A 55249-nucleotide genomic window follows, 5' to 3' on the forward strand; every position below is an offset into this window, starting at 1 on the left:
GTAGGCATGGGCTGACACACCTCGGTCTGAATGTGGGAGGGGGCTTGCTCCCGATAGCAGTGTGTCAGCCAACAGATTCACTAGCTGACCCACCGTCATCGGGAGCAAGCCCCCTCCCACAGTTGAGCTGTTTACATCCGGCAGATTTCGGTCGCATAGGCGGCTGCCAAAAATCGCGTGGTTGAAGTAGGCATGAGCTGACACACCTCGGTCTGAATGTGGGAGGGGGCTTGCTCCCGATAGCAGTGTGTCAGCTAACAGATTCACTAGCTGACCCACCGTCATCGGGAGCAAGCCCCCTCCCACAGTTGAGCTGTTTACATCCGGCAGACTTCAGTCGCATGGTCGGCTGCCAAAAGTTGCTTGTTGGAAGTAGGCATGAGCTGACACACCTCGGTCTAAATGTGGGAGGGGGCTTGCTCCCGATGGCAGTGTGTCAGCCAACAGATTCATTAGCTGATCCACCGCCATCGGGAGCAAGCCCCCTCCCACAGTTGGGTCGTTTTACTGCTCTTTGCTGCAATCTCGTGGCGTGATGCCTTTCTCCTTGGCGTACTGGGCCGCTGAGGCTTCGATGATCGGCCGCAACAAGGCGCGGTCGGCTTGTACCCAGTCGCTGATCAGGTTCCAGCGCTGGCCGTCCCATTGCTGGAAGCGTACGGCGCCGCCGCCTTCGTGGTCGGCGCAGGAGAGTTTCAGCGGTTGCACCAGGCCCTTGGCGCCCAGCGCCTGCAGGCGTGCGTCGTCGAGGTTCAGGTGTTCGAAGCCCCAGCGTACTTGCTCGCCAGTGAGCGGTTGGTGGCCGTATTTTTCCTGGGCCAGGCGCAGCGCTTCGACGTTGAGAATGCCGTTGACCACGCCCAGGTTGTAATACACGGTGCCGAAACGCTTGGGGTCGGCCAGGTTGCCCTTGCCGGCGTCTACCACGCTTTGCTGGATACCTTGCAGTACCGGGAAGTCGGTGCCCGACGGGTGGGTGGTGATCGAGATAAAGCCTTTGGCGGCGGCACCGGCCGGTACCACGTCTTCTTCGGAGTTGCTCCAGATATTGCCGATGATGTGATCGGCCGGGTAGCCGACTTTCTGCGCGGATTTAAGCGCCACCGGGTTCATCACGCCCCAGCCGCGCAGGATCACCCAGTCGGGCTTGAGGCGCCGGATGTTGAGCCACTGCGATTGCTGCTCGTTGCCGGGGTGCGGCACTTCCAGCAGGGTCAGTTCGAAGCCGGCGTTTTTCGCCAGGGTTTCGAGCACGCCATTGGTTTCCTTGCCGTAGGGCGAGCCGTGGTAGAGCACGGCGATTTTCTTGCCCTTGAGCTTGTCGGCGCCGCCTTCGCGTTGGCCGATGTAGTTGATGATCGCCGAGACTTCCGAATAGGGGTTGAGCTGCAGCGGGAACACGTAGGGGAATACGCTGCCATCGGTGGAATCGGTGCGGCCATGGTTGATGGTGATCAGCGGCAGCTTGTCGGCGGTGGAGCGGTCCAGGGTGGCATAGGCGATGCCGACTGACAGCGGGTTGGTGGCGGCGGCCGGTGCACCGTTGAGCCCACCCTTGAGGCGCTCGTAGCATTCGACGCCTTTTTCCACCACGTACTCGGTCTCGCACTCGCTCCAGGTCAGCTTGACGCCGTTCACCCCGCCCTTGGCATTGATGTATTGCAGGTAGTCGATAAAGCCCCCGAAGAAACCGGTGCCGCCGGCGGCGTACGGGCCGACCCGGTAGCTCTGCAACGGGAAGTATTGTTCGTTGGCAGCCTGGGCACCGGCCGTGAGCCCGGCGGTGATCAGGGCCAGGCCCAAGGCCAGGCGGCGCAGCGATAAGCGGTGTGTCATGGAGGTCATTCCTGGGGGGTTATTGAGTTCAGTAACGCAGCGGCCAAACCCTGGCCCGTTGACGAAAGCGCTGCCACAGACGGGCCAGCCCCTCCGGTTCCTTGATCAAAAACGCGATGATCAGCGCGCCAAACAGCATCTTCTGGATGTTCTCCAGCTGTCCGGCATCCATCAGTCCAGCGGGCAACAGCGCGAAGAGATTGGCCAGCAGGATCGGGAACAACACGATGAATGCCGCGCCAAGGACGTTGCCGAGCACGCTGCCCAGGCCGCCGATAATGATGATGAACAGCACCTGGAACGAGCGGCTCAGGTCAAAGCCGTGGGGCTCGACCGTGCCCAGGTAGGCGAACGCCCACAGTGAACCGGCGATGCCCAGATAGAAGCCGCTGATGGCAAACGCCAGCAGCTTGGCCTTCAACAGGCGAATGCCGATGACGGCAGCGGCGGTGTCCATGTCGCGCACTGCCATCCAGTTGCGGCCCAGTTCGCTGCGCACCAGGTTCTTGCCCAGCCAGAACAGCGTCACCACCACGGCCAGCGTCAGCACGTAGCGGCCACGCGGTGAACTGAAATCCAGCCCGGCAATCAGCAGCGGCGGTGAGGTGATCACGCCCGAGGCGTTGTCGTTGGTAAACCAGCTGAAGCGGGTGAGCACCCACTCCACCACGAACTGCGCGGCCAGGGTCGCCACCAGCAGGTAAAAGCCCTTGATGCGCAGGCTCGGCAAGCCGAAGAACACCGCCACCGCGGCGGCGATCACGCCACCCAGGGCAAAGCTCACCAGCAGCGGCAGGCCGGGCACCCGCAACTGCAGGTTGTAGGCGGCAAACGCGCCCACCGCCATGAACGCCGCCGAGCCGAGTGAAAGTTGCCCGGCGTAGCCCGTCAGCAGGTTGAGCCCAAGCCCTGCCAGCGATAGCACCAGCAGCGGCACCAGGATTGCGCTGAACCAGTAGTCATTGCCCAGCCAGGGCACCGCAAAAAACGCCACGCCCAGTAGCAGCCACAGCGCGACGCGGTCCTGGCGCAGGCGAAAGGTGCGGCGCTCGGCCGCGTAGGAGGTGCTGATTTGACCGACTTCTTGATACAACATGCAGGCATTTCCCCAAGGACAATCAAACCCGTTCGATGGCGCGCTCGCCGAACAACCCGGCAGGCCGCACCAGCAGGAACAGCAAGGCGAGGACGTAGGGCACCCAGTTCTCGATGCCGCTGCCGATGATCGGGCCGAGGTAGATCTCGGCGATCTTCTCCGCTGCGCCGATGATCAAGCCACCGACAATCGCCCCGCCGATGGACGAGAACCCGCCGATGATCAGCACCGGCAGCGCCTTGAGCACCACCAGCGAGAGCGAGAACTGCACCCCCAGGCGTGCGCCCCAGAGCAACCCGGCCACCAGCCCGACGAACCCGGCCACCGCCCACACCAACGCCCAGATGCGCGGCAGGCGAATACCGATGGCCATGGACGCCAGCGGGTCATCGGCCACCGCACGCAACGACAGGCCCGCCCGGGTCTTGTTGAACAGCAGCGACAGCACGATCACCAGCGCGGCGGCGGTGCCGGCGGCAAACAGGTCGAATTGCGAAAGCAGCATGCCGCGGATTTCCAGCGGCTCGTCGGCGATGCCCAGGTCGAGCCCGTGCACCTGCGCACCCCACAGGAACTGCGCAAAGCCCTCGATCATGTAGGACAGCCCGAGGGTGGCCATGAAGAGGATGATCGGTGGACGATTGACCAAGGGTCGCAGCACCACTTTTTCGATCAGCAGCGCCAGTACCACCATGCTCGCCAGGGTGATCAGGAACGCCCAGGCAAACGGGAAGCCGCGCTCCAACAGGCTGACAAACGTCAGCGCGGCGAACAGCACCATGGCGCCCTGGGCAAAATTGAACACGCCGGAGGCCTTGTAGATCAGCACAAAACCAATCGCCACCAGGGCATACATCACGCCCGCCAGCAGCCCGCCGATCAGCACTTCGAAGAAAAATTCCATGTTCAGGTACCCAGGTAGGCGGCGATGACATCGGAGTTGGCGCGCACCTGTTGCGGGGTGCCGTCGCCGATCTTGCGACCGTAGTCGAGGACCACCACGTGGTCGCACAAGCTCATGACCACGCCGATGTCGTGTTCGATCAGCACCACGGTGGTGCCGAACTCGCGGTTGATGTCGCGGATGAACTGGCTCATCTGGGCTTTCTCCTGGGCGTTCATGCCGGCCATGGGTTCATCCAGCAACAGCAGGGTCGGTTCGGCGGCCAGGGCGCGGGCCAGCTCGACACGTTTTTGCAGGCCATAGGGCAGGGTGCCCACCAGCACGTGCCGCCAGGGATGGATCTGCAGGAAGGCAATCACCTTTTCCGCGTGCAGGCGGTGGGCGTCGTCCTCCCGTGGCGCGCGGCCCAGGCGCAGCATCTGTTCCAGCCAACTGCTGCGGCGCTTGAGGTTGCGCCCGGTGAGCACGTTGTCGAGCACGCTCATGCCCTTGAACAGCGCGATATTCTGGAAGGTCCGCGCAATCCCGCCTTCGGCCGCCTGGTGCGCGCGCATGCGCCGCCGGGTCTGGCCGGCGTAGCGGATGCTGCCGCCCTGGGGGTGGTAGACCCCGTTGATCACGTTGAGCAGCGAACTTTTGCCCGCGCCGTTGGGGCCGATCAGGCCGCAGATGTCACCAGCCTTGACCTCGAAACTGATGGAGGTGATGGCCTTGATACCCTTGAACGACAGGGAGATGTCATCGAGCCGCAGTAATACCGCTTCAGTGGGTGTGTGCATGGAAGGCTCGTCAGGCAGATTGAGACAGCAAGTGGTCGCTGGGTTCGTGGCGGGTGGACGGCTCTTGCCAATGGCCGGGACGAATGCCCAGGGCCGCAAAGAAGGCGGCACTTTCCGGATGCAGTGGCGGCCCGACCAGCAAGGGCACGCGCAGGCGGCTCATGCCCAGTACATCCAGCAACGGCCGACGCACCAGCCAATGGCCCAGCCAGCGGCGCACGGGGGAGGGTGTGGGCTGCATGGCCCAGTCGTATAAACGATGGCTGAAGCTGCCCGGCAGTGGCAGGCGTTCACGCACCCATTGCTCCAGGCGCCCATAGGATTCGCGGGTGCCCAGCACCAGGGTCGGGCCCAGCTCGCGGCGGTCGGTGTCGCGGGTGGCGAGGGCCTCGGGGAAGTTCAGCCGAAAGCCGGCGTGCAGCCAGGGCGCGAGCAGGTAGCGTGCCTGCCCGCTGGCGGCAAACACCCGTGCGGCGAGGGCTTCGTCGTCGGCGCCGAGGTGTTCGCGGTCGACCAGCGTTCGGGCGCCCGCGAGCAGTTGCCCATGGGTCAAGTGCAGGGACGTGTCGGCATGAAAGACGAAGGCGGTGTCGCTCGGCTGCGGGGCGTGGGCGGGTGGCGGTGCATCGGCACGCAGCTCGGCATAGTCGATCAAATCGGCGTCTGCGAACTGGCTCAGGCCACGCCCGTCAAGAAACACCACCACCCCGCGTTCACCGAGTTGTTGCAGCGCTTCCAGGTCTTGCACGAGCACAAAGCGCGGTCGCAGCCCGGCCAGCAGCGCCCGGTTGTCGCGGTCCGGGTCGAGCAACGTGACGTTGGCGCCCAGCCATTGCGCGGCCAGCGCCAGCAGCAACGCTTCGGGGCGCGCCTGGCTGAGGATCAACAGGTTATCGTCAGGCCCGAAGCGGCGCTGATGCAAGGCGGCGGCGAGCTGGCTGACCTCGTCAGCCAGCTCGCTCCAGCTGCGCTCGTGCCAGATACCCAGGCGCTTGAAGCGCAAGGCAATTGCCGACCCTCGGGTGTGGGCTTGGCGCAACAGCGCCTGGGGCAGTGTCTGGGGCATGGGGGTATCCTTCGTCAGTATGCGAAGGCGATTGCACGCGTCATGCCAGAGGATTAAATGCTTTTATTTCAAGGGGATATGTGGATTTTTGGGGGAGGAGGCGTGTGTTGATTCAGCACAAGCTGTCCAAGCAGTGTTGTTGGGCCAACAGCGATGGGGCCATTGCTGGAGCGCTACCTGTCGCTGGCAGGGCTCCAGCTTGTCACGCCGGGATAAGCCCCGCGTCCCGATAACTCTGGACCAGTTCGTCGTACAAACCGAGATCGGCCCGGGTGCGAGCAATCAACTGCGCGCCGGCAATGGCGGTGTAGATGGCACGCGCGCGACGCTCGCAGGCCTCTGTATTGCCGGGTTCGATCTCGGCAAGCAGCTCCGCCAGCCAGGCTACGTTGATATTGGCAAACGTCAGTATCTCTTCCTTCACCGGCTCCGGCAGGTCCTGATATTCGGCCGCCATAAAACTGGACAGGCACAAGCGGTTGCCGTCTTCGAGTGATTTTCGAAAGATGCTCGGATAAGCACGCAGGCATTGCAGCGGATCCGGGTTCTCGCTGCGTATCGCCGCGAGGGCGCTGGCGGCGTCTTCCCAATAGCGCCTGGCGACGGCCGCGCCGAGATCGGCTTTGCTCGGGAAGTGGTAATAGATACTGGCGTTCTTGATCCCCACCGTTTCGCCGATGCTGCGGAAGTTGATGCCACTGTAGCCGTAGTGCTGAGCGGCGAGTTTGGCGGCTTCCAGAATCGCTTCGCGGGCATTTTCACTCACGTGGGGATTGCTCTTAAATGTGGGGAGGGGCGAATTCTACGCTGATAAGGTTTTACCTGCCAACTGGTAGGTAATGCTTGACGGCCTGAAATAATACCTTCAGTCTCTACCTACCATTTGACAGGTAGGCGAGCAGATCATGACGTTCCAACAACCACAAACCCACGTATCCCAACCGCCGTTGATGAAGATTTATGATTGGTACAACGGCCCCTATCCAGCGCGTGTTCGTATCGCGCTGGCCGAGAAAGATCTGTTGCCGCGCGTTGAGTTCGTGTCGGTCAACCTCTGGAAAGGGGAGCACAAACAACCTGAGTTCCTGGCCCTCAACTACTCCGGCACCCTGCCAGTGCTGCAACTGGAAGACGGCACGTTCATCGCTGAATGCACGGCTATCACCCAGTACCTGGACACGCTCGATGGCAACCCGACCCTCACCGGCAGGACGCCGACCGAGCAAGGCTTGATCCACATGATGACCAAGCGCGCAGAGATTGAATTGATGGATGCGGTCAGCGTGTATTTCCATCATGCCACCCCTGGGCTTGGGCCTGAGGTAGAGCTTTACCAGAACGCCGAATGGGGCATGCGCATGCGGGACAAGGCGGTCAGGGGGATGCACTATTTCGATAAGGTGCTCAAGACCCGCGCCTTTGTGGCGGGCGATGCCTTCTCAATGGCCGATATCGCGTTACTCGGCGGCATGATCTTCGCGGACCTGGTGCAATTGCCGCTGCCGCAGACGTGTGAAGCCCTGCGCGCCTGGCAGGCCAGGGTCAACGAGCGACCTAGCGTTCAAGCCTGGCGTGCAATGGTTGCACAACCGCACTGAGGGCAACGGCCCGCATAGCTGCCGCCAGCCCGGCCGCTGCGCTGGTGAGGGGCAGCGGGCCGGCCGTTACCTGCACGGCGGCCGCGCTCATCGACGCCTGGCCCAGCGCAACCCGTGTCATTCCATCCCTATAGGCGGCATCGGCAGCTTTGGCGATTGTCGCCAGGTAGCCGTCGATGTCACCCGCCTTGAACAAGCGCCATGCCCCCGGAACCAGCCGCACTTCGACGACCGCGTTCGATTGCAGCGCGGCCTTGTGAAACAGCCGCGCGGTCGGTTCGAGGGTGGTTTCCACCGCGCACAGCACCGCAATTTTTCCGCCCGCCTGCACCGCCGAGGCGGCCAGCGCTTCGTCTGTCCTCAGGATCGGGACACTGCTGGAGATACCTTCAACGACCGGACCCAGGGTCGAACAGGTGAGCACCACGGCGTCGGCCTGTTCAGCCAGTGCAAGCAGGGCTGATGCGGTGGATGCGCAGATCTCGGCGCTTAGATGACCGGCGTTTTCGGCAGCAGCCAACAGGTCGGCGCGCACTTCATGACGTAGCACATCAGCGCCGATACCCAGTGCTTTCGCGGCGGTTTCGAAGACGCTGATGTTGCTGGCTGCGGTATGAAGGCAGGCGATGCGCATGGGCTGTTTCCAGTGCTGAAAATGTCGACGATGGTTAAGATGCAGCCCGCACTCACCTAACGCAAGGACAGGGTATGCCGCTGATCATGGAACGCGTAGAACAGGCCCGCAACGGCACCAACCACAAGATCATCTGTCGCATGCCCTCAGGTTGGGCAGTGATGGGCGATGTGCAATTCCTGCCTGGCTACTGCCTGCTATTGCCCGACCCTGTGGTCGCCAGCCTGAACGACCTGGATGCCGACGCCCGCGCGATCTACCTGCTCGACATGGCGCGCATCGGCGACGCGGTGCTGCAAGCCAGCGGTGCGTCGCGCATTAACTACGAGATCCTGGGCAATTCGGAGCCGGAGTTGCATTGCCATATTTTTCCGCGCTACGCCTCGGAGCCGGATGACAAGCGCAAGATGCCCGTCTGGTTTTATGACTGGAAAAATGCGTTGCCGTACGCGGAAGACGTGCATGGGGATCTGCGTAAGGCTATCGCGCAATTACTGGCAGGCTGATGCGTTTACCCTGCGATGTCGTTCAGTTCTGCCAGCACGTCGTCCGTCAGGTCCAGTTCGGCTACGGCGAGGTTTTCTCGCAAATGAGCGACCGATGAGGTCCCCGGAATCAGCAGGATATTCGCTGAGCGACGCAGCAACCACGCCAGGGCCAGTTGCTTTGGCGTTACGCCCAGGCGCTGGGCAACGTTAGTCAGTGTCGATGATTGGACCGGGGTAAATCCGCCTAGGGGGAAGAACGGTACATAGGCGATGCCGTCCCTGGCCAGCTCATCGATCAAGGCGTTGTCGTGTTGGTGGGCGATGTTGTACAGGTTCTGCACGCAGACGAACTCAATCAGGCCACGGGCTTCGGCCACTTGCGTCGGCGTGACGTTGCTGATGCCGATATGGCGTACCAGGCCCTGCTGTTGCAGTTCGGCGAGTGCGGCCAGGGGCGCTGCGATCGAGCCTTCTGCCGTGCCCATCAGGTTGTGGGTGCAACGGAAATTGACCACATCCAGCACGTCCAGGCCCAGGTTACGCAAGTTGTCATGCACGGCCTTGGTCAGTTCCGCCTTCGATGCTGCGCCATGCCATCCACCTTGATCGTCGCGACGGGCGCCGATCTTGGTGACGATCGTGAGGTCGTCCCGGTAAGGATGCAGCGCCTCGCGGATAATTTGGTTGGTGACGTGCGGTCCGTAGAAATCGCTGGTATCGATATGGTTCACACCGCCTGCGACGGCCTCACGCAGTACCGCCAGGGCCGCATCCCGGTCCTTGGGCGGGCCGAATACACCCGGCCCAGCCAGTTGCATTGTGCCGTAGCCGATGCGGTTGACCTTATGGTCGCCAAGGGTGAAGGTGCCGCTGCTTGCCAGGTTGCTCATGACTGCTGCTCTTGCTTGAACTGAATAAGGCCCTAATATGAAGGATCCTTCAGATTTTGGAATTCGCATTCCATGAGCACCGTCAAAGCGTCATTGAAACCAAGAAAATCAGCGGTTCAAGCACGCTCTGCGGCAACCGTCGAAGCATTGCATGAGGCAACCCTTCAGGTTTTGACCCAGCAGGGTCTGGTGCGCTGCACCACTACGCGGGTGGCGGAGCGCGCGGGAATGTCGGTGGGCAGTCTCTACCAGTACTACCCAAATCGCGATGCGTTGCTCGCCGCCATTCTGGAAAAACACCTGGTGCGCGTGGCCGATAGCGTCGAGCTGGCGTGCTCCGGGCTTCAGGGCGCGTCGGTTGCGGAGATGGCGGGCGGCCTGGTCAAGGCATTACTCACCGCAAAATTGCGCGAACAGGCGGTATCCAAGGCGCTGTATGCGATCGCAGCCGAACGCGGCGGGCCGGAGTTGGTCGCACGTATCAACCTGCGCATGGTGGGCGCGATTGCAGCCATGCTGGCAACGGCGTCCGACGCCCACTTTGACGACCCTGGCCTGGTCGCGGCGATCTCGCTGAGTGCCATCGTCGGCCCGGCGCGCACCCTGCTTGAGGGGAACGCCGCGCCTGCGTTCGAGGCTGCGCTGGAGCAGCAAACCACCTTGATGCTGAGGGCGTATCTGCAGGCTCATCAACCTCCGACCCCAAGGAAGACCCATGCGTGAACGAAAGGCTGCACGACTGCTGGTTATCAACCCCGCGCATGAAGTACTGCTCTTCAGGTTCATCCATAAAGACGGCGCGCTGGCCGGTCAAAATTACTGGGCTACCCCTGGCGGCGGTGTCGAACCGGGGGAGACTTTCGAGGCTGCTGCCATCCGTGAGCTGTGCGAGGAAACCGGTATCCAGGTGCAGGCCGTTGCAGCGCCCATCGCGGATCGCCGATTTGCGCTGATGCTGCCCAGCGGTGAAACGGTGTCGGCCGTCGAGCACTACTTTGTGGTCCACACCGCCAACACCGAACTGTCCAGGGCTGAGTGGACGCTGGAAGAAACCCAGGTGATGGCGGACCATCAGTGGTGGTCGGCCCAGGCGTTGCGTGCCACCGAGGAAACGGTCTGGCCCGAAGCGCTGGTTGACATGCTGGTGCAAGCCGGCGTGTTCAGCGCATAGCGCCGAGAATCCCGGCCGTCTCGACCACCCTGGCATAGTCCATGGCCAGGTTGCTCAGCGACAGTGCGTGCACGTCCTCGGCCGGCCACAGGCGCCCGGACAAATCGGTTTGATCGAAGGTGTAGCAGGCGTCTGCGGCGACGAGCACGTCAAAGCCCAGGTTGCCGCCTGTGCGTGCCGTTGCTTCGACGGAGTTGTTGGTGATCACCCCGGCGATCACCAGTTGCTTGATCGAACGCGCGTGCAGCCAGCGTTCCAGCCCGGTGGCGATGAAGGCACAGGGTACGTTCTTTTCCACCACGTGTTCGTGGGCCAGTGGTTGCAGCCCAGGCTGAAATTCGCAGCCCGGCTGGCCCGGCCAGAATACCGAACCGGGGGTACGGGAGATGTGCCTGACGTGCACCACCGGTCGCCCCGACTGCCGCCAGGCGCCGAGCAACTGCTGCAACTGCTGCTCGGCCTGCGGATTATTGCGGCGCCCGAGCTTGGGGTCGTTCATGCCCTGCTGCATGTCGATGAGCACCAGTGCAGCGTTTGTGGCTAGGGGGTCCATGGCACATCCTTTGGCTCGTGAGGCACAAAACATAGCAGCCATTGAGTGCGCCTAAACAGCGATTTGTTCGATGCCTTCGCCATTTGCCTTTACACTGCCGCCCCCGAATTTCAGCAAGGATGCGTTGGATGCGTACGCGACTCAGCGGTGTACTCCTCTCCCTGGCCCTGGCCGCTCCCGTCATGGCCGAGCCCCGTTCGTTCTCGGTCAATGACCCCAGTGGTCAATACCTGGTCGAAGTGTTGTTCCCGGAGGTGCCGCAGGACTTGCAGCACCTGGCGCCGGCGCTCATCACCCTGCGCGACAAACGCTCCCTTGAAATCCTTCAGCAATTGCAGACCCCGGATGCCCAGGTGCCGCTGGACCAGCAAGGCAGAACCGTGGATTGGCGCCTGATGGGGGAGAACGGCGTGGTGTACTTCGCCGATATCAACCAGGATGGCCGCCAGGACCTGGCGATTCGCAATGGCACCGGTGCGGATAAGGACTTCCAGTCCAGTTACGACGTGTATCTGCAAGACCCGCACACGTCCCGCTGGGTGCTGAATGGCCCCTTGAGCGACCTCGCCAACGAGACCTCCGGCGGGATGTTTTCGATCAATCCCAAGGACGGCATTATCCATTCGCAGACCGACCGGGGGTGCTGCTGGACCCGCGCCAGCCGCTATCAGATGCGCGATGGCAAACTGGTGCGACTCAGCGCGTACACCCAGGCAGAAGTGCCGGCGACGGACGATGACGCCAACAACAGCATGCCCAGCGGCTACATGCTGCGCACCACCGGTGAGTGGAAGGACGGCCAGTGGCTGGAAACGCCCAGGCTGGAAGGGCCGGTCAACGAAGACCCCGAGTTCCTGACCGGCACCCTCAACGGCAAGATCCCGGTGCAGCTCTGGTACCAGCAACAAGGCGCGGTGCTGATCGGTGAGTTGCGCTACACCAAAAGCGGCAGCGGCAAGCCGATCAAGCTGGTGGGCGACCAGGGTGAGTACGGCGACCAGTCGTTTATCTACCTGCACGAATATGCCGATGATGGCCGTCAAACCGGCATCTGGCGCATCACGCGGGAAACCGTCGAACCCTATGCCTACGCGGGCACCTGGGTCAGTGGCGCCAAGGGCGACCAGCCCGAGCTGCAGATTCAACTGCACAGGCAGGACCGGGAGCCTGAGTACGACAAGCTCGGCGACGTGGCCCGCGACCAGCGCGATGGCCATTACCAGATGCGCGATGACTTCCTCGGCCGCGACGGTGACCTGGACCTGAAAATCCTTCCCGAACGCGACGCCCAGGGCCGGGAAGTGGCGGAACTCAGCGTGACGCTCAAAGACACCGGCACCGACAAGATCATCATCACTACGCACCAAAGCGTGCCGATGGAAACCGAAAACCTGATCATCGTGCGCGCACCCCAGGCGCCCCCTCGGGCCGGGCCGTATCACATCCAACTGGTGAAGGGCTTTGCCGTGATCGAGCACAACTCGGCGCCGGACAGCCAGGACTACCTGACCGGGTTTTATCGTAAGCAGCCCTGAGGCTTGGGAGCAATGCTGCCTGAGTGTCGATCCTGGCTCAGGCGATTAAGCAAATCGGGTATCTTTAGCCGTTTCAGCTGCTGGCCTGTCTCAGGCCCCGCGCACAATTGATTGATCAGGGAAGCATGCAATGGCACTCAGGGTGATGGTGATCGGCGGCTACGGCAACTTTGGCAGCATCATTTGCCAGCACCTGGCGGGCGCGCCGGGCATTGAACTGGTGGTCTCGGGCCGCCACCCACACAAGTTGCAGGGCAAAGTCGATGCGTTGAAAACATCCTCCGGCCGCGTGTGCGAAAGCTGGTGCGGCGATGCCATGGCGGCCGGGTTCGCTGGCGTCTTGCAGTCGATGGACATCCAGTTGGTGATCCACACCGGCGGCCCGTTCCAGGGGCAATCCTATGCCGTCGCCCAGCACTGCATCGACGCGGGCGTGAACTACTGCGACCTGTCGGATTGCCGGACCTTCGTCAATGGCGTCGGCGTGCTGGATGCGAAAGCCCGGCAGGCGAGCGTGGCCGTCCTCAGCGGTTGCAGCTCTGTACCGACGTTGTCGTCCGCCATCATCGATCAGTACCGCGATCGCTTTACGCGCATCGACACCATCGAGCATGGCATTTCCTCTTCGGCGAAGATGCCGGGGCTGTCGACCATCGAAGGTGTGCTTGCCTACGCGGGCAAACCGATCAAGCAACTCAAGCAGGGCCAGGTGCACGAAGTGCTGGGCTGGCAGGACCTGACCCTGCGCAGGATGCCCCAGCTCGGCACGCGGGTGCTGGCCAATGTGGACGTGCCCGACATGGATATATTCGCTGGTCGTTATGGCGCCCATACCTTGCGCTTCAAGGCCGGTGCGGGGCTCAAACTGGGCGGTGTCGCCAATTATCTGCTGGCGCAAGCGCTACGCATGGGCATTGTGCGCGACCACCTTGCATGGGCCGCCAGACTGCATCGCCTGGGCACCTGGTTCGAACGATTGGGTGATGGCAAAAGCGCGATGTACATCGACGTGCAAGGCCTGGGCATGCACGGTCAGCCGCTGTCCCTGGCGGTGCAACTCACGGCCCTGGACGACAAGGGCCCGGAAATCCCCAGCTGTGCAGCCGTTGCCCTTGCCACCAAAATGGCCCACGGTTACGTGCCCGAGCCCGGTGCCCGCCCGTGCGTAGGCGAAATCAGCGTCGACGAATACATGGCCGCCATCAACGAACCGACGAAGCTGAGCCTGACGGTGCGCTTCTCTGACGGGCAGGCCTGACGGATGCTCTACCTGTGCCTGAAGTACCTGCACATCATCGCGGCGATTTTCCTGTTCGGCTTCGGCATGGGCTCGTACCTCTACCTGATCGCCGCCAGTCGCACGGCCAACCCGCAAGTGATCGCCCATGTGGCGCGCATGGTCGTACGGTTTGATACCTGGATTACCACGCCGGCGGGCGTTATTCAGATCATCACGGGCTTGCTGCTGATCCAGCTTGCCGGGCTGTCTGTGACCACGGAATGGGTACTGACCGCGTTGATCATCTTCCTCTGCGTGGGCTCGCTGTGGCTGCCGGTGCTGGTACTGCAGAAGCGCTTGCAGCAGATGGCCTCGCGGGCGGTCGAGACCGACACGGTGCTGGATGATGGATTCCGTGGTGTGTACCGGAAATGGTTCTGGCTGGGCGTCTTCGGCTTCCTGGGGATGTTTGTGATCGTGATGATCATGGTGACGAAGATGACGCCGTGGCAGTTGGTCGGGCTGTTGGCGGGGGGCTGAGTGCCCGCTCAAGGCTTGGCATCCCAAACCGGTGCAACGATGCATACCGCTGTGTTCATAGCGGCCCCTTCAAAAAGCGCTGCTCATGCGTCGGCCGCTGCTACGGTTTGGACGGTGTGGGTGCTTAACGCGAGAGCAGCGGCGCCGCGCTTTTGTCCTCTGCGCCCACGTCGTGCAGGGAAATCCTCGACGTCTCCGGCAACGCCAACCCGCCCGCCAACGCCAGCAATGCCACGGCAATCAGGTAGAACGCCGGTGACAGGTTGCTGCCGGTGGTGCTGATCAACCACGTGGCCATCAGTGGCGCGGTGCCGCCGAAGATCGTATACGCCATGTTGTAGGTAATCGCCGAAGCGGTATAACGCGTGCGGGTCGGAAAGGTCTCCGACAGCAACGCCGCCGTCACCACACCACACAGTACTGCGCCGACCGCCAGCAACATCACCCCGACAATTGACGCCGTGAACGAACCGGAACTGGCCATCAGGAACGACGGATACACCACCACCATCAACAACACGCACGCCGTCATCACCGTGACCCGACGCCCCACGCGATCCGAATACAGCCCCGCCAGCGGGCAAATCGCCGCGGCGAAGATCAACGCGATCAGCGACACCAGCAACGCCATCGCCCGACTCAGCCCACCGGCCACTTGCAGGTACGTCGCGAAGTAGGTGGTGAACATATAAAACGACAGCGCCGTCAGTGACACAAAAGCGCCCAGGCAGCAGATCGCCGCACCATGGTTGCGCAAGGTTTCCTTGAGTGGCGAGTGGGCCACCGCGTGCTCCTGCTTCACGGCCTGGAAGGCGGGCGTCTCATCCAGCTTCCAGCGCAGGTAAAGGCCCACCAGGCCCAGCGGCGCGGCGATCAGGAACGGCAGGCGCCAACCCCAATTGCCCATGGCCTCGGCGGACAACGACGCTTCAAGGGCGTACGCCACCACGGCGGCGGCGGCGAAGGCGGAGAACGTCGACACCGGCACGAAGCTGCCGTACCAGGCGCGTTTGTCCCGGGGCGCGTGCTCCATCAGGTAGGCACAGGCACCGGCGTATTCGCCGCCGGCGGAGAAACCCTGGGCACAGCGGATCAGCGACAACAGGATCGGCGCCGTGACGCCGATGGCGGCGTAGGTGGGCAGCAGGCCGATCAAGGTGGTGGCGCCGGCCATCAGCAGGATGGTCATGGCCAGGGTGCGCTTGCGCCCGATACGGTCGCCGAGCATGCCGAAGAAAATCCCGCCCAGGGGCCGGAAGGCGAAGGCGACGGCGAACACCGCGAAGGTTTTGAGCAAGGCCGCGCTGGCATCGCCGCTGGGGAAGAACTGTTGGGCGATGGTGGTGGCGAGGAAGCCGTACACGGCGAAGTCAAACCATTCGACGAAGTTACCGATGCCGGCGGCGATGATGACCTTGCGCAGGGTTTGGGGGCTTACCTGTTCGGTGGAGGGGCTCGTCATGGGGAAGGCCTCGGAAGGGGTCGGGGATGCTGGATTATCCGGGGAGGGTGTTGGGCGGCCGGGCTCAAAAGAGTCGTCCGCGTAGTCAGTAGCGACCGGGTGGGATTGGGGAGGCAGGAATTGGGCCAGGTCAGGCGGGGATTTATCGTTACCGGGCAGACTTGCGATAGGTCAGCAGCACAATCCCGGTCACCACGATGACGCCGCCGACTATCTGGCCGGCGCTGAGCATTTGATCGAGCACGATCCAGCCCATCAGCAACGTCGCCAGCGGCTCAATGTTCATGACCGGCGCATTGCGCGGCATGTCCAGGCGCGGGACCGACATGAACAGCACGATAAAACCGGTGCCGTACAGCACCATCAACGTTGCGAGTGCCAGCCAGCCGGTACCCGTGGCCGGCGGGTTCAGGCCGCCGGGAAGGGCGCCGCTGAGGCCGGCGAGGTTGACACTGCTGAATACGATGAAGATGGTCAGCAGGCTGCGCACGGAGCCGCGTACCAGGGACAACTTGTGGTCGGTGATCCACAGCGCGCAGGCGAACACGAACGCGGCGCAGAAGGCCAGGCCGACGCCGAGCAGCCATTGCGGGCCGATATCGGCACTGCCTGAGAGGCGGCCGGGTACGTCCAGCACAAACACCAGGCCCACCAGGATCAAGCCCATCAGCAAGGCGGTGCGCGCCGTCGGACGTGGGCCGCCGAATGCCCAGGTGAGCAGGGCAAGCAGAATCGGGAACACGTTGCCCACCAGCAGCGCCAGCGCCACCGGCACGCGGGCCACTGCGGAGTAGAGGCACAGGCTCTGGGTAGTGATAAGCAGGCCCAGCAGCACTTGCCAGCGCCATGCACCTGCGGGCAGGCGCAGGCTTTGGCGTTGCCACAGTACCAGCACCGCCAGCACCAGCAAGGTGCCACCCGAGCGCAGCAGAATGGCCAACAGCACACCGGCGCCATCATCGAAGGCGACCCGAGCGGCGATGTGATTGCCGGCGAAGGCACAGCCCATGCAGAGCAGAATCAACACGGCAATGGGGCGGGAGAACAGGGCGGGGGCAGTTTGCGTCGGGGCAGGCGGAGTCATGCTGGGGCTCGGGCGGTTGGCGCCATCGTCGGGGATGGCGATTTATTTTTAGGTTGTCGTACAACTTCGTGAAGGGGGATTTGTAGCGTGTTTGCGCCGAGGGGGCAAGGAGGGATTTGGCATGGGGAAAACTCAGCGCTTGCTGAACGCCAGCTTTGCGGCAAACAGCACGAAGATCACGCCGGTGGTGCGATCCATCCACTGGATGACCTTTTCGCGGCGCAGGAACCCGGACAGCGACTGCGTGGCGCCGATCAATACCAGCGACCACAGCAGCCCGAGCAACACATGGATGCTCACCAGGCCGAAGGTCCAGGCAATCAGCGAATGCCCTTGGGGGATAAATTGCGGCAGGAACGACACGTAGAAAATCCCCACCTTGGGGTTCAGCACATTGCCCAGCATGCCCTTGATAAACCAGTTGCCGCCGGGCTTGCCATCGGCTGAAGCGGGTGCCAATGAGCGGCGCGGACACACCAGCATGTTCAGCCCCAGCCAGGCCAGGTAAGCCGCGCCGCAGTACTTGAGCAGGTTGAACGCCATCTCCGACACCGCGATCAACGCGCCCAGGCCAAAGGCAACCGCGGCGCCCCACACCAGGCAACCCGCGTTGATGCCCAGCGTGGCCTGCAGCGCCTGGCGCTTGCCTTCCACCGTGGAGGTGCGCAGGACCAAGGCGGTGTCGAGCCCGGGCGTGAGGGTCAGCAGGGTGGCGGCGAAGGTGAAGGCGATGAGGTTCTCGGCGATGGACATGAGCGGGCTTCATGCAGAGGGATGAGTGGACGTTAACCCAAGCTTGGCATGAGTGGTTATCTTGTTGCGAGCGGGCTTGTCGTGGTGAGCGGGCTTGCCCCGCGCTGGGCTGCGAAGCAGCCCCAAAACCAGGCACTGCGGTTTGTCTGATGAAGCACAGTGATCTTTATTGGGGCCGCTTCGCAGCCCAGCGCGGGGCAAGCCCGCTCACCACAATAAGCTTGCGCAGGCTCACCCGATAACCCATTCGAGATTGCACCTCCACGCCCCACGTGATCTGAGGACTACTCCTAACCTGTGGTGAGCGGGCTTGTCCCGCGCTGGGCTGCGCAGCAGACCCAAAACCAGGCGCTGCGGTTTACCTGACAGAACACAGGCAGCCTGATTGGGGCTGCTTCGCAGCCCAGCGCGGGGCAAGCCCGCTCACCACAGTAAGCGGGCTTACTAGAGAAGCTTGTCTGCCTCTAGCGGTTGAAGCGCTCAACCAGCGCGTATTGGGTGGCCGCGGTATTGGTCAGTTCCTTGCTCAGGTCCGTGGATTGATGGGCTTGTATCGAGGTCTGGTCGGCCAGTTCGGCGATGGTGGTGATGTTGCGGCTGATCTCCTCGGCGACGGCACTTTGTTCTTCGGTGGCGGCGGCGATCTGGGTGGTCATGTCGGAGATATGCGACACCGCTTCGCTGATCCCCACCAGGGCCTGGTCCGCTTCCAGCACCCAGGCCACGCCTTCCTGGGCCTGGCGCTGGCCGTTTTCCATGCTTTGCACCGCGTTGCTGGAGGATGCCTGGAGCTTGGTGATCAGCCCATGGATCTGGGTGGTCGATTGTGACGTGCGCTGGGCCAGTTGGCGCACTTCGTCGGCTACCACTGCAAAGCCTCGGCCTTGTTCGCCGGCTCGCGCTGCTTCGATTGCGGCGTTGAGGGCGAGCAGGTTGGTTTGGTCGGCGATGCCCTTGATCACATCCACCACGCTGCCGATTTCGTCGCTGTCCCTGGCCAGTTGCGCCACGGTCACCCCGGTCTCGCCGACCATGGTGGACAGACGCTCGATGGCTTCACGGGTATCGCGCGCCACTTCGCGGCCGCGCCCGGTCAGCACGTTGGCCTGTTGGGTGGCGTCGGCGGTGCGTTGTACATGGCTGGCGACTTCCTGGGTGGTCGCGGCCATCTGGTTGACGGCCGCCGAGACCTGTTCGGTTTCCACGCGCTGGCGGTTCAGGCCTTTGGCGCTGGCGGCAGCCAACTGATCGGATTGCCCCGCCAGGGTACTCAGTTGTTCGGCGCTGTCCTGCAGGCGGGTGAGGCAGGTTTTCAGGCGCGCGGTCTGGCTGAGAAACGCGGTTTCCAAACGCGACTGTGGGCCGCGTGCGTCACTGTACATCTGCGCGATCAAGGCATCCGACGTCGAGGGTTCGACCCCCTCCAATAGACGCAGGGTACTGCCCTGGCGCCAGCACGAGCACAGCAGGCCCACCGGCAGCGCGACCGCCACGGCCACTGCGACGGCCACCGGTGCACTGAGGAACAGCCCGGCGACGCTGCCAGCCACACCGGTGGCCATGTACGGCACGCAACTCACTGCCGCCGGCAGCCAGGCATCCTGGCGCGGCACGCCCGGCTTGCCTTGGCTCAGACGCCGGTAGAGGGCCTGGGCGCGGCGGATTTCATCGGCCGTAGGCTTGACCCGCACCGACTCGAAGCCAACGACCCGGCTGCCGTCGAAGATCGGCGTGACGTAGGCATTGACCCAATAGTGGTCGCCGTTTTTCGAGCGGTTCTTGACGATGCCCATCCACGGTAGGCCTTGCTTGAGCGCGCTCCACATGTGGGCGAAAACGGCGGGTGGCACGTCGGGGTGCCGCACGATGTTCTGGGGCGCGCCGATCAGGTCGGCGCGTTCAAAACCGCTGATATCGACGAAGGCGTCGTTGCAGTAAGTGATCATCCCTTGAACATCGGTGGCGGAGATGAGTTTTTGCGAAGGCGCGAGTGAAATCTCGCGCTGTGTTACGGGCTGGTTGTTGCGCATTCCGACTGCTCCCTGAATTGCCATAAGTTCATCGGCATCACACGGAATAAGTTGATGGCGATTGTTTGATATAAACCGGGACGTGACGAATGGCGTTCAGGAGGGCCTAAGTGGCGAATTGTCCTGGTGCGATACGAAAACAGTTTTTGCCTGCGCGCTTGGCTTCATATAACGCACCATCCGCATGGGCAATCACTGTTTGTGCGCAGGTATGTGACGTACTGTCGGCGCCTTCAAAGAGGGCAATGCCGATGCTGGCTTGCAAGGCATAGGGAAGAGCGCAACGCTCAGAGGCCTGTCGCAATGTTTCTATAATTCGTTGCGCTGCCAGGGTGGCAGAGGTCATGCCGGAATTATTCATCAGCAGAATAAATTCGTCTCCACCCAAGCGGCCGGCGCAATCCTGATTTAGCCTGACAATCGATTTAAGTGTTGCACCAAATTCGGCTAACGCCTTGTCACCTTCGGCATGTCCGTGGTTATCGTTGATGCTCTTGAAACCATCCAGATCTATATAGAGCACCGCAAAGTGTTTATCGGCATGCCGGCTGCGGGCCAGGGTGTTTTCAATCAGTTCGAGTATCCCCATACGGTTGTACAGGCCGGTGAGGGGGTCATGGGTCGCGCGGATTTCGTTTTTGGCCTCGGCCAGTAACGCGCGCACCAGGTTATCGTTCAACGTGTTGAGCAGTAGCCACATGCCCGTCAAGTACAGCGGGGCCTGGAGCAGGAATATCCTCAGCAGCGGTTCCGGCTGAAACAAGGTGGCGAGCTTCATGGGCACATCCGTCAGCAATATTTGAGTAAATGCATAGCGCGGTACACCTTGATTACGCATGGCGATCGCGGCATTCACGCTCACCATTGAGGTGCACCCGAGAACTTGAAGAATCGCATCGCCGCTGATCAGGCAACCAGCGGTACCCAGGCCCAGCTCCGCCGCCCAGACCAGGCCCACTAATAACGATAGGTCAATGACATAAGGATATTTTTGGCCGCCGTATTTATTGATCCAATACAGCAGTGCTAACCGTGAGAGCCAGATCATCGAATCAATGATGAGCCAGGCAATGAAGAATTGGCTCGGGTGCAGTGTAACCGCGACTGTGCATATCACCAGGCTGTTAAACCAACCGACCCAGAGCACCCCCTTGGAAGAAAAAGGCCCGGCTATAAGTTCGCTGCGTATGCGCGTGTCATACGGTGCGTCTGCATTCGTCAGCCATCTCATCGCCTTTGTCGCAGGGAGTTGATATTCCATATTGACCCTCACCTGAAGCCCTGAAATCAAATAGTGGCACATGGCCATGCTGGCACCGTTCCAGCGGCTTTTCAAATGCTATGAGATAAAATTTGCGGGGCATTGATTCATGAAATATTCACTTGTTATTCAGCACATCCGTCGGGGAATCGCGCCGGTAGAACCGCTATCCATCACCCCGCATGATTGAAAAGCCTGAAACTTCCCGATGAAAAACCTCATAATGGCGGCCATTTTTGTTTAGCCCGTTATTCTGGTGTGCCCCCATGGAAATCAAGGTCAACTTTCTCGACAACCTCCGGCTTGAAGCCAAGTTCGATGACTTCACGGTGATTGCCGACCAGCCTATTCGCTATAAAGGCGATGGCTCGGCACCGGGGCCGTTCGATTACTTCCTGGCTTCGTCGGCGTTGTGTGCGGCGTACTTCGTCAAGTTGTACTGCAGCACGCGCAACATCCCCACGGACAATATTCGCCTGTCGCAGAACAATATTGTCGATCCGGAAAACCGCTATAACCAGATCTTCAAGATCCAGGTGGAGTTGCCGGCCGATATTTCCGATAAGGACCGCCAGGGCATCCTGCGCTCCATCGACCGTTGCACCGTGAAGAAAGTGGTGCAGGCCGGGCCGCAGTTCGTGATCGAAGAAGTGGACAACCTCGACGCTGATGCCCAGGCCCTGTTGATGCCGAGCGCGGGCAGCGAGGCGGGCACTTATATTGCTGGCAAGGACCTGCCGCTGGAGCAGACCATCGCCAACATGTCCGGGATCCTTGCCGGCCTGGGCATGAAGATCGAGATCGCCTCGTGGCGCAATATCGTGCCGAACGTGTGGTCGCTGCATATCCGCGACGCCCATTCACCGATGTGCTTTACCAACGGCAAGGGCGCGACCAAGGAGGGCGCCCTGGCGTCGGCGTTGGGCGAGTTCATCGAGCGGCTCAACTGCAACTTCTTCTACAACGACCAATTCTGGGGTGAGGAACTGGCCAATGCGCCGTTCGTGCATTACCCGGACGAACGCTGGTTCCAGCCGGGCCCGAATGACGAGCTGCCCGGGGAAATCCTCGACGCCTACTGCCTGAAGGTCTACAACCGCGACGGCGAGCTGCGCGGTTCGCACCTGTTCGACACCAACTCCGGCAATGAAGCGCGCGGCATCGTTTCGCTGCCGTTCGTGCGCCAGTCGGATGGCGAGGTGGTGTATTTCCCGTCCAACCTGATCGAGAACCTCTACCTCAGCAACGGCATGAGCGCGGGCAACACCCTGGCCGAGGCCCAGGTGCAGTGCCTGTCGGAGATTTTCGAGCGGGCAGTGAAGCGCGAAATCATCGAGGGCGAATTTGCCCTGCCGGACGTGCCGGCTGACGTGCTCGCGAAGTACCCGAGCATCCTGGCGGGTATTGCAGGCCTGGAAGCCCAGGGCTTCCCGGTGCTGGTCAAGGACGCGTCCCTGGGCGGCGAATTCCCGGTGATGTGCGTGACCTTGATGAACCCGCGCACCGGCGGCGTGTTCGCCTCGTTCGGTGCCCACCCGAGCCTGGAAGTGGCGCTGGAACGCAGCCTCACCGAACTGCTGCAAGGCCGCAGCTTCGAAGGCTTGAACGACCTGCCGCAGCCGACCTTCGAAGGCCAGGCGGTGACCGAGCCGAACAACTTCGTCGAGCACTTTATCGACTCCAGCGGTGTGGTGTCGTGGCGCTTCTTCAGCGCCCAATCGGACTACGAATTTGTCGAGTGGGACTTCTCAGGCGAAGGTGAAGACTCCAACGCCCAAGAGGCCGCGACCTTGTTCGGCATCCTCGAAGGCATGGGCAAGGAAGCCTATATGGCGGTGTACGAACACCTCGGCGCAACCGCCTGCCGCATCCTGGTGCCGGACTACTCGGAAATCTACCCGGTGGACGACCTGATCTGGGACAACACCAACAAGGCGCTGTTTTTCCGCGAGGACATCCTCAATCTGCACCGCCTGGACGAAGCGGAATTGCAGGGGTTGGTCGAGCGCCTGATCGAAAGCGAGCTGGACGACTACACCGACATCACCACCCTGATCGGCATCGAGTTCGACGACAACACGGCCTGGGGCCAACTGACCATCCTCGAATTGAAGCTGCTGATCTTCCTCGCCTTGCAGCAGTACGAGGAGGCCAAGGAGTGCGTGGAGATGTTCCTGCAGTACAACGACAACACCGCTGAGCGTGGCCTGTTCTACCAGGCGATGAATGCGGTGCTGGAGATGGAGCTGGACGACGACCTGGAACTGGCGGACTACGAAGCCAACTTCCGCCGCATGTTCGGCAATGAGCGGATGGATGCGGTGATCGGCTCGGTCAACGGCAGTGTGCGTTTCCATGGGCTGACACCGACCAGCATGAAGCTGGAAGGGCTGGACCGGCATTTGCGCTTGATCGAGAGCTACAAGAAGCTGCATTCGGCGCGTGCCAACATCGTCCAGGGGTGACGCGTACCCAATGTGGGAGGGGGCAAGCCCCCTCCCACAGTTGATCCCTGTTGCCTGGGGGATTTATATACGGGCCAAGGCTTGCGCCAGGTCCGCCCGTAGATCCTCCACGTCCTCAACCCCCACCGACAACCGTACCAGCCCGTCGCCAATCCCCAACTGCGCGCGGGTCGCCGCCGGGATGCTGGCGTGGGTCATGATCGCCGGGTGTTCGATCAGGCTTTCCACGCCCCCCAGGCTCTCGGCCAGGGCGAAGAGCTTGACGGTTTCCAGGAAGCGCGTGGCGCCGGCCAGGTCGCTGTTCAAGTCGACTGAAATCATCCCGCCAAACCCGCGCATCTGCCTGTGTGCCAGTTCGTGCTGCGGGTGGGACGCCAGGCCTGGGTAATAGACCCGGGATACTTGCGGTTGCTGTTCCAGCCAGGTGGCCAGGTCGAGGGCGTTGCTGCAATGGCGCTCCATGCGCAGGGCCAGGGTTTTCACGCCGCGCAGGGTGAGGAAAGCATCGAACGGGCCGGCGATGGCACCAACCGAGTTTTGCAAAAATCCCACGCGCTCGGCCAACTCGGGGTTGTCGCCGACGATGGCGATGCCGCCGATCACATCGGAGTGACCATTGAGGTACTTGGTGCTGGAGTGCACCACGATGTCGAAACCCAACTCCAGCGGACGCTGGATCCACGGGCTGGCGAAGGTGTTGTCGGCCACGCAGAGAATGCCGCGGCTGCGGCAGATACGGGCGATGGCGCCGAGGTCGGTGAGGCTCAGCAGCGGGTTGCTCGGGGTTTCGACCCAAACCATGCGCGTGTCGTCCTGCAAGGACGCTTCGAACGCCGCCACATCACTCAGGTCGACAAAGCTGAAACGGTGCCCGGCACTGCGCTGGCGCACCTTGTCGAACAGGCGGAAGGTGCCGCCGTAGAGGTCGTTGCCGGACACGATATGGGCGCCGGCATCCAGCAACTCCAGCACCGTGGAGATTGCTGCCAGCCCGGACGCGAAGGCAAACGCCTGGCTGCCGCCTTCGAGGTCGGCCACGCAGCGCTCCAGGGCAAACCGCGTGGGGTTGTGGGAGCGGCCGTAGTCGAAGCCCTTGTGTACGCCGGGGCTGTCTTGCAGGTAGGTGGAGTTGGCGTAGATCGGCGGCATCAGCGCGCCCGTGGTCGGGTCAGGTGACTGCCCGGCGTGGATCACACGGGTGGCAAACGCGCTTTTATCGGGCTGGCTCATGCAAGGGATCTCCGCAGGTGGTTGAGCAGGTCGACGCGGGTGATCAGGCCGTGAAAGCCCGCCGCGTCGGCAATGATGGCGACCAGGCCGCGGTCCAGTTCAGCCTGCAATTCGGCCAGGCTGGCGCCGGGGGCCAGGGTGTGGACTTTGTCGCTCATGGCGCTGGCGACCATCATGGAGAAGTCCGCCGCGTCATGGTGCAGGCCCAGCAGGATGTCGGACTCATCGATCACCCCCACCAGTTCGCGGCCGTCCACCAGCACCGGCAGTTGCGACACGTCCGCCAGGCGCATGCGCTGGAAGGCGGTGAGCAGGGTGTCGTCGGGGCTCACGCTGATCACGCGACCATCTTCGAAGCGCCGCGCGATCAAGTCGCGCAGGTCGCCGTAGTGCTTGTAGTGCAGCAAGCCTGCATCGGTCATCCATTGGTCGTTGTAGACCTTCGACAAATAGCGGGTGCCGGTGTCGCAGACAAAGGTGACCACGCGCTTGGGCACCGTTTGTTCGCGGCAATACCGCAGCGCGGCCGCGAACAGGGTGCCGGTGGATGAACCGCCGAGAATGCCCTCGGCCTTGAGCAGCTGGCGGGCGTGGTCGAAGCTGTCTTCATCGCTGATGGAGTAGGCGTGGCGTACGCTGGACAGGTCGGCAATCGACGGGATGAAGTCCTCGCCGATGCCTTCCACCGCCCACGAGCCGGGTGTTTCCAGCTTGCCGCTGCGGCTGTATTCGGCCATCACCGAACCCACCGGGTCGGCGAGGACCATTTCCAGCTCGGGCTGCACCCGTTTGAAGAAGCGCGTCAGGCCGGTGAGGGTGCCGGCCGAGCCGACGCCCACCACAATCGCGTCTACATCGTGTTGGGTCTGGGCCCAGATCTCCGGCGCGGTGCTGGTCTCGTGGGCCAGGGGGTTGGCCGGGTTGTTGAATTGGTCGGCGAAGAAACAGCCGTCAATCTCCTTGGCCAGCCGCGCGGCCATGTCCTGGTAATACTCGGGATGGCCCTTGCCCACATCGGAGCGGGTGATATGCACCTCGGCGCCCATGGCCTTGAGGTGCAGCACTTTTTCCGTGGACATCTTGTCGGGCACCACCAGCACCACCCGATAACCTTTCGCCCGGCCCACCAGCGCCAGGCCCAGGCCGGTGTTGCCGGCGGTGGCTTCAATGATTGTGCCGCCGGGGCGCAGGCGGCCGTCGCGTTCGGCGGCGTCGATCATGGCCAGGCCGATGCGGTCCTTTATGGAACCGCCGGGGTTCTGGGATTCAAGCTTGAGGAACAGCGTGCAGGGGCCGGTATCGAAACGGCTGACCCGAACCAGCGGCGTGTTGCCGATCAGCTCGAGTACGGCAGGGCGGGGTAGTGTGGGCATGTCGTCACCTGGGGGCTTAGGGTGGGGGACAGCAAATCGCAGAGCATGGTCTGGAACAGTAGGTCGGTATTGGGTCGGTCGCAACCGAGGGGTCGATTGAATGACTTTTTTTGGCGCATGGGCGATGCCCGGGTGCGCCATCTACGCGCATGTTTTGCGGCGATACCCTTGTATTCATTGGCAGAGTGACCTGGCGTGGGCTTTGCTTTAGATAAATCCAAACTTGGATACAAGATGGAGTTTCCCATGCACAACGTTGTTGGCTGGACCCTCGGTGAATGGCAGGCCGCTTACCGCAACGGCACGATCACGCCGGACATTTTGCTCACCCTGGCCGCGCAATACCCCGCCGAGGACAGCGCCTGGATCGCCCGCGCCCAGCCGTCGTCATTGGCCGAGCAACTGGCGCAGTTGAGCGAACGATTGGCAGCCCAGGGCGGCGATATGACCCGGCTGCCGTTGTATGGCGTGCCGTTTGCGATCAAGGACAACATCGATGCGGCCGGCTGGTACACCACTGCCGCCTGCCCCGAATTTGCCTACCGCGCGACCCGGGATGCCTCGGTCGTGCAGAAGCTGCGCGCCGCCGGCGCAATCCTGATGGGCAAGACCAACCTCGATCAGTTCGCCACCGGCCTGGTGGGCACCCGCTCGCCGTATGGCGCGGTGGGCAACAGTTTCAATGGCGATTACGTCAGCGGCGGCTCCAGCTCCGGTTCTGCGTCGGTGGTCGCCCGTGGGCTGGTGGCGTTTTCCCTGGGCACCGACACGGCAGGCTCCGGGCGTGTACCGGCGGGGTTCAACAATATCGTCGGCTTGAAGCCGACCAAGGGGCGTTTGTCCAATACCGGCCTGGTGCCGGCTTGCCGCACGGTGGATTGCGTCTCGGTGTTTGCGTTGACCGTGGAAGATGCCGAGACCGTGGCGCACGTTGCGGCGGGATACGACGCCAGCGACGCCTATTCCCGCGCCAACCCCAACACGGCGCCAGTGGCGGTGGGCGCTTCGATCAAGCTGGCCATCCCGGCGGCCCTGGAGTTTTTCGGCGATACCCAGAACCAGGCCGTGTTCGAACACGCGGTCGAACACTTCAAGGCGCTGGGCGCGGTGATCACCCCGGTGGATTTCACTGCGTTCAAGGAACTGGCGGACCAGCTGTACTTCGGCCCTTGGGTTGCCGAACGCACCGTGGCCCTGGAAAGCATGCTCGAAAACCAGCCCGAGGCAATCAACCCGGTGGTGCGCGGCATTGTCGAAAATGGCCGCCAGTACAGCGCCTGCGACGCCTACAAAGCCGAATACCTGCGGGCTGAACTGAGCCGCCGCATCAATGACAGCCTGGCCGGTTTCGATGCCTTGCTGGTGCCGACTTCGCCAACCCTGCGCACCATGGCCGAGATGGCGGAGGAGCCGGTGCGCTACAACTCGCAGTTCGGCTACTACACCAACTTCACCAACCTGGCCGACCTCTCGGCCCTGGCGCTGCCGGCCGGTATCCGCGCCGATGGCTTGCCCAGCGGCATTACCTTGCTCGCACCGGCCTGGCATGACACGGCGCTGGCGCACCTGGGCAAGCGCTGGCAATCCAGCCTGGAGCTGCCTTTAGGTGCCACCCAGCGCTATCTGCCGGCACCGTCCGCACCCGCCCAAGCCCCCGGCTGCGTGCGCGTGGCGGTGGTGGGCGCGCACCTCACCGGCATGCCGCTGAACGTCCAGCTGACGACGCGCAACGCGGTGCTGGTGGAGCAAACCCTGACGGCCGACACCTACCGCCTGTACGCGCTGCCGGGCACGGTGCCGCCCAAGCCCGGGCTGGCCAAGGCGGACAGCGGTCGGGCGATCATCGTCGAGCTATGGGACATGCCCCTCGCACGCTTTGGCGAGTTCGTCGCCGAGATCCCCGCGCCGCTGGGGATCGGCAACCTGCTGCTGGCCGATGGGCGCAGCGTCAAAGGCTTCATCTGCGAGCCCTGGGCCCTGGCCGACGCCCTCGACATCACCGAGTTCGGTGGCTGGCGCGCCTTTATTGCGAGTCGCGGTTAAGCATGGGGGCCAAGACACGCCCCGACAGCCTGGCCGAGCAGATCTACGCGCAGCTCAAGGCGGATATTTTCGACTTCCGACTGCTGCCGGGCGATCGTTTCAGCGAAGGCGAGGTGGCCGAACGCATGCACGCCAGCCGCACGCCGGTGCGTCAGGCGCTGTATCGCTTGGAACGGGAAGGGTATCTCGAGGTGTATTTTCGCAGCGGCTGGCAGGTGAAACCGTTCGATTTCGCCTACTTCGAAGAGCTCTACGACGTGCGCATCGTATTGGAACTGGCGGCTGTCGGCCGGTTATGTGCGATGGACGAACCGAACCCGATGCTGCAAGCGTTGCAGGCCACCTGGCAGGTGCAGGAGGGCGAGCGCCTGGAGGACGCCCAGGCCGTATCGGCGCTGGATGAGCGTTTTCATTGCGCGTTGGTGGAAGCCACCGGCAACCGTGAAATGGCGCGCATGCACTACGCCATCACCGAGCAGATCCGCATCATCCGGCGGCTCGACTTTACCCAGGCGCCCCGCATTGCGGCGACGTACGAAGAGCATGGGCAACTGCTCTCGGCCATCGTGCAACGCCAGGCTGACCAGGCGCAGCACCTGCTGCAGCGGCATATCGAACTGAGCAAGCAGGCGGTGCGCGAGATCACGTTGCACCGGTTGCATACGGCCCGGCAGGTGGGGGGGCAGATTTCCTGATGCCCTGAGCTTCTGTGGTGAGCGGGCTTGCTGTGGTGAGCGGGCTTGCCCCGCGCCGGGCTGCGAAGCAGCCCCAATCAGGATCTCTGTGTTCTGTCAGGTAAACCGCAGCGCCTGGTTTTGGGTCTGCTTCGCAGCCCAACGCGGGGCAAGCCCGCTCACCACAGGTTACGAGTAGTCCTCAGATCACGTGGGGTGTGGAGGTGCACTCTCGAATGCGTTATTGGGTGAGCCTGCGCACGCTTATTGTGGTGAGCGGGCTTGTTGTGGTGAGCGGGCTTGCCCCGCGCTGGGCTGCGCAGCAGCCCCAATCAGGCTCCCTGTGTTCTGTCAGGTAAACCGCAGCGCCTGGTTTTGGGTCTGCTTCGCAGCCCAACGCGGGGCAAGCCCGCTCACCACAGGTTACGAGTAGTCCTCAGATCACGTGGGGTGTGGAGGTGCAATCTCGAATGGGTTATCGGGTGAGCCTGCGCAAGCTTATTTTGGTGAGCGGGCTTGCTGTGGTGAGCGGGCTTGCCCCGCGCTGGGCTGCGAAGCAGCCCCAATCAGGATGCCTGTGTTCTGTCAGGTAAACCACAGCGCCTGGTTTTGGGTCTGCTTCGCAGCCCAACGCGGGGCAAGCCCGCTCACCACAGGTTACTGGGCCTGGCGTGAAAGCCTTTGCAGCTTTGCGATGACCGCCTCGGTTGCCCGCTGCATCGGCGCCCGCAACTCACTGTCGATCAAGCCCTCCAGCGCCAGTGCGGCTTTCACCGGCGCCGGGTTGGGCTCCATGAACAGTGTGTTGATCAACGGCACCAAGCCAAGGAACGTCGCCCGCGCCTCAGCCAACTGGTTGTCCCGTACCTGTTGCCACAGCGCCACAAACTGTTCGGTGCGCACATGGGCCGACGCGGCAATCGCACCGCTGGCACCCAGGCACAGCGCATTGAAGATCTGCAGGTCCTCGCCACACAACACATCGGCCTCACCGCTGGCCAACACCGCCAGGGTATTGCCCAGGTTGCCGCCGCAGTCCTTGATCGCCACGATCTGCGGGTGCGCGACGATGTTCAGCAAGGTCGCCTGCTCGAAGGTCACGCCGGTACGGTAGGGAATGTCGTAGAGAATGATCGGCACGCTGGACGCATCGGCCACCGTGCGAAAGAACGCTTCAAGGCCGGCCTGGGAAGGGCGGATGTAACTCGGCGCCGGCACCAGCAAACCCGCCAGCGGGCGCTTGAGGATCTCGGCCTGGAATTGCAGCAGCTCAATCTGGTTGTTGCCCGCCAGGCCCATCACCACGCGGTGGGCGGGCACCTGTTGCAATACCGCATCCAGCACGGTCAGTTGTTCCTGGCGGCTGAGCGATGCAGCTTCGCCCGTGGTGGTGCACACCATGATCCCGGCCACGTGCTTGCCCAGCAGGTGGCTGACCAGGCGGTGCAGGCCGACAAAGTCGATGGCGCCATCCTGGAACGGCGTGACCACGGGAACCCAGATACCTTGAAACGATGACATGCACTTTCTCCTGATGATTGACCGCTTGAGTCACCGTCAGAAGGGCATGGGCAATTGTGCAAGGGGGAGGGAGTCCGCGCTCAATGTCCTGTCAGCTCATCTGACGGGACAGCGCGCCCCGGTCACATGAGCGACTGTTTCTTCGATTTGAGGGCGTGCGCAACGCAACCTTGCGCCTTGGCAATCAAGCCAATGACGGTACGGTTAACGAGTGAGGTTGCGGACATAACTGACACACCCTGAATGAGGCTTCCATCTTCAGGGGATGTCAGTAAATGTGTCAAGCGCGTTGCAGGTGTTCACGCACAAATGCGCGGATTTCCTGTGCAAGCTCTGCATCTTCCGGCGCGCCCATGAAACCGCCATGGGGCATCGCTTCGAACACGTGCAATTGCGCCGGCACCCGCGCCTGGCGCAAGGCCCGGTGCAGGCGCACGGTGTTGGACAGGAACAGATCCCGCGTGCCGCTTTGCAGGAAAGTGGGCGGGAAGCCCCGACTGAAATCGCCGAACAGCGGCGACAGGTACGGGTGGGCCAGGTCCGCGCCGGCGGCATACAGCAGGTTGGTGCCCATTAGCGGGTTGGGCAGCACCACGTCTACCGTGCGGTTGACGTGAAAACTGTCGCCCGATTCGGTCAGGTCCACTTCCGGCGACAACAACACCAGCGCCGCCGGCAAGGGCAACCCTTCGTCGCGGGCACGCAATACCAGGGCCGCTGCGAGGTTGCCGCCCGCCGAGCGGCCACCGATCACGATACGGTCTGGGGCGTGATGCTTGAGCACATGGCGGTAGGTGGCCATGCAGTCATCCAGTGCCGCCGGGTAGGGATGATCGGGTGGCATGCGGTAGTCCACGCCGTAGCAGACCATGTTGTGCAGGTCGGCCTGCCTCCCGGCCGCGACGCGACAGTTTTCGCCACCGCCGAATACCAGGGCACCGCCATGCAGGTCAATGTAGGCGTCGCCGGTGTGATCCGACGGCGTCGCCACATGCACGGTCGCGTTTTCTACACGGAGGGTATGCAGGCTCGCGCGCAGTGAGGCCGCCTGGCCGGCGGTGGCTACGGCGAAGTGCTCGGCAACGGTGGCCTGCATGCGGCGCCAGCCGTCGTGGTCGTCAGGCGCCGGCATGACGTGCAGAGCGTTCAACGGTACGCCATCTTCACCCACCATGCGCTTGAGCATCGCCTGGGCTTCGGGGCTGATCGAAGAGGGCACGGGGATGGTCCGTGGGCTGATACGCACGCCGTCGCTCATGGTTGGGTACTCTTGGGTGTCGCTGTGTGCATCGAAGTGGAAAACGTCATTCTTGTCTGTGCTCGCTTCGTAAACGTAGGCGTAGTCGGTCAGCCCTTTATCGCGGCTTCTATCGCCGCAATGTCGATCTTGGTCATGGTCATCATCGCGTCGAATGCACGCTTGGCAATGGCCGGATCAGCGTGTGCCACCGCGTCCGTCAACACCCGAGGCGTGATCTGCCACGACAATCCCCATTTATCCTTGCACCAACCGCAGGCGCTGGCCTGGCCGCCGTTGTCGATAATGGCGTTCCAGTAGCGATCGGTTTCGGCCTGGTCATCGGTGGCGACCTGGAAGGAAAACGCTTCGCTGTGGGGGAATATCGGGCCGCCATTGAGGCCAATGCACGGGATGCCCATCACGGTGAATTCCACCGTGAGCACATCGCCCTGTTTGCCGGACGGGTAGTCACCGGGGGCCAGGTGCACGGCGTCGAGCGTACTGTCGGGGAAGGTGCTGGCGTAGAAGCGCGCAGCCTCCTCGGCGGTGTCGTTGTACCAGAGGCAGAGGGTGTTCTTGCGTTTCATGATCGGTCTCCACGGACAATGGGTCCATGGAGTTTAGACGGCCAACTGCCGTTCGATCGCCGCCTTGTCGATCACCGACCAGACCTGGGCGATTTTGCCGTCGACGAACGTGTAGAAAACGTTCTCCGAGAACGCCACCTGGCGACCATTGATCGCCAGCCCGAAAAACTCGCCCCGGGGCGTGACATTGAAGTTCAGCCGGCAGGCGACGGTGGGCGGGTCGGCGATCAGCAACTGGATGTGGAACACCAGGTCGGGGATCTCGCGGAAGTCGCGCTCCAGCATGGCGCGGTAGCCCTCCAGGCCGACCACCTTGGCGTTATAGGCCACCTCAGGGTGGACGAAGTCGCCCAGGCGGTTCCAATCCTGCCGGTTCAGGCAGTCGATGTAGCCGAGGTAAAGGTCGGCAAGTTGGTTGCGGGTCATGTTTTTTTCCTCAAGCCCTACGTGCGGTCAACAACACCGTCGCCGCCGCTGACAACAACCCCGCACAGCAGCGGTTGAATATCCGCTTGCCACGCGGCTCGGCAAACCAGCGGCGCATGTGCAGGCCCATATAGGCGTAGAGGCTGATGGCGATCCATTCCAACACCAGGAACAGCGCGCCCAGTACGGCGAATTGCGGGGTGATGGGTTGGCCGGGGACCACGAATTGCGGGAGGAACGCGGTGAAGATCAGGATCGCCTTGGGGTTGCCCGCCGCCACCAGGAACTCCTGTCGCGCCAGTGCCCACAAACCCACCTTCGCGCCTGCCGATTGCGCCTCAGCCTGCGGATCAGCCCGCCACAGCTGAAATGCCAGATAAAACAGATACGCCGCGCCCACAATCTTGATCGCGTAGAACAACAACTCCGACGTCTGCAGCACCACCGCCAAGCCTGCGGAGGCGAGGGCGATCATCCCGGCGAACGCCAGCAGACGGCCGATACCGGCCAGGCACGAGGTGCGGTAGCCGTAGCGGGTGGAGTTGCTCACGGACAACAAGTTATTGGGGCCGGGCGCCATGTTCAGGGCGAAGCAGGCGGGGAGGAACAGGGCGAGGGTGGCGAGGTCCATGGCGGCTCCGGTTTTGGACGGACGGGGAGCGTCGAGGATAAGGGGAGTGGAGGTGGTTGGACAATGTGCGGCTTGTTTCCCATGTCCGGCGTGCAGTTCGCCGCCTCATGCACAGGCGGCCCTGTGACTGCTCCGGCTAAGCCACCTGATTCGCAAACCTGCCCACCGCGTCGACCACCCGCTTGGCGCCATCCTGAATTTCCACAATGACCTGGCCTGCCTGCGTGGCGAGTTCAAGACCTTGCTCTGCCTGGGATTTGCTGTTGGCCATTTCGGCGACGGTCTCATCCACCAGTTTCTGGTTCTGCAGCACCACCGAGGCGATTTCTTCCGTCGCCGTGCTGGTGCGCCCGGCCAGTTGTCGCACTTCATCAGCCACCACCGCAAAGCCGCGACCTTGCTCGCCTGCACGGGCGGCTTCAATCGCGGCATTCAATGCCAGCAGATTGGTTTGCTGGGCAATGCTGCTGATGGTCTGAATGATCGAACTGATCAGCAGTGACTGTTTTCCGAGGGCTTCGACTCCGCCGGCAGCCGCCTGCATATCAGCGGCGATTTTATGCATGGTATGCATCGTGTCGTTGACCACGACGGCTCCGCGCTCGGCACTGACATCGGTCTGCCGGGAAATTTCAAATGCGGTTTGCGCCGCGCCACTGACTTCCTGTTCCCGGGCAACCTGGTCGGAGACCACCGTGGCGAACTTGACCACCTTGCACAGTGCGCCTTCAGTGTCGTACACCGGGTTGTAGGTTGCTTCCAGCCACACGGTCTGGCCGCGGCTGTCAACGCGTTCAAATCGGCCGGCTACAAACTCGCCCCTGTTCAGGGTTGCCCAGAAATCCTTGTAGTGCTGCGACGAGGTTTCCTCCGGCTTGCAGAAAATCCGGTGGTGGCTGCCTTTGGCTTGTTCCAGGCTGTAGCCCATGGCGTGCAGGAACTGTTCATTGGCGGTGATGACATGCCCGGAGAGGTCGAACTCGATCACCGCCGTCGAGCGCAGCAATGCCTGGATGAAAGAGGTGTTTTCCGAGGCTTTTTCTACCCGGGCGGTAATGTTCGTTGCATAGCAGGTGACATGACTCAGCTGGCCGCTCGCATCCGTGATCGGCTGCCAATGTGCATGCAGCCATATCAATGAGCCGTCGGCATGCAGGTAGCGGTAATCGTCGGTAATGGACTTGCCTGCGGCGACCGCCGCTCGGAAATTATGAAAGCAGGGCAGCTTGGAGACGTACTGCGGCACGATCTCGGCCATGGCACGGCCTCGAAGTTGCTCCGGGGTGCAGCCCAACGACTTGGCAAAGTTGTCGTTGCATGCGGTGATCTTGAATGTCGAGTCGATGCTCAACGTCAGCATTTCACGGTTCAGGCCATCGCGCAGTTGGCGCAGTTCCAACAGCTCGGCTGCCTGGGCGTGAAGCTGGTTCTTGGCTTTTGTATTGAACATGGGAAACCGCCTCCTTGGGTTATATCCAGCCTATCGGCACGTCATTCTGCAAATTTAGGCCGTTCGACGGGTAAAGCTTCATCAGCCAGCCGGATCCCCGCTAACGTGTTGCGGTCCGCCGCATGTACCGCGCTGGCGGCGAGCCCAGTGTCTTGCGAAACATGCTGATGAACGAACTGACCGACTCGTACCCGAGGGCTTCGGCGGTGCGTTGCACGGATTCGCCCTCCGCCAGGCTCTGCAAGGCCACGATGATTTGCCATTGCTTGCGCCATTGGCCAAAGGTTAGCCCAGTTTCGCTTTTAACCAAGCGCGCCAGGGAGCGCTCGCTCATGGCGACCTGGCGTGCCCATTGGGCCATGGTGCAGCGATTTGACGGGTCCTGGGCCAACCCCCGTGCGATGAAACGCAGCTGCGTTGTGGCCGGAAGCGGCAGGTACAGCTGTTCCGAGGGGGCCAGTTCCAACTGTTCGAGGAGCACGCTCGCCACGCGTGCATTGGCAGACGCCGGCGGATAGTCCTGGGCTTGGGCGCTCAAGTGCAGGATCAATTCCAGGACCAGCGGTGACAGCACCAGCGTGCAGCATGTGTGCGGTAATGCTGCGGCACCGGGCTCTACGAACAGATAGCCGATCTTGCCGTTGGCGGTCACCCGGTTGCTGTGGGCAATACCGCCCGGAATCCATACGCCGAACCCCGATGGCACCATCCACACGCCATCCTCTACGGTGCACACGATGCCGCCGTGATACGCCACCACCAGTTGGCCTTTGCGGTGCGTATGGACGGGGAATTCGGTGTCGTTTCGCTGGCTTCCCAGCATCAACGCCACTGCGGGTTGGTCGAAACTGTCCAGTTCGAATTGATCCACCCCGTAGAGATGTGTCTCGTCCACGTCGCGCACCTCGATTGTCTGAATTTGATTATATCTTGGCAGCATACTCAATATCGGCACGGCCTTGCAGTCCCTACCATCGTCAGCAAGGCCATTGCCGACTGCGAGATTCAACGATGCTGAGCGAAATCACGATTGCCCACCTCTACCTGCCGCCTTTCTTGCTCTACCTGGGCGTTACCGCCGTGGTTTACGCACTGCTGGAGCGGATCGTGCGGCCCTGGCTGGACTGGGCCTGGCACCCGAGCATGGCGCGTTTCTGCATGTCGTTGATCGTTCTCTCGATCCTCGTGCTGAAGTTTTGAGGCGCGGGCGATGACGATCAAACACCTGCTCAAGACCCTCGTCACCCTGATGCTCGGCTTGACCGCGCTGCTGTTGTGTACGCAGTTGTGGCGCGCCTATGAGCTGGCCCCCTGGACACGGGACGGGCGGGTCAGCGCGCAAGTCATCCGCATTGCCCCCGAAGTGTCCGGCCAGGTTGAACAACTGCTGGTCGAGGACAACCAGTGGGTCGCCAAGGGCGCGTTGTTGTATCAGATCGACCGCAGCGCCTATCTGCTGGCCCGGCAACAGCGAACGGCCGAGCTTGCCGAGGCGCGCAGCGTGTTCGAACAGCGCCGCTCACAGCTCAGCCGTCGCCAGCAACTCGGCGATGCCATTGCGCGGGAGGAGACCGACAATGCGGCCCGGGACCTGGCGGTGGCCAGGGCGCGGGTGGACGCGGCCCAGAGCCAGTTGGCCCACGCGCAGCTGGATCTGCAGCGCACGACGGTTCGTTCACCGGTCGACGGGTATGTGACCCAGCTGCGGCTGCAGCCGGGTGACTACGCGGCGGCGGGCGATACCAATATCTATGTGGTCGACAGCCATAGCTTCTGGGTCACCGGTTACTTCGAGGAGACCAAGCTGCCCGGTGTTCGCGTGGGGGCCGCAGCGTCCATCAAGCTCATGGGCTTTGCGCCGCTGCTTGAAGGGCATGTGGCGAGTCTCGGCAGAGGTATTGCCGACGGCAACGAGCTGCACAGTAACAGTGGCTTGCCCCAGGTGGCTCCTACGTTCAGCTGGATACGCCTGGCCCAGCGTGTGCCGGTTCGGATTGAGCTGGACAAGGTGCCACCGGGCGTGGAGCTGGCGGCGGGGATGACTGCGAGTATCGAGGTCGCCGAGGCGGGGGCCGCCCCCCATTGGCGGCTTACCCAGTGGCTGCAGGATTTCATGTGATGGTCCGCGCACTGCGAATGCTCGGGGCATGGTCGCCCGAGACCTCGGGGTATGTGCTGCGCAGTCTTGCGGCGGCCACATTGGCCCTGTGGCTGGGCTTCCAATTGCACCTGGAGGCGCCGTTCTCGGCGGCTTCGACCGTGTTGCTGCTGATCCATCCGCTGCAGGGCGCGGTGGTCGGCAAGGGCTTCAATCGCGTACTGGGAACCCTGGTGGGGTTGCTCGCCGCCCTGGTCCTGACCGGCCTGTTCGCGCAAAAAATGCTGCTGTTCATCCTCGGGATCGGGGTGTGGCTCGGCCTTTGTGTCGGTGCCATGACCGTGCTTCGGCACTACCAGGCCACGGCGGCAGTGGTCGCAGGCTATACGGTTTGCCTTGCCCTGGGCCCGGCCATTATCGCCCCGCAGCAAGGTTTCGAGCATATCGTGGCGCGGGGCACGGCCGTGGTCCTCGGGGTGTTGAGCCTGAGTCTGGTGGCGACGCTGTTCAGCCGCAAGACCGTCGAGTCCAAACTGAACAAGGCGCTTGAGGACATCGCCGCCCGTACCTTGGGATTGCTGGCCTTGCGAATGGAGGGGGAGCAGGGCGCGCAACTGGCTAGTGTGCAGGGCCAGCTCGCCATCGATGTGGGTAAGGTGGACGAGCTTCTCGGGATCGGCCGAGGTGAGTCCCGCCTGATCCGTTCCAGGCTTGCGACCCTGCAGGCAGGGCTTGCGTATGTGCATGGGGTGATCCTGGACGAGTCACCGCTCAACCGCAGTGGCTTGCCTTCCCTCGTTCGGATGGGCGCGCAGCTGCAACAGCTGGCCGAAGCAAAGCCGGGTTTTTCCGCGGCAGCCGAGCATGTCCGGGAGATGCAGCACTGCCTCGCCCAGGCGCATGAAAACTGTCAAAGCCAGCAGTGCTTGAGTGAACAATTGGCAGACCTGTCCAGCGCCTTGCTGAGCTTTGCTTGCCTTGAACGCGCGCCCCGGACGCCGGCCCGCGCCGTGGGGTTCCACCGCCATTACGGCGACGCGCTGCGCAACGGTCTACGCGCCCTGGTGGCCACGCTTGCAACCGCTGCGGTCTGGTACCTGACCGCCTGGGACCAGGGGCCAACCTTGCTGGCGGTGTTGGGCCCGTGCTGCACCTTGCTGGCCACCAGCCCGGCGCCCGCTCAAGGCATCGTCCGCTTCTTCGAGGGGACGCTCTACGGCATCGTAACGGCAGCGGCGTGCAAGTTCCTGGTGTTGCCGCACATCAGCGGGTTCGCGTTGCTCAGCATCGTGCTGATCGCCTTCTGGACCGTCGGCATTCATGCCACCACCCGGCCGCGCCACGCCTTGCAGGGCATTGCCTACCTGATCGCGTTCAACACCCTCGTCGGCACCGGCGGCACGGCCCAGTACGACTTCACGGACTTCGCCAATCAAGCGCTCGCCTGGCTGGCAGCGCTTGCCATCTGCCTGCTGGCCTTCCAGCTACTGCCGGGGAAATCCGCCCGCCATGTACACGTCCTCACCCAGGCGCTGCACAGGGACACCCGGCGCTTACTCCGGCACGGGCGCCGCATGGACCTGCTCAAGTGGCAGGCCCGGCAACAGCACCGATTGGTCGCCTTGCAGGCACTCTTGGGCGCTGGTCACCAACCGGCGGGCGGCGCCGGCTCTGTGTCCCTTCAATTGAGTCGCCGGCTGTTGACTTTACAACGCCAGACACGGGAGCTGGAACCTGACTCGGCGATCGCCACGTGCGCGCAAAGGGGCGAACAGCGTATTTCACGGTATGCCTCCACTCCCGCGATCAGCGCGGCTCAGGCACGTCGGACGTCGAGATCATTGACCCGGCTGGGGGCTCACGCTCTGGCGGCTGGCTACCAGGAGTTAGCCGGGCTGCTCGACACCTATTCAAGCATTACCAACGCGGATATCCGCATCCATTCCAGTTCAAACAACCAAGGTGAGATGAAATGAAGCAACTCCTTATCTGGACGCTTTTCGGCATGATCGCGTCGACGCCATGGGCCGTGCAGGCATCGGACGGGGCTGAGGCGCTGGTGCGCTGGCAGCAGCAATTCAAGCAGGAGCAAAAACAGCGGGCTGAACGCCCGAGGGGGGATCAGGGCTCCAGGTCCAAGGCCGCAATGACCGGGAAAGGGAAAACCTGATCGGATAGCGGCCGGGGCAGGGACATTCCTCGGGCGAGGGCTTGATTGAACAGGTTTTGCAGAAGCCCCTCACCCCGCCGCAGAGTCAGAAGCTCTCAAGACGCACGTGGATTCCCGCTCGTCCAGCCAGCTCGATAACGTCTTCCAGTCGATCCGCGTCAACAATGAAACCGTCGTAATTTTCACCTCCGGAGTCCAGGTGAAGAAACCGTTTACCGAACCGGGCGAGCCACTGATCGAAGTTATCGAGAACCTGTGGCATGGAGGTAGCGTCTTCCCGTACATAGGCGTAGGGCGCCTTCAAGCCACTGGCGCTGACCAGAAAGGGCGCTTGATACTCAAACACGTCATAGCCCTTCCAATCCACGCTGAGGAGTACAAGGTGTTCAAGTTTTTGCCCCTTGGCGTCATTCAGGAAACCTTCGGTGAGGGCACTGCAGGGGTCATCTCCCATCGCGTATCTGCGCATAACGCGGCGGACAAGTCTGGCGCCTTCTTTTTCCGCAGTGGTCGCCACCAGCGCCTGGGCAAAGGCTTCGAGGGCTTTTTTCTGGGTGGGGTCGCTGCGCTCGGGCCGTAGCTCTTTCATGATCGCTGAAGCGCTGAGGTTGGTTTCCTCGGGAGGCGGCATGGTAAAGCGTCCACCAAACAACCGATCCAAAATGCCCATGTCTGTCCCTGTATGAGTGTGAGGAAAACCATTGAGTCAAGCACAACTGCCGTTCAACAACTGTCCCGGGACGATCAAGGCAAGGACGCTGGGGTCACGGTGTACCAGCCCGACGGCGTTTTGGCACACACCTGGGGTTTCAGCGGCGTTTCTACGGTGGTGTCGGCCTGAGTGGAGAGTTGGCGAACGGCAATCACGCAGCCGGCCTTGAACGTGCTGATTTTCATCATTTGAAGTTCCATTTCATAGTCTTTACCGGGCTCGGGGATGAGCGTGACAGGCGCGGGAAAGCAGGAGAGTTGCGATCCCCCCATGGCGAACCCTGCAATAAACGGTTTACCGGCCGGGATGACATGTTCGTCAAACACCTTGGGCGATTGATTGATGGCTTTGCTCGCCTTGCTGGCAGGCATGCCAATCACGCTGTTCTGGCGGTCTGTCGCCCGGAAAGGGTAGAGTCCCGCCGAGTCGACATGGGCTGTTTGCCATCCGGCTTCTTCAGGGGTTTTGGTCAGCAGGGACTCGTTGTAGAACATCTCGCAGGTCTGGCCACTGATAAAGCCTGCGTGGGTGGTGTCACCGGTGATCAGGCGGACACGCGCCGTATTGGCCGGGTCATATCGACTGATTTGTGCTTCGTTGCGAACGTCGGTCTTGGTGGTGGCGCAGCCGATCAGCGTCAAGCTGACGGCCAGGGGAAACAGTAAACGCATGGGTAACCTTCATATCCTGTGAGGGTTGGGGGCCGCAACCATACTATGGCGGGGATATGTTCGCCCACTTGCGATACACGGGGGAAGGGACAGGGAGGGGACGTTCATGGCGGCTGTACATTGACGTAACATAGCCGCATAACACTCAGCCTCGGATGTTATCGGGAATGAAAACTGGCCCACTGGACGGGATGAAAATTGCCTATCACATCACCAGCTCACACGTTGCGTGCACTGTCGGAGCTCGATTACTACCACATTAGGTCGGTTCAGCTCCCCGTTGAAATCACCATGCTTGACGCGTGGAACATCACAACGGCTGAGCCGGGGCTGGCCATGCGGCTGGCTTTCCGAATAAGGGACGCAATTTCTTCGTTATTCGGTGTGAGGCGAATCGGCGGGTTCTCGGGCGTTGCGCGAAAAACGGTACACGCAGGCGAACACCTGGATTTCTTTCTGGTGGAGCACAGCGCCTCCAATATCCTGGTTCTTACCGAGCGTGACAGGCATCTGGATGTCATGATCTGCCTTTCGATAACAGATCGTGTGCTCACCATCACATCATCGGTCGTCACGCATAACCTCTATGGACGCATCTACATGTTACCGGTAGGGCTCGCCCATAAAGTGATCGTCAGTAGTCATCTGCGCCGACTGAAGAGAAGCCTTGAAGGGCAGTAGAGGTTGGTTGTTCCGGCTGCATTTCATCGATCAGCGAACCCGTACGCGAGTCCATCAGCACCCATCCTGTCGCCCACTGACAGGCGCATGCACGGCCAGCAACTCAGCCACCCATTCGATAAACACACGCAGCTTGAGGCTGATATGCCGGTTCGGCGGAAAGGCCACGTAAAGCGGCATCGGATCAAGGTGCCAGTCCTTGAACAAGGGCACTAATTCGCCCCGGTCCTCGAAGGCTTTCGACATGTAGCTGGGCAACCACAGCACGCCAAGGCCCGCCAGGCCGGCAGCAAGGTAGGCATTGCCATCATCGACCGCCAGGGCGTAGCGGCCCTTGATCTGGAGACTTTCCTGGTGCTTGCCCATGGCATAGGGCAAGGGCTTGCCGGTGCGGGCCCACAGGAAGCCGACGATACGATGGTTGGCGTCTTCCAGTTCCCGTGGGTGGGCGGGCGTACCTACGCGTGCCAGGTAGCTCGGCGCGGCAAACACGCCGAGCGCCAGGTCGCCTACACGTCGGGCCATCAGGGATTGGTCGGTGAGTTCACCGCCACGCACCACGCAATCGACGTTCTCATCGATCATGTCGACGATACGGTCGCTGACGCCCATGTCGATCTGGATGTCCGGGTAGCGGGCGTAAAACCCAGGCAACGCGGGGACGAGGATCATGCTGGCCAGTGGGCTCGGCACGTCCACGCGCAGGCGGCCCCTGGGCAGGGTTGCCGCGCCGGACAGGCTGGTCTCGGCGTCGTCCATATCGGCCAGCAGCTGCAGCACGCGTTCGTAGTACACGGCGCCGTCGGCTGTGACGTTGACTTTGCGCGTGGTGCGGTTAAGCAATTTGACCCGCAGGCGTGCCTCCAACTGCTGCACCAGTTGCGTCACGGTGGTCTTGCTCATGTGCAGGGTCTCGGCGGCCTTGGTGAAGCTGCCGGCCTCCACCACGCGAGCAAATGCCTGCATTGCATCAAAACGGTCCATTAAGGCCTCGGCGATCGATTGTTTGGGTTTCACAAACAGTGCTGGCCAAGGTTGCTGGTTTATCGCCCTGGCACAAGCCCCTAGAGTCTGCCCATCGTTAATTGCGGGTCAATCTCGACCCTTTGATGGAGGCTTCCATGACGCAGCGTAATGTGGTTTTTCCGCCTGGACGCCAGGCGCTGTATGAGCGCAATCGCTATTCACCGGCCATTAAGTCCAATGGCTTTTTATTCGTGTCGGGGCAGGTCGGCAGCCATGCAGACGGCCCGCCCGAGCCCGATCTGGAGGATCAGGTCCGTCTGGCGTTCAACAACCTGAATGCGATCCTGGGGTCTGCCGGCTGCACCTTTGACGATGTGATCGATGTGACGGTGTTTATCGTCGATCCCGAATCCAGGTTCGAGACGATCTGGAAGGTGGTGCCGGAGTTCTGGGGCGAAGCGCCGCACCCGACGCTGACTGGCGTGGGGGTTACCTGGCTGTATGGGTACCAGTTCGAGATCAAGGTGATTGCCAGGCTTCCTGTGTGAATCCGTGCTGGCACATCCACCTCAGCAAGCACGGCTAGGCGCAGGCTGTCGGTATAGTTGATCCTATCGTCCAACGCCTATCCCGGAGCTTGCAACCCGTGTCTGACTTGCCAGGCAACGCCGCCTACACACAGCGTTTCGACGCCGTACTCGCCTATATCGACGCGAATCTTGAAGGTGACTTGTCGGTGAAGACGCTGAGCGGGGTGGCGCATTTTTCGGTGTTTCACTTCCATCGGCAATTCACCGCGTTCGTGGGCATGCCGGTTGCGCGCTATGTGCAACTGATGCGCCTGCGCCGCGCGGCACATGACTTGTCTTCCCGCGCTGATTATTCGGTGCTGGAGGCGGCGCTGGGGGCCGGCTTCGAAAGTCCTGAAGCCTTTGCCAGGGCGTTCAGGCGAGCGTTCGGCATGGCGCCGAGCGCATTCCGGAAACGACCGGATTGGCAGCTCTGGCGCGCGGTATTCAGCGTCCCTTACTTTTCCAGGAGCATCATCATGCAGGTACGGATTGTGGAGTTTCCTGCGGTCAAGGTGGCCGCATTCGAGCACCGCGGCGCCCCAGGGCGCGTGAATGAAAGCGTGCAGACGTTCATTGCGTGGCGCATGCACAGCGGGCAGTCGCCGGTGGCTTCAAGTCGCAGCTTCGGTATTCCCTTCGACAATCCTGATACGACCCCGGCCGATGAGTTCCGGTTTGCCATTTGCGGCGAGATTCACCAGGCGCTGGCCGCGAATGAGTTCGGCGTCACTGAACGCGTCATCCCCGGCGGGCGCTGTGTGGTGGTGCGTCACGTGGGTTCGCCGGATCACATCGCAGAGTCGATCTATCCGATCTACCGCGACTGGCTGCCTGGCAGCGGCGAGGAGCTTCGGGACCAGCCGTTGTTTTTCGAATACCTGAGCATTTTCCCCGAGACACCGCAGGATCAATGGCAGACCGATATTTATGTGCCGTTGCAGTAGCGGCGCTCGCCAGCCTGTGGGAGCGCGACTGCGCTTCCACGCCCGGTGTTGCGGCCAGCTACGGCTGAGCGGTCCACACCGCCAGCTCATAACCATCCGGGTCAATGAAGTGAAACCTGCTGCCACCGGGGAACGAAAAGGTCTCGCGGCTGATCACGGCGCCGACGGATTTGAGCCGCTGCTGCGTGGCTTCAAGATCATCCGCGTACAGGATCACCAGCGGGCCACCCGGTCGAACGGGCTCTGCGGTCGTGAACCCGCCGGTCAGCCTGCCATCGCTGAACTCGGTGTAGGTGGGGCCGTAGTCGACGAATGCCCAGCCGAACACCGCGCCGTAGAAGGCTTTGCTGCGGGCGATATCGCCCACGTTGAACTCGATATTGTCGATCTGTCGGTCTGGACCGCGAACGCTCATGGTTGCCTCCTTGGCGGATGGTTGAGGGGCGAGTGTAGCGGTTTACACCCGGGACTGGGTTACCATGCCGGCGCGAAATTCCCGCCGAACCCTCTGGCCACTTATGTCCTCCAACGCGCTGTACACCGACCTGTCCATCTACTACGACCTGATGTGCGCCGACATCGACTACCGCGCGCAGAGCCACAGCGTGCGCCGGCTGCACCAGTTGTTCGGCAATGACGGGCGCCGCCATCTGGACCTTGCCTGTGGCACCGGGCCCCATGTGCGCCACTTCCTCGACTTCGGCTACCGCAGCACCGGCCTGGACATCAGCCAACCGATGCTGGACCTCGCCCAACTGCGTTGCCCCGAGGCAGGGTTCAGCCGCCAGGACATGGCCGGTTTCCAGGTGGACGAACCGCAAGACCTGATCACCTGCTTCCTGTACTCGACTCACTACAACCCCGGGCTGGCCCAACTGCGTGCCTGCCTCGCCAGCGTGCACGGCGCACTCGCCGACAACGGCGTGTTCTGCTTCAACGCGGTGGACAAACTGCATATCGACAACCGCTTGCTGGTACGCCATAGCGTGGAGTTTGAAGGCAGTCATTTCACCTTCGGTTCCGGCTGGCATTACCGCGGAGAAGGGGAGCAGCAGGCACTGCGCCTGAGTATCGAGAAGACCACGGCGGGGGTGACCCAGGCCTGGCAGGATGAGCACACCATGGTGGCGCTGAGTTTCGCGGAGTTGCAGGGGCTGTTACAGCCGTATTTTGAGGTGCAGGTGTTCGAGCATGACTATGAGCGGATCACGCCCTGGGCGGGCGTGACCGGCAATGCGTTGTTTGTGTGTGTGAAGCGGTAATGAACTGCCAGGCGGCCCTGATGCTGACGCGCTGGATCGCAATGATGCCAGCGCGGGTTCAGTTGATTTGATTTAACTTGCTGGCGCTTCTTCTGCGGCTGAAACCTGGACACGCAAGCGTTGACCGATGATCGCCACATCAGGCCAGGGCCATCACGCAATCATCAACTGCCCTTTGATCAGGTTTTCTTGCCCGCTTCCTCCAGAGCCTTTTCAGCGTTGAACCCGTCGAAGTTCTCGAACACGCCCATAAAGCCCGGCACGGTCACTTCTCGCGCCCAGTCGCGCTGCAGCTCGCAATACATCTGCACGCGACTGATGAGCTTTGCGCCCGCCTGCTCCATTCTGCGTAGCGCCGCCTCGTGTGCGGCGAGCGATGTGCCGCCAACCGCGTCGACCGGCACATACACTTCATAGCCTTCCTGGATAGCGTCGAGCACCGGGAATGTCAGGCAGGCCTCGGTCCAGAGCGCCGTCATGATGAGTTTCCTACGCCCAAGCGCCTTGACCGCCTGTTTGAATTCCATGTCCTCCCAACTGTTGATCGAGGTGCGGTCATAGGTCGGCAGGTGGCCGAGTACCTCTTGCAGTTCCTGGATCGGCGGTTTGTTGCGACCGGTCGCTACATTGACGGTCGAATGGATGATCGGAAGGTTGTAGTTGACCGCCGCCCTGGCGACGCTGGTGATGTTGAAGACGAGTTCGTCACGCGGCATCGAGCGGATCGAGGAAACCTGAACAGGCTGATAATCGATGATGATCAACGCTGAGTTTTCCGGGGTCAGTAGTGGGTCGGTATGGGGGTTGCGCAGAGTCTCGCTTGCCATGGGCAAATCCTTTTTATGGGTGCACGTTGGTAAAAAGGCCTGAGCCCGTGCGGGTAATGGATTCCAGGGCACGGGTAGAGGATGCTGTGCCTGGAAAATCCATTGTGCTGTTCCCATGTTCGACACAGTAGTAGCATCCTGCGATGTGCTGTGTCGCATGACGGGGAACGCAAGCATGGATATCGAAGAACTACAGACCTTCGTGGAGGTGGCTGATGCCGGGGGCATTTCGCAGGCAGCAGTGCGTCTTGGCGTATCGAAGTCGATCGTCAGTCGTCGCCTGGCTCGGCTTGAAAGCGAACTCGGCGTGCAACTGCTGGCACGCTCCACTCGCGGCGCGGCACTCACTGAGTCCGGCGCGACATTCAGGGACTACGCCGCCAGAGTCTGCACCGAGATCGACATCGCCAAGGAAACGATCCTGCCTGCCGGCGCTCTTCGCGGCCGCCTGCGCGTGGCCGTCCCGCTGTCGTTTGGCCCGACTCATTTCGCACCGGTGCTGGCGGAAATGGCACGCCGTCACCCTCAGTTGCATATGCAGACTTGCTACAGCGATCGCTTCGTTGACCTCATCACCGAGGGCTACGATTGCGCCATTCGCGTGGGGTATCTGAAGGACTCCAACCTGATCGCAAGGCGCATTGGCCCGGTCTATACCAAGCTTGTCGCGAGCCCGGATTACATCAAGGCGCACGGTACCCCCGCGACGCCGGACGACCTGGTCGACCATCAGGCGCTCCTGCAAGGCACTGAAGCCTGGCAGTTCATGGACGGCGACAAGATCATCACGGTTCGTCCGCAAGGACGCTTCAAGGCCGACAACGGCATCGCCCTTGTTGCCGCTGCGATTGCTGGCCTCGGCGTCGCCTACCTGCCTGACTGCCTCACCCATGAACACGTGGCATCCGGCGCACTGGTACCGATCATGACAAACCATCCACCACCACCGGCCGGGGCCTACATCCTCCGCCCGCCGGGTCCGCATCCCGCCCGTAAAATACGCGTGCTCACCGAACTGCTGATCGAGTTCTTCGGTGAATCTCCGCACCTGGCGGTGCAGCCGCTGTCACATCGGGAAGATGCGCCGCCGAATAGCTGAATCATGGTGGGCCGAGTAACCGGGCTGAAGGTTGGCACTGTTGGCTGAGCTGGCGTCGTGCGTGAATCAAGGTCCAGCGCTTTGTTTGTTCAAGCCAGGACAGGAGATGTGATGTGCTTCAACGCTCGCGACAGTCAATGGGCCGGACTGCGTTTTTTGCAGACACAACGGCGCTGATCGTGTTTTTCACAATCACCGGCATCGTCAATGAACGTTTCATTGCCGGCATGGCGTGGGATCAGGTCCTTCATGCGCGCCTTCTGGGCGCAGTGCTGATGGTGCCGGTCGCGAGACCTTACGGTCTATGGCGGGATTGGGTGATGACGCGCGCCAGTCAGGGGCGGGTTTCCAGGTTGCTATGGGACAGTCTCGCCCTCGTCAGTTTCCAGGTGCCCATCTATGCAGCGATCATTGCCTTCAGTGGTGCATCGGGCAGTGGGCTGGTGCGCGGCACGCTCGGTGCGGCGTTGATGATGCTGGTTCTGGGCCGGCCTTATGGGGCGTTTCTCAATGGGGTGCGCAAGGTGTTTGGATTGCCTCCGGGTGGAGACAAGCCGATGTCGCTGAACAGCTGAGCGACCGCTGCTGGGCGATTCTGTTGCGGTGGTCGGACGGACGTCCTTCGATATATCCGGGCATGGACATCCCCCAGCTAACCCATTTCCCTGGCGAAATGCTTGGTCAGTTCGAGCAGGGTCGTTCGCAATTCAGGCGGACGCACGGGCTTGGACAGGATGGAGATATTCATATGGATCAATGTGCTGCGGATACGCTCGATTTCATGGCCGGTCATGATCATGGCCGGTACTTCCCAACCACGCTGTTCGCGAATTGCAGCGATACACTCGGAACCTGAAATCCTAGGGCCCAGGTCGAAGTCGGCAATGATGATGTCGCATTCCGTGGTCACGTTCAGTCCATCGCTATGACTTTCTACCTCGCATCCCCATTTTTCCAGCAAGGCCGAGGTCGCCATCAGTACGTTGGAATCGTCTTCCACCAGGCATACCCGCAGACCCTGCAGACGGCTTTGCGTGGGCGCTGGCCGTTGCGTCTCGATGCCTGGCGCGACGCTTTCCAGGCGCTGGATAGTGGCGCGGGTGCCTTGGCCGAGTCGGGAGTCCAACTGGATATCCAGATTGAGCAACTGGCTGATGCGCTTGACGATGGACAAGCCCAACCCCAGGCCCTCGACATCCTTGTCGCGTGCGTGGCGCACCCGGTAAAACTCCTTGAATACTTCCGGCAGATGTTCAGCGGCGATGCCGCGTCCCTTGTCGTAGATGACAATGGCCAAGCCCTTGCCTCTGGGACGCACACCGATCAAGACCGGTTGGCCGGACGCGTATTTGAGTGTATTTGACACCAGGTTCTGCACCATGGTGGTCAACAGCCCCGCATTGACATTAACCCAGTGCTCGCAAGGGCGCAGGCGCAGTTGAACCCCGGCCCAGCGCGCGGCCTCGGTGTTCTGTTTGACGACGTCCCGCAGCAGCGCGCCCAGGTTCACCGGTTCCGCTTGCGGCTCCAGCTTTCCGTTGTCGAGGGTGTAGATATCCAAAATCGAACGGAACAGCTGAGAGACGGTGTGCAGCGAGCGGTCGATGTTGTCCACCAGTCGCAGTTCTTCGCCGCCCAGATTCGCGTCACGCAGGCACGCGGTGAACAGGCCGATGGAGTGGATGGGCTGGCGCAGGTCGTGGCTGGCCTGGGCGAGAAAGCGTGATTTCTCCTGATTGGCGGCGATTGCCTCTTCCGATGCGATACGCGTGCGCTTGAGTAGAATGTGCGCATAGGCCGGCACGACGATGGTGGTCACGATCAGCATCAGGAACATGTAGGGCTGTGCGCGCCAGAACGGGGTAAGCATGAAGATCATGACCAGCATGCTCAGTGCGATGAGTGTCGCGGCGGTCAAGTAGCGCGAGCCAAAGCGCATGCCATTGCCCAATGTGACCCAGAGCAACGCGGCATAAACCGGCAACGCGCCTTCTCCACCCACGATCATGGCGAAAGCGATGCCGGTATAGTCATGGGCCATGGCGAACAATCGGCGCCAGAAAAAGTGCCCTGGCCAGCGCTTGATCGCCATGCGCAGGGGGACTGCCACGCTGATGAAAAACGCCATGTACCACATGATCGGTACATAGGTGGCGAAGTCACTTGAAGGAAGGAGGGCCACCACCAAGATGTACAGCGAAGCACAGGTGCTGACCGTCAACCGCAATGTGGCCTGGTCCAGTTCACTGTTCTTTTCCGTCATGTTCATTGCGATTCTCCAGGGCAAGAAGTCGCTTAAAAGTTGAAACCTGGCGTTACAGTTTGCGTTACGATGCGCCGGACCTGAGGTGAGATGGACCTTGACATGACGCACAGAATCATAGTGGCAGATGACCATCCTCTGTTTCGCGAAGGTATGCTGAGAACCATAGAACGGCTTATGCCGACAGCGATGATAGAGCAGGCGGGCAATCTGGATGAAGTACTGGCGCTGGCGCGTGCGGGCGCAGAAGTTGATTCGTTGATTCTGGACCTGCGCTTTCCCGGTATCACGTCTATGCAGGTCATAGGCCAGCTGCGCAATGAGTTCAAGCGCACCTCGATCATTGTGGTGTCGATGGTCGATGACCTGGACATTATTTCCCAGGTCATCGCCCAAGGCGCTGATGGCTTTATCGGCAAAAACGTTGATCCGGCAGGCATTGCCGAAGCCATCCTGGCGATTCGGGAAGGGGAAGTCGTGGTGAAGTACAACCCCGAAAATCCCCTGCTGGACCCAAGCCTTGCCTCACTCACCGCCCGCCAGCGGCAAGTGCTCGGCCTGGTTGCGGCGGGCAAGACCAATAAGGAAATAGCCAAGCAACTGGGTATCTCCCCGTTCACCGTACGCATCCATGTTTCCACTCTGCTTAAATCCCTGGGTGTGCCCACCCGTGCGGCGGCGGCGGCTCAATTCAGTAACTTTCCCGGTGCCAGTGGGTGGCCGGGCAAGCTCGATACGTGAATCAAGACGGTGCAGTGACCATTAGAGCGTGGGTTGGGGCACGGGGGTGTTACCGGGGATCAACTTGGCGCCTTTAGGCCTTTTTGGACAGTCGCCAGATGAATACCAGCGGGTCACCACCCCCTTTTCAATCATGAACCGCTGTTCGCAACGGGCGTAATCAGGCACATAACCCCATTCCATCGAATGGCTGCCGTTTGTAAGCCATACGTAGTCGTAGCCGATGATTTTCGAGTTGCCATCACTGAGGCCATGGCTGTTTTTCGGCGCCCCCCATGACGTCACCAACTCATCTTCGGATGCACCTACCCATGAAGCAGTAATGTCCGATGTCGTTTGATAACGCTGGTTCATGACCAGATTACTCAAGGGAGAACCCGCACACCCGGACAGCATCAGAATGGATAAGACGGTGATCCATGATTTCATATTTCGACTCCATTCCCGCGGCTTCAATAATCGGGCATTACATCAACTGGCGAGCAATTTATTACATTAATTCAAGCCATTAATATCCATCTGTCTATGCTAGACAAGTCCCTGTTGGTCGCCTATAGCACACTTGTACTATAGCGTCAGCTCACGCGCCCTCATAAGCTGTACACGCTCGAAAAAGTCTTAAAGGCTTTGAGCCCGAGCGCACACCGGAATGCACTTTAACTTCAGCGTTGAAGTGTTCCAGTGTGTTTGCCCGCCTGTGAATCCAAAGGCTCGATTAGTTGCACTACGTTGTGTCAACTTCACCGTGCATCCGGTCGAAATGGAATGGTATTAATCACAACTCAAGGTAAGTCTATGTGCTTGAAATATGGAAAACTACTTAGAATCGGATTCACGCTGTGCATACTGACCGCAGGCCTGGGAGGCTGTGCTAACACTGGGGATTTGATGAGTTCCTTAAATCCTGGAGCACAAAAGTACGATGTTGCTTACCTGAAGAAAACCATCATCCCGGGGAAAACTACCAAGACTCAGGTGACGCAATTGTTCGGCGCTCCAGCCGAAGAGCAACTTGATTCAACGAGCAGAAGCAACGGGTCCAACTGGACCTATGATAAAAACCAGGAGGGTCTGGAAAAGTACATGACCCTGGCCCACAAATATGTCTCGACCGAGACAAGCCTGAAGATGTACGACGCCTCGTCGCAAGTGTCCAAGGCACAGGGTGTCGCCAATGATGTCGGCAGTGTGACGGGCACGAAAAAAGCTCAAAGCCAGACCCAGGGAACGAAGTTGATAATTTACTTCGTGGATGACGTGGTGGATTACTACAGGCTTTACTGACACGTTCCGCTTCTGATACGACACGCCGTGTCGTTTGATGCCTTAACACGCCAACCTACGCCTTATTGTTCTCAAGGGGGCGGCATCCAGCGATGCATCCCCCATGGTCCATGAGGTTGAACGCGTGGAAAAGAACAGCGAACTCAATCAGGCCACGTTGCGCCTGACCGTCAGCGCCTGTGCGCTGCTGTACATCATCGTACTGAGCGGGCTGCGCCCCAGCGATACCGCAGCCTACACGCCCATCATCGTGTATATCTCGACCTTCATCGTGGTGTCGATATTCCTGCGCATGGCGATCAAGCGCTGGCCAGGACACTTTTTTTGGCGGCGCTTGCTCTCAATGCTCCATGACTACACCGGTATCGCTTTCGCCATGGTGCTGGGAGGCGAAGGTGCATTGCCTATTTATGCCGCGCTGCTCTGGGTGACCCTGGGTAATGGCATGCGTTTCGGCTCACACTATCTGGCCCTGGCAACCGTGATCGCGTTGTCTACCCTTATCGTTATTTTCTTGTTCAACCCCTTCTGGCGCGCGCAGCCCTACATGTTCCTGATGCTGATCGTGACCACCATCGTCGTGCCGACCTATGCACACATTCTGCTCAAACGCACGCGTATCGCATCGGAAGAGGCAATCGCCGCCAATCAGGAGAAATCACGCTTTCTCGCCCAGGCCAGCCACGACCTGCGCCAGCCCATCCACTCCATCGGCCTGTTCACCGCGTGCCTGCGGGACGCGAATCTGGGCGGCGAAGAACTGCGCCTGGTGGACAACATCGACCGCTCGCTGCACACCGTCTCTCAGCTGTTCCGTTCGATCCTGGATATCTACACCCTCGACAACGGGAAGCTGGAGCCGCGAGCGGAACCGGTGAACCTGGGCGCGCTGTTGCAGGAGGTCGTCAAACAGAACACCGAGGCCGCGCGTTGGGCCGGGGTTCAACTGCGCCTGCACCCTTGCCCGCATTGGGTGAACGTCAATGGGGGGCTGTTGACCACCATGGTGCAGAACCTGGTGTCCAATGCGATCAAGTACGCATCGGGAGAGCCCGTGCTGATCGGTGTCAGACGCCAGGCAAAGGGCTTGGCCGTGGTGGTTTACGATAAGGGCTGCGGTATCGCCGCCGAACATTTACCGGACGTGTTCAAAGAGTTTTACCGGGTGCGCCACGCACGCGACAAGGATGTCGAGGGCCTGGGGTTGGGCTTGTCCATCGTCAAGCGCATCAGCCAATTGCTCAATGTCGATGTACATATTCGCTCCACGCCCGGGCGCGGCACCCAGGTGGCAATCAGCGGGTTGAAACACGCCGCCCCAAAGGTCATCGCGCCTCGGATGAAAAGCACCCATGAGCGCCTGAACGGACTACGGATATGCCTGATTGAAGACGACGCCAATGTGTTGCTGGCCACCAAGGCCCTGCTGGAGAAATGGGGCTGCGTCGTCGAGACCCACAGTGATGCGGATACCCTGGCCAGCGATTGCGACATCATCATTGCCGACTTCGACCTGGGCACAAAGGTCTCGGGGTCCGAATGTATCGCGGCAATACGCGAGTTCCGGGGTCAAGAGATACCGGCATTGGTCATCACCGGGCACGAAATCGAGCGCATCCGTCAATCACTGCACGCATTCAATATCTCGGTACTGGCCAAACCGGTGCGACCGCCGGAACTGCGTAACGTGTTGCTTGAGCAGGTCAAGTCAATGAAGTGCGGTGCGAGTTACCCGTAGATCCATCAAGGGACTAGCAGGTGTAGCGCCCCGCGAAACGCGCGGCGGCTACTGCTCTATTGGGTACGTTCAAGGCACGTATCAGCGAAGACACGTGAATACGCACGGTATAGGGAGAGATTTCCAGTTCAGCGGCAATTTCCTTGTTGGTTTTACCTTGTGCGATCAAATGCCAGACTTCCCGCTGCCGCGACGTCAGTTTGCCCATCGCATGATCACTTTCAAATGATGGTGATCCGGCCGGTTCGTATTTGACCACTACTTGGCCATTCCGAATATCGTTGATGGCGTTACGTACCTCTTCGGCTGAAATGTTCTTGCCAATAAAACCATTGGCGCCGGCCTCCATCACTCGCGTAATGACCACGCTGTCATCGACTGTCGAAACAACAACGACTGCAGTAGTGCCTCTTTCCCCGCACAGTTTCGCAAGCTCTTTCAAGGAGCAAAGCCCTGGCAAATATACTTCGATAAACAGCATGGCGACAGGTTGCCAGCGTTCCAGGAGAACCCAGACTTCCTCCAGGTTTCCTGCCTGTTTTATCGTTGCTTCAGGTATTAAGCACTCCAGTAGCCCTGTCATGCCCTCTCGATAAAGTGGGTGTTCGTCCGCCACCACAATTCGGCAACTCATATCAGCAAGCACAACCCGTCCAGATCAATGAAAACACGCTTTGATCATGTCCGACTCATACAACTTATGATATAGAACAGCTGAACTAGTACACCTGTGCTAGTTACTAAAGGCCATTAAGCAATTAAGTACATTTTGGTCGATGCAACTGCGGCACAAACAGCGGGCTTGAACCCGTTGCCAGGAAGGGCAGTGCTATCCTCCTTCTCATCGCCTGGGCATAAAGCTACCTAGTTGGCTCGCGTCTCATATCGCATCTTGACCACTTCAACGAGCCGCTCCTGTCCTCCATTGGTTCCGGAGAGGCTGGCCGACCTGATTGATTGTCCACGGTAGGGCCCTTCGGCAGCAAACCAATTCTGCACCACGACCTTCTGGGTCGGTTGCTGACCGGACGTTGATCCAGTGGAAATTTCATTGGTGAAGCGACAGGTCTCGAACGTCCCGAGTGCTGTCTTGATCGTCTCGCGGCCGTGGTAGGTCAGCTTTTCTGATACCTCAAACTCAAGCGTGGTGCCGCCGCTGGCGACCTGGTTCTTGTAACTGACGGCGACTGTCTGCCCGGGTTGTAAATCCAGCGGCGTGGTGGGAGGAGGGGTGTAAAGGGTCGTGGTCAACGAAGGCCCGGCACCGTGTCGATCACCATAGCGAATCAACTGGCCGTCCTTGATTTGCGCAAAGGTGGTCGTTAAATACACCGGCGAATTGCTTATGAACGTGGTGTGTAACGACGCCACCGGGTTGGCCCCGGCGAAGTCTTCAGGGCCCAGCGTTTCGGTTTTACTTCGATTGGTTACTGCAGAGGTGTTGTCGCGACTTTCAGACTCCACAACGGTGCCGGCCTGGAAATCCGCTTCATTGGTACACGGTGCCGAGGAGGCCGTTGCACCAACGGCTGCCTCGGTCCAGGTAGCGCTGGTGGTTAACAGCGAGATCAAGGCCATCGCCAGCGCAGCGTTCATTTCAATTTTTCTGGTGGTTATAGGTTTCAAAAAAAGCATCCCTGTTCAATACGATCGGCAGCGTCGAATAGCGTAGAAAAGACCTATTAGAGCGCGAACAACTGTGATCCAGCGCCAAAGCGCGATGCAATAGGGCAGCTGTGCTATTGAGTTATCTCGATAGCCCCGGTTTTATAAGCAGCCAACGACAGCAGCACCCTTTATCCGCTCGACCATCACCCTGGGTGCTAAGGATTTGCGGGAATAACATGACGTTAGTGAAAAAAACAGCAGCGACTACCCTGGTTTTAATCGTCACCCTGGGGCTGAGCATTCAAGCCTCGTCATTCGAGAGCGGAGCAGACAACAAGGTATTCGATGCCGAGAGTCTTGAGGTGTCGAACGTGCCGTTGGGCGCCTTTCCCTACATCGCCCTTCCCGACGGATATGTCATCGCCACCGCGCCCGATGTCTCCGACTTCGATCAGGTACCCTTCTGGACCGGTGATCGCCTGGCAGTAGTAGAAGGCAAGGTCTGGTCAGCCCATATCGACGCCGCGCAGGGCAAGGCGTTCTCCGACCTGGAATTGCAGCGCAACCTCGAGTCCGTAGTGTCCTCGTTGGGCGGCAGCAAGATCTTCGATGGCAGGATTCCGGAAGACCCTGGCCAGAAGATCAAAGAATGGCCGCGGGACTTCGCGCTCAAATACAACAGTGGCCTGGGGGACATTTGGAATAACGCCGCGCATGTGTTTGTTATCCATCGCGCCGACCGCGATATCTGGATTCATTTGTGCAGCTACGCGTTCGGCGGCGGCCTGCTGATTGCCGAAACCAAACCGCTGCAAATAACGGCCAGCCTGTTGCCGGCCAGTGCACTGAAAGCGCAGATAGATAAAACCGGCAAGGTGGCATTGCACATCAACTTTGCGACTGACCAGACCCGCATCCTTCCGGGTTCACAGCCACAGATCGAGCAAGTGTTGTTGTTACTCAAGCAAAATACATCGTTGAAACTGGCCATTAACGGCTACACCGATCACACCGGTGACCCCGCGCACAACAAGACACTGTCATACGGCCGCGCCAAGGCCGTCGAGGCCGCCA

The 55249-nt window shown here is 61.2% G+C and carries 56 protein-coding genes and 1 pseudogene (1 of these 57 running past the window's edge); 24 read left to right on the top strand and 33 right to left on the bottom strand.

The window, feature by feature from the left end:
- Window positions 1-504: 504 nt before the first annotated feature.
- The 6 genes from BFP99_RS22790 to BFP99_RS22815 form a co-directional block, all read right to left on the bottom strand.
- A complete protein-coding gene (locus BFP99_RS22790) occupies window positions 505-1836 on the bottom strand; it encodes an ABC transporter substrate-binding protein (RefSeq protein ID WP_065948266.1) in 1332 nt (443 codons plus the stop codon).
- Between the two features lie 28 nt (window positions 1837-1864).
- Window positions 1865-2932: a branched-chain amino acid ABC transporter permease gene (locus BFP99_RS22795; protein ID WP_027608468.1), complete on the bottom strand. Its 1068-nt coding sequence runs from the start codon at window positions 2930-2932 to the stop codon at window positions 1865-1867.
- Between the two features lie 22 nt (window positions 2933-2954).
- Window positions 2955-3836, bottom strand: coding sequence for a branched-chain amino acid ABC transporter permease (locus BFP99_RS22800; protein WP_065928064.1), 882 nt, complete (start codon window positions 3834-3836; stop codon window positions 2955-2957).
- 2 nt (window positions 3837-3838) lie between these two features.
- Window positions 3839-4615, bottom strand: a complete 777-nt coding sequence (locus BFP99_RS22805; RefSeq protein ID WP_065948267.1) for an ABC transporter ATP-binding protein — start codon at window positions 4613-4615, stop codon at window positions 3839-3841.
- Between the two features lie 10 nt (window positions 4616-4625).
- The gene (locus BFP99_RS22810; RefSeq protein ID WP_065948268.1) at window positions 4626-5681 is read right to left on the bottom strand and encodes an AMP-binding protein; all 1056 of its coding nucleotides are present in this window, start codon (window positions 5679-5681) and stop codon (window positions 4626-4628) included.
- Window positions 5682-5883: 202 nt separating this feature from the next.
- Complete coding sequence (locus tag BFP99_RS22815; RefSeq protein ID WP_065948269.1) at window positions 5884-6447, bottom strand: TetR/AcrR family transcriptional regulator; 564 nt, start codon at window positions 6445-6447, stop codon at window positions 5884-5886.
- Window positions 6448-6586: 139 nt separating this feature from the next.
- Here BFP99_RS22815 and BFP99_RS22820 point away from each other — a divergent pair, with 139 nt between their 5' ends.
- Window positions 6587-7279, top strand: coding sequence for a glutathione S-transferase (locus tag BFP99_RS22820; RefSeq protein ID WP_065948270.1), 693 nt, complete (start codon window positions 6587-6589; stop codon window positions 7277-7279).
- Here the strand turns inward: BFP99_RS22820 and BFP99_RS22825 are convergent.
- Window positions 7236-7913, bottom strand: a complete 678-nt coding sequence (locus BFP99_RS22825; RefSeq protein ID WP_065948271.1) for an aspartate/glutamate racemase family protein — start codon at window positions 7911-7913, stop codon at window positions 7236-7238. The two genes, BFP99_RS22820 and BFP99_RS22825, sit on opposite strands and share 44 nt — an antisense overlap.
- Window positions 7914-7987: 74 nt before the next feature.
- On the opposite strand from BFP99_RS22825, the gene BFP99_RS22830 reads away from it, so the two are divergent.
- Window positions 7988-8419: an HIT family protein gene (locus tag BFP99_RS22830; RefSeq protein WP_065948272.1), complete on the top strand. Its 432-nt coding sequence runs from the start codon at window positions 7988-7990 to the stop codon at window positions 8417-8419.
- 5 nt (window positions 8420-8424) lie between these two features.
- Here BFP99_RS22830 and BFP99_RS22835 read toward each other — a convergent pair whose 3' ends face one another.
- Entirely contained in the window at window positions 8425-9291 is an 867-nt protein-coding gene (locus BFP99_RS22835; protein WP_065928071.1) for an aldo/keto reductase family oxidoreductase, read from the bottom strand.
- A 72-nt stretch (window positions 9292-9363) separates the two neighbouring features.
- On the opposite strand from BFP99_RS22835, the gene BFP99_RS22840 reads away from it, so the two are divergent.
- Window positions 9364-10014, top strand: a complete 651-nt coding sequence (locus tag BFP99_RS22840) for a TetR/AcrR family transcriptional regulator (RefSeq protein ID WP_065948273.1) — start codon at window positions 9364-9366, stop codon at window positions 10012-10014.
- Window positions 10007-10462, top strand: coding sequence for an NUDIX hydrolase (locus BFP99_RS22845; protein WP_065948274.1), 456 nt, complete (start codon window positions 10007-10009; stop codon window positions 10460-10462). The genes BFP99_RS22840 and BFP99_RS22845 overlap by 8 nt, the downstream gene beginning before the upstream one ends.
- Here BFP99_RS22845 and BFP99_RS22850 read toward each other — a convergent pair.
- Window positions 10452-11015 (bottom strand): cysteine hydrolase family protein, encoded by a 564-nt coding sequence (locus tag BFP99_RS22850; protein WP_065948275.1) that lies wholly within the window; start codon window positions 11013-11015, stop codon window positions 10452-10454. The genes BFP99_RS22845 and BFP99_RS22850 overlap by 11 nt on opposite strands.
- Window positions 11016-11143: 128 nt before the next feature.
- Here BFP99_RS22850 and BFP99_RS22855 point away from each other — a divergent pair, with 128 nt between their 5' ends.
- The 3 genes from BFP99_RS22855 (at window position 11144) to BFP99_RS22865 (ending at window position 14309) form a co-directional block, all read left to right on the top strand.
- The gene (locus BFP99_RS22855) at window positions 11144-12550 is read left to right on the top strand and encodes an XAC2610-related protein (protein ID WP_065948276.1); all 1407 of its coding nucleotides are present in this window, start codon (window positions 11144-11146) and stop codon (window positions 12548-12550) included.
- Between the two features lie 130 nt (window positions 12551-12680).
- Window positions 12681-13808: a saccharopine dehydrogenase family protein gene (locus BFP99_RS22860; RefSeq protein WP_065928076.1), complete on the top strand. Its 1128-nt coding sequence runs from the start codon at window positions 12681-12683 to the stop codon at window positions 13806-13808.
- Between the two features lie 3 nt (window positions 13809-13811).
- Window positions 13812-14309, top strand: a complete 498-nt coding sequence (locus BFP99_RS22865; RefSeq protein WP_065928077.1) for a DUF2269 family protein — start codon at window positions 13812-13814, stop codon at window positions 14307-14309.
- A gap of 124 nt (window positions 14310-14433) precedes the next feature.
- Here the strand turns inward: BFP99_RS22865 and BFP99_RS22870 are convergent, their stop codons facing one another.
- From BFP99_RS22870 to BFP99_RS22890, 5 genes are all read right to left on the bottom strand, one after another.
- A complete protein-coding gene (locus BFP99_RS22870; RefSeq protein ID WP_065948277.1) occupies window positions 14434-15771 on the bottom strand; it encodes an MFS transporter in 1338 nt (445 codons plus the stop codon).
- A gap of 148 nt (window positions 15772-15919) precedes the next feature.
- Entirely contained in the window at window positions 15920-16855 is a 936-nt protein-coding gene (locus BFP99_RS22875; protein ID WP_065948278.1) for an EamA family transporter, read from the bottom strand.
- A 132-nt stretch (window positions 16856-16987) separates the two neighbouring features.
- The gene (locus BFP99_RS22880; protein WP_065948279.1) at window positions 16988-17608 is read right to left on the bottom strand and encodes a LysE family translocator; all 621 of its coding nucleotides are present in this window, start codon (window positions 17606-17608) and stop codon (window positions 16988-16990) included.
- Between the two features lie 464 nt (window positions 17609-18072).
- A complete protein-coding gene (locus BFP99_RS22885) occupies window positions 18073-19554 on the bottom strand; it encodes a methyl-accepting chemotaxis protein (protein ID WP_370737675.1) in 1482 nt (493 codons plus the stop codon).
- 190 nt (window positions 19555-19744) lie between these two features.
- Complete coding sequence (locus BFP99_RS22890; protein ID WP_065948317.1) at window positions 19745-20899, bottom strand: GGDEF domain-containing protein; 1155 nt, start codon at window positions 20897-20899, stop codon at window positions 19745-19747.
- Window positions 20900-21165: 266 nt separating this feature from the next.
- Between BFP99_RS22890 and BFP99_RS22895 the strand changes: the two genes are divergently transcribed.
- Window positions 21166-23364, top strand: coding sequence for an OsmC domain/YcaO domain-containing protein (locus tag BFP99_RS22895; RefSeq protein WP_065948281.1), 2199 nt, complete (start codon window positions 21166-21168; stop codon window positions 23362-23364).
- Window positions 23365-23427: 63 nt separating this feature from the next.
- Here the strand turns inward: BFP99_RS22895 and BFP99_RS22900 are convergent, their stop codons facing one another.
- A complete protein-coding gene (locus BFP99_RS22900; RefSeq protein ID WP_065925186.1) occupies window positions 23428-24594 on the bottom strand; it encodes a cystathionine gamma-synthase in 1167 nt (388 codons plus the stop codon).
- Window positions 24591-25967: a pyridoxal-phosphate dependent enzyme gene (locus tag BFP99_RS22905; RefSeq protein WP_027608450.1), complete on the bottom strand. Its 1377-nt coding sequence runs from the start codon at window positions 25965-25967 to the stop codon at window positions 24591-24593. The genes BFP99_RS22900 and BFP99_RS22905 overlap by 4 nt, the downstream gene beginning before the upstream one ends.
- A 246-nt stretch (window positions 25968-26213) precedes the next feature.
- Between BFP99_RS22905 and atzF the strand changes: the two genes are divergently transcribed.
- Window positions 26214-28010 (top strand): allophanate hydrolase, encoded by a 1797-nt coding sequence (gene atzF, locus BFP99_RS22910; RefSeq protein WP_065948282.1) that lies wholly within the window; start codon window positions 26214-26216, stop codon window positions 28008-28010.
- 2 nt (window positions 28011-28012) lie between these two features.
- Window positions 28013-28705 carry a GntR family transcriptional regulator gene (locus tag BFP99_RS22915; protein WP_065925188.1) on the top strand — a complete coding sequence of 231 codons (693 nt, stop codon included), beginning with the start codon at window positions 28013-28015 and terminating at the stop codon, window positions 28703-28705.
- A gap of 636 nt (window positions 28706-29341) precedes the next feature.
- On the opposite strand, the gene dapA is transcribed toward BFP99_RS22915, so the two are convergent.
- From dapA to BFP99_RS22950, 8 genes and pseudogenes are all read right to left on the bottom strand, one after another.
- Window positions 29342-30205 (bottom strand): 4-hydroxy-tetrahydrodipicolinate synthase, encoded by an 864-nt coding sequence (gene dapA / locus BFP99_RS22920; protein ID WP_065948283.1) that lies wholly within the window; start codon window positions 30203-30205, stop codon window positions 29342-29344.
- Between the two features lie 280 nt (window positions 30206-30485).
- On the bottom strand, window positions 30486-31463 hold the full coding sequence (locus tag BFP99_RS22925; RefSeq protein WP_065948284.1) for an alpha/beta hydrolase: 978 nt from the start codon (window positions 31461-31463) through the stop codon (window positions 30486-30488).
- A gap of 89 nt (window positions 31464-31552) precedes the next feature.
- Window positions 31553-32032 carry a VOC family protein gene (locus tag BFP99_RS22930; RefSeq protein ID WP_065948285.1) on the bottom strand — a complete coding sequence of 160 codons (480 nt, stop codon included), beginning with the start codon at window positions 32030-32032 and terminating at the stop codon, window positions 31553-31555.
- Window positions 32033-32065: 33 nt separating this feature from the next.
- Complete coding sequence (locus tag BFP99_RS22935) at window positions 32066-32458, bottom strand: ester cyclase (protein WP_065948286.1); 393 nt, start codon at window positions 32456-32458, stop codon at window positions 32066-32068.
- Window positions 32459-32468: 10 nt separating this feature from the next.
- Window positions 32469-33089: a LysE family translocator gene (locus BFP99_RS22940; protein ID WP_065948287.1), complete on the bottom strand. Its 621-nt coding sequence runs from the start codon at window positions 33087-33089 to the stop codon at window positions 32469-32471.
- A gap of 136 nt (window positions 33090-33225) precedes the next feature.
- Complete coding sequence (locus BFP99_RS34180) at window positions 33226-33663, bottom strand: methyl-accepting chemotaxis protein (protein ID WP_370671255.1); 438 nt, start codon at window positions 33661-33663, stop codon at window positions 33226-33228.
- A gap of 102 nt (window positions 33664-33765) precedes the next feature.
- Window positions 33766-34539 (bottom strand): annotated as a pseudogene (locus BFP99_RS34185) (PAS domain-containing protein); the annotation flags it as partial.
- Between the two features lie 100 nt (window positions 34540-34639).
- A complete protein-coding gene (locus BFP99_RS22950; protein WP_027608440.1) occupies window positions 34640-35434 on the bottom strand; it encodes an AraC family transcriptional regulator in 795 nt (264 codons plus the stop codon).
- Window positions 35435-35550: 116 nt separating this feature from the next.
- Here BFP99_RS22950 and BFP99_RS22955 point away from each other — a divergent pair, with 116 nt between their 5' ends.
- Genes BFP99_RS22955 through BFP99_RS22970 form a run of 4 tightly spaced genes read left to right on the top strand, consistent with a single transcriptional unit; the run spans window position 35551 to window position 38807 of the window.
- Window positions 35551-35739, top strand: a complete 189-nt coding sequence (locus tag BFP99_RS22955) for a DUF1656 domain-containing protein (RefSeq protein ID WP_065925194.1) — start codon at window positions 35551-35553, stop codon at window positions 35737-35739.
- A gap of 10 nt (window positions 35740-35749) precedes the next feature.
- Entirely contained in the window at window positions 35750-36658 is a 909-nt protein-coding gene (locus tag BFP99_RS22960) for an efflux RND transporter periplasmic adaptor subunit (protein WP_065948288.1), read from the top strand.
- Window positions 36658-38613, top strand: a complete 1956-nt coding sequence (locus BFP99_RS22965) for an FUSC family protein (RefSeq protein WP_065948289.1) — start codon at window positions 36658-36660, stop codon at window positions 38611-38613. The genes BFP99_RS22960 and BFP99_RS22965 overlap by 1 nt, the downstream gene beginning before the upstream one ends.
- The gene (locus tag BFP99_RS22970) at window positions 38610-38807 is read left to right on the top strand and encodes a hypothetical protein (RefSeq protein WP_065925197.1); all 198 of its coding nucleotides are present in this window, start codon (window positions 38610-38612) and stop codon (window positions 38805-38807) included. Before BFP99_RS22965 ends, BFP99_RS22970 begins: the two co-directional genes overlap by 4 nt.
- Window positions 38808-38892: 85 nt before the next feature.
- Here the strand turns inward: BFP99_RS22970 and BFP99_RS22975 are convergent, their stop codons facing one another.
- Together BFP99_RS22975 and BFP99_RS22980 are read right to left on the bottom strand one after the other, a co-directional pair.
- The gene (locus BFP99_RS22975) at window positions 38893-39477 is read right to left on the bottom strand and encodes a DUF6630 family protein (RefSeq protein ID WP_065948290.1); all 585 of its coding nucleotides are present in this window, start codon (window positions 39475-39477) and stop codon (window positions 38893-38895) included.
- A 74-nt stretch (window positions 39478-39551) separates the two neighbouring features.
- On the bottom strand, window positions 39552-40190 hold the full coding sequence (locus BFP99_RS22980) for a hypothetical protein (RefSeq protein WP_065925198.1): 639 nt from the start codon (window positions 40188-40190) through the stop codon (window positions 39552-39554).
- Between the two features lie 198 nt (window positions 40191-40388).
- Here BFP99_RS22980 and BFP99_RS22985 point away from each other — a divergent pair, with 198 nt between their 5' ends.
- Window positions 40389-40871, top strand: coding sequence for a DUF2867 domain-containing protein (locus BFP99_RS22985; RefSeq protein ID WP_065925199.1), 483 nt, complete (start codon window positions 40389-40391; stop codon window positions 40869-40871).
- Window positions 40872-40925: 54 nt separating this feature from the next.
- Here BFP99_RS22985 and BFP99_RS22990 read toward each other — a convergent pair whose 3' ends face one another.
- On the bottom strand, window positions 40926-41855 hold the full coding sequence (locus tag BFP99_RS22990; RefSeq protein ID WP_065948291.1) for a LysR substrate-binding domain-containing protein: 930 nt from the start codon (window positions 41853-41855) through the stop codon (window positions 40926-40928).
- Between the two features lie 137 nt (window positions 41856-41992).
- On the opposite strand from BFP99_RS22990, the gene BFP99_RS22995 reads away from it, so the two are divergent.
- A complete protein-coding gene (locus BFP99_RS22995) occupies window positions 41993-42385 on the top strand; it encodes a RidA family protein (RefSeq protein ID WP_065948292.1) in 393 nt (130 codons plus the stop codon).
- Between the two features lie 98 nt (window positions 42386-42483).
- Window positions 42484-43353: an AraC family transcriptional regulator gene (locus BFP99_RS23000; protein ID WP_065925202.1), complete on the top strand. Its 870-nt coding sequence runs from the start codon at window positions 42484-42486 to the stop codon at window positions 43351-43353.
- A 58-nt stretch (window positions 43354-43411) separates the two neighbouring features.
- Here BFP99_RS23000 and BFP99_RS23005 read toward each other — a convergent pair whose 3' ends face one another.
- On the bottom strand, window positions 43412-43768 hold the full coding sequence (locus tag BFP99_RS23005; protein ID WP_065925203.1) for a VOC family protein: 357 nt from the start codon (window positions 43766-43768) through the stop codon (window positions 43412-43414).
- 103 nt (window positions 43769-43871) lie between these two features.
- Between BFP99_RS23005 and BFP99_RS23010 the strand changes: the two genes are divergently transcribed.
- On the top strand, window positions 43872-44615 hold the full coding sequence (locus BFP99_RS23010) for a class I SAM-dependent DNA methyltransferase (protein WP_065948293.1): 744 nt from the start codon (window positions 43872-43874) through the stop codon (window positions 44613-44615).
- A 179-nt stretch (window positions 44616-44794) separates the two neighbouring features.
- Here the strand turns inward: BFP99_RS23010 and BFP99_RS23015 are convergent, their stop codons facing one another.
- Window positions 44795-45442, bottom strand: a complete 648-nt coding sequence (locus tag BFP99_RS23015) for a hydrolase (RefSeq protein ID WP_065941713.1) — start codon at window positions 45440-45442, stop codon at window positions 44795-44797.
- 175 nt (window positions 45443-45617) lie between these two features.
- Here BFP99_RS23015 and BFP99_RS23020 point away from each other — a divergent pair, with 175 nt between their 5' ends.
- Window positions 45618-46541, top strand: coding sequence for a LysR family transcriptional regulator (locus tag BFP99_RS23020; RefSeq protein ID WP_065948294.1), 924 nt, complete (start codon window positions 45618-45620; stop codon window positions 46539-46541).
- Between the two features lie 113 nt (window positions 46542-46654).
- Window positions 46655-47116, top strand: coding sequence for an L-alanine exporter AlaE (gene alaE, locus BFP99_RS23025; RefSeq protein ID WP_065948295.1), 462 nt, complete (start codon window positions 46655-46657; stop codon window positions 47114-47116).
- 77 nt (window positions 47117-47193) lie between these two features.
- Here alaE and BFP99_RS23030 read toward each other — a convergent pair whose 3' ends face one another.
- On the bottom strand, window positions 47194-48810 hold the full coding sequence (locus tag BFP99_RS23030) for an ATP-binding response regulator (protein ID WP_370737673.1): 1617 nt from the start codon (window positions 48808-48810) through the stop codon (window positions 47194-47196).
- 96 nt (window positions 48811-48906) lie between these two features.
- On the opposite strand from BFP99_RS23030, the gene BFP99_RS23035 reads away from it, so the two are divergent.
- Window positions 48907-49545, top strand: coding sequence for a response regulator (locus BFP99_RS23035; protein ID WP_027608115.1), 639 nt, complete (start codon window positions 48907-48909; stop codon window positions 49543-49545).
- Between the two features lie 21 nt (window positions 49546-49566).
- On the opposite strand, the gene BFP99_RS23040 is transcribed toward BFP99_RS23035, so the two are convergent.
- Window positions 49567-49974, bottom strand: coding sequence for a hypothetical protein (locus tag BFP99_RS23040; RefSeq protein WP_027608114.1), 408 nt, complete (start codon window positions 49972-49974; stop codon window positions 49567-49569).
- A 459-nt stretch (window positions 49975-50433) separates the two neighbouring features.
- On the opposite strand from BFP99_RS23040, the gene BFP99_RS23045 reads away from it, so the two are divergent.
- Both BFP99_RS23045 and BFP99_RS23050 read left to right on the top strand, forming a co-directional pair.
- A complete protein-coding gene (locus BFP99_RS23045) occupies window positions 50434-50829 on the top strand; it encodes a hypothetical protein (protein WP_065925237.1) in 396 nt (131 codons plus the stop codon).
- A gap of 103 nt (window positions 50830-50932) precedes the next feature.
- Window positions 50933-52567, top strand: coding sequence for an ATP-binding response regulator (locus BFP99_RS23050; RefSeq protein WP_083221240.1), 1635 nt, complete (start codon window positions 50933-50935; stop codon window positions 52565-52567).
- A 13-nt stretch (window positions 52568-52580) separates the two neighbouring features.
- Here the strand turns inward: BFP99_RS23050 and BFP99_RS23055 are convergent, their stop codons facing one another.
- Both BFP99_RS23055 and BFP99_RS23060 read right to left on the bottom strand, forming a co-directional pair.
- Entirely contained in the window at window positions 52581-53201 is a 621-nt protein-coding gene (locus BFP99_RS23055; RefSeq protein WP_065948296.1) for a LuxR C-terminal-related transcriptional regulator, read from the bottom strand.
- Window positions 53202-53431: 230 nt separating this feature from the next.
- A complete protein-coding gene (locus tag BFP99_RS23060; protein ID WP_065925239.1) occupies window positions 53432-54145 on the bottom strand; it encodes a hypothetical protein in 714 nt (237 codons plus the stop codon).
- A 266-nt stretch (window positions 54146-54411) separates the two neighbouring features.
- Here BFP99_RS23060 and BFP99_RS23065 point away from each other — a divergent pair, with 266 nt between their 5' ends.
- Window positions 54412-55249, top strand: the 5' portion of a protein-coding gene (locus BFP99_RS23065) for an OmpA family protein (RefSeq protein WP_065948297.1). The gene runs 131 nt beyond the window's last position; 838 of the gene's 969 nt are visible here — the first part of the coding sequence; the start codon lies at window positions 54412-54414; its stop codon lies off the right edge, out of view.

Source organism: Pseudomonas sp. 1 R 17, from assembly GCF_900067035.1.
Classification (GTDB): domain Bacteria; phylum Pseudomonadota; class Gammaproteobacteria; order Pseudomonadales; family Pseudomonadaceae; genus Aquipseudomonas; species Aquipseudomonas marginalis.

Excerpts from the sequence above, each read along its gene's own strand:
- BFP99_RS22800 (WP_065928064.1), bottom strand. The coding sequence starts at position 3,836 with ATGGAATTTTTCTTCGAAGTGCTGATCGGCGGGCTGCTGGCGGGCGTG.
- BFP99_RS22850 (WP_065948275.1), bottom strand. The coding sequence starts at position 11,015 with ATGGACCCCCTAGCCACAAACGCTGCACTGGTGCTCATCGACATGCAG.
- dapA (WP_065948283.1), bottom strand. The coding sequence starts at position 30,205 with ATGTCATCGTTTCAAGGTATCTGGGTTCCCGTGGTCACGCCGTTCCAG.
- atzF (WP_065948282.1), top strand. The coding sequence starts at position 26,214 with ATGCACAACGTTGTTGGCTGGACCCTCGGTGAATGGCAGGCCGCTTAC.
- BFP99_RS22880 (WP_065948279.1), bottom strand. The coding sequence starts at position 17,608 with ATGTCCATCGCCGAGAACCTCATCGCCTTCACCTTCGCCGCCACCCTG.
- BFP99_RS23045 (WP_065925237.1), top strand. The coding sequence starts at position 50,434 with ATGAGTTCCTTAAATCCTGGAGCACAAAAGTACGATGTTGCTTACCTG.
- BFP99_RS22845 (WP_065948274.1), top strand. The coding sequence starts at position 10,007 with ATGCGTGAACGAAAGGCTGCACGACTGCTGGTTATCAACCCCGCGCAT.
- BFP99_RS23015 (WP_065941713.1), bottom strand. The coding sequence starts at position 45,442 with ATGGCAAGCGAGACTCTGCGCAACCCCCATACCGACCCACTACTGACC.
- BFP99_RS23035 (WP_027608115.1), top strand. The coding sequence starts at position 48,907 with ATGACGCACAGAATCATAGTGGCAGATGACCATCCTCTGTTTCGCGAA.
- BFP99_RS22825 (WP_065948271.1), bottom strand. The coding sequence starts at position 7,913 with ATGCGCATCGCCTGCCTTCATACCGCAGCCAGCAACATCAGCGTCTTC.
- BFP99_RS22890 (WP_065948317.1), bottom strand. The coding sequence starts at position 20,899 with ATGGAATATCAACTCCCTGCGACAAAGGCGATGAGATGGCTGACGAAT.
- BFP99_RS23055 (WP_065948296.1), bottom strand. The coding sequence starts at position 53,201 with ATGAGTTGCCGAATTGTGGTGGCGGACGAACACCCACTTTATCGAGAG.
- BFP99_RS23040 (WP_027608114.1), bottom strand. The coding sequence starts at position 49,974 with ATGAAATCATGGATCACCGTCTTATCCATTCTGATGCTGTCCGGGTGT.
- BFP99_RS22860 (WP_065928076.1), top strand. The coding sequence starts at position 12,681 with ATGGCACTCAGGGTGATGGTGATCGGCGGCTACGGCAACTTTGGCAGC.
- BFP99_RS23010 (WP_065948293.1), top strand. The coding sequence starts at position 43,872 with ATGTCCTCCAACGCGCTGTACACCGACCTGTCCATCTACTACGACCTG.
- BFP99_RS23030 (WP_370737673.1), bottom strand. The coding sequence starts at position 48,810 with ATGAACATGACGGAAAAGAACAGTGAACTGGACCAGGCCACATTGCGG.
- BFP99_RS22870 (WP_065948277.1), bottom strand. The coding sequence starts at position 15,771 with ATGACGAGCCCCTCCACCGAACAGGTAAGCCCCCAAACCCTGCGCAAG.
- BFP99_RS23050 (WP_083221240.1), top strand. The coding sequence starts at position 50,933 with ATGGTCCATGAGGTTGAACGCGTGGAAAAGAACAGCGAACTCAATCAG.
- BFP99_RS23005 (WP_065925203.1), bottom strand. The coding sequence starts at position 43,768 with ATGAGCGTTCGCGGTCCAGACCGACAGATCGACAATATCGAGTTCAAC.
- BFP99_RS22980 (WP_065925198.1), bottom strand. The coding sequence starts at position 40,190 with ATGCGTTTACTGTTTCCCCTGGCCGTCAGCTTGACGCTGATCGGCTGC.
- BFP99_RS22900 (WP_065925186.1), bottom strand. The coding sequence starts at position 24,594 with ATGAGCCAGCCCGATAAAAGCGCGTTTGCCACCCGTGTGATCCACGCC.
- BFP99_RS22935 (WP_065948286.1), bottom strand. The coding sequence starts at position 32,458 with ATGACCCGCAACCAACTTGCCGACCTTTACCTCGGCTACATCGACTGC.
- BFP99_RS22865 (WP_065928077.1), top strand. The coding sequence starts at position 13,812 with ATGCTCTACCTGTGCCTGAAGTACCTGCACATCATCGCGGCGATTTTC.
- BFP99_RS22875 (WP_065948278.1), bottom strand. The coding sequence starts at position 16,855 with ATGACTCCGCCTGCCCCGACGCAAACTGCCCCCGCCCTGTTCTCCCGC.
- BFP99_RS22995 (WP_065948292.1), top strand. The coding sequence starts at position 41,993 with ATGACGCAGCGTAATGTGGTTTTTCCGCCTGGACGCCAGGCGCTGTAT.
- BFP99_RS22830 (WP_065948272.1), top strand. The coding sequence starts at position 7,988 with ATGCCGCTGATCATGGAACGCGTAGAACAGGCCCGCAACGGCACCAAC.
- BFP99_RS23020 (WP_065948294.1), top strand. The coding sequence starts at position 45,618 with ATGGATATCGAAGAACTACAGACCTTCGTGGAGGTGGCTGATGCCGGG.
- BFP99_RS22960 (WP_065948288.1), top strand. The coding sequence starts at position 35,750 with ATGACGATCAAACACCTGCTCAAGACCCTCGTCACCCTGATGCTCGGC.
- BFP99_RS22990 (WP_065948291.1), bottom strand. The coding sequence starts at position 41,855 with ATGGACCGTTTTGATGCAATGCAGGCATTTGCTCGCGTGGTGGAGGCC.
- BFP99_RS34180 (WP_370671255.1), bottom strand. The coding sequence starts at position 33,663 with ATGCATACCATGCATAAAATCGCCGCTGATATGCAGGCGGCTGCCGGC.
- BFP99_RS22855 (WP_065948276.1), top strand. The coding sequence starts at position 11,144 with ATGCGTACGCGACTCAGCGGTGTACTCCTCTCCCTGGCCCTGGCCGCT.
- BFP99_RS22940 (WP_065948287.1), bottom strand. The coding sequence starts at position 33,089 with ATGGACCTCGCCACCCTCGCCCTGTTCCTCCCCGCCTGCTTCGCCCTG.
- BFP99_RS22905 (WP_027608450.1), bottom strand. The coding sequence starts at position 25,967 with ATGCCCACACTACCCCGCCCTGCCGTACTCGAGCTGATCGGCAACACG.
- BFP99_RS22885 (WP_370737675.1), bottom strand. The coding sequence starts at position 19,554 with ATGATCACTTACTGCAACGACGCCTTCGTCGATATCAGCGGTTTTGAA.
- BFP99_RS22790 (WP_065948266.1), bottom strand. The coding sequence starts at position 1,836 with ATGACACACCGCTTATCGCTGCGCCGCCTGGCCTTGGGCCTGGCCCTG.
- BFP99_RS22895 (WP_065948281.1), top strand. The coding sequence starts at position 21,166 with ATGGAAATCAAGGTCAACTTTCTCGACAACCTCCGGCTTGAAGCCAAG.
- BFP99_RS22820 (WP_065948270.1), top strand. The coding sequence starts at position 6,587 with ATGACGTTCCAACAACCACAAACCCACGTATCCCAACCGCCGTTGATG.
- BFP99_RS22955 (WP_065925194.1), top strand. The coding sequence starts at position 35,551 with ATGCTGAGCGAAATCACGATTGCCCACCTCTACCTGCCGCCTTTCTTG.
- BFP99_RS22795 (WP_027608468.1), bottom strand. The coding sequence starts at position 2,932 with ATGTTGTATCAAGAAGTCGGTCAAATCAGCACCTCCTACGCGGCCGAG.
- BFP99_RS22930 (WP_065948285.1), bottom strand. The coding sequence starts at position 32,032 with ATGAAACGCAAGAACACCCTCTGCCTCTGGTACAACGACACCGCCGAG.
- BFP99_RS22810 (WP_065948268.1), bottom strand. The coding sequence starts at position 5,681 with ATGCCCCAGACACTGCCCCAGGCGCTGTTGCGCCAAGCCCACACCCGA.
- BFP99_RS22915 (WP_065925188.1), top strand. The coding sequence starts at position 28,013 with ATGGGGGCCAAGACACGCCCCGACAGCCTGGCCGAGCAGATCTACGCG.
- BFP99_RS22975 (WP_065948290.1), bottom strand. The coding sequence starts at position 39,477 with ATGGGCATTTTGGATCGGTTGTTTGGTGGACGCTTTACCATGCCGCCT.
- BFP99_RS22965 (WP_065948289.1), top strand. The coding sequence starts at position 36,658 with ATGGTCCGCGCACTGCGAATGCTCGGGGCATGGTCGCCCGAGACCTCG.
- BFP99_RS22835 (WP_065928071.1), bottom strand. The coding sequence starts at position 9,291 with ATGAGCAACCTGGCAAGCAGCGGCACCTTCACCCTTGGCGACCATAAG.
- BFP99_RS23060 (WP_065925239.1), bottom strand. The coding sequence starts at position 54,145 with ATGGCCTTGATCTCGCTGTTAACCACCAGCGCTACCTGGACCGAGGCA.
- BFP99_RS22840 (WP_065948273.1), top strand. The coding sequence starts at position 9,364 with ATGAGCACCGTCAAAGCGTCATTGAAACCAAGAAAATCAGCGGTTCAA.
- BFP99_RS22925 (WP_065948284.1), bottom strand. The coding sequence starts at position 31,463 with ATGAGCGACGGCGTGCGTATCAGCCCACGGACCATCCCCGTGCCCTCT.
- BFP99_RS22970 (WP_065925197.1), top strand. The coding sequence starts at position 38,610 with ATGAAGCAACTCCTTATCTGGACGCTTTTCGGCATGATCGCGTCGACG.
- BFP99_RS22805 (WP_065948267.1), bottom strand. The coding sequence starts at position 4,615 with ATGCACACACCCACTGAAGCGGTATTACTGCGGCTCGATGACATCTCC.